A 57,671-nucleotide genomic window follows, 5' to 3' on the forward strand; every position below is an offset into this window, starting at 1 on the left:
GCCAGACGCGGACCCAGAACTCGAACAGACGCTCTCAGCGGGAATTCGCGGGGAACGACAGGCTGCATGATGAGTGCTCACGGAGCGAAGAGTCGGGAGTTTGCTGCCTCGACCTCCGAGTACTGCGCGGCTGCCGTGTTGAGGGCCCCGTGGATCGAGGTCAGCGATTCGAACAGTTGCTTCTGCGCGCCTTCCCACTCATTGATGACCGTCTGGAAATTCTGTGCCGCACTTCCCTTCCAACACTCCTGCAGGGCCAGAAGATTCCTCAGCATCGTATTGGATTCGGCAACGAGGGTGCGTGCGGTTCCTGCTGTGGCGGCGGCTGCGGATGAGACGCGCTCGGCATCGACTTCGAAACTCATGATTTCTCCTAACGGCGGGGCACCGGAGCTCGGAATGAGGCACCGGGTCACATCTCAGCATCGCGGTTCACCCGTGTTCGAAGAAGCCCATGAGAAGAGGGTGTGGACAGCGCTTGGCTGTCCACACCCTCAAAGCACACGAGTGAGATCGTCATCCACAGCGATCTGCACTCAAGTGGTGCTACTTCAGCACGAGCGTCGTCTTCAATGTCTGCTCCTGGCCGCCGCGGATGACGGTGAAGTCGACGGGGGAGTTCGTCGGCTGCGCGCGGACGAGTGCCCGCAGAGCGATCGCGTTGTTCACCTTGGTTCCACCCACAGACACGATGTCGTCGCCGTCCTTGAAGCCTGCCTTGTCGGCCGGCGATCCGGACTGCACCGACTGCACCTTCGCACTGCCGCGCGTGGTGCCGCCGCTGTTGATCTGTCCGTCGGTGAGCGTGATCCCCAGGAAGGGATGCAGTGCCTTGCCACTTGAGATGAGCTGATCGGCGATCATCACGGCCTGTGAGGCGGGGATGGCGAACCCGATGCCGATCGATCCCGACTGCCCGCCTTCTCCGGCCTGGCTCAGCGAGGCCGCAGCGGAGTTCACGCCGATGAAGTTGCCGTCACCGTCCACAAGCGGACCGCCGGAGTTGCCGGGGTTGATCGCGGCATCCGTCTGGATGGCGTTCGTGATCGTCATCTCCTTCTCCTGCGAGCTCGCGTCCTCGCCGATGTTCTCCGTGGAGACGGGCCGGTCGAGGGCCGAGACGATGCCGGTGGTGACCGAGTCCGCAAGGCCGAGGGGGTTGCCCAATGCCATCACCGGATCTCCCACCTTCATCTTCTTCGAATCGCCGACAGGGAGCGGACCAGCGTCCTTCGGGACTTGGTCGAGCTTGATGACTGCGATGTCGGTCGAGGGATCGCGGCCGACGATCTCGGCCTTCATCGTTCCCCCGTTCTTCATCGTCACAGCGATCTCGCCGGAGGGAGTGTCGGCCGGGGCCACCACGTGGTTGTTCGTGATGACGTGTCCCTGGTCGTCGTAGATCGAGCCTGATCCCAGTCCCTGCACCTGCCCATTGGTGCCGACCTGGATTGAGACGACGCTCTGGGAAGTCTGCTTGGCGACCTCGGTCCAGTCCGGAGTTTCGATGGTCTGATCGGCGACCTTGCGCGAATCCTCTCCGCCGAGGGCACTGAGCGCGTAGCTCCCGCCGAAGGCTGCGCCTCCGCCCAGCAGAGCAGCGATCAGCGCGATGGCGATCGTCGCACCCCAACCCGGTCCTCGCTTCTCCCGCCGAGGTGGTGCTTCGCCTCCGTACGGACCTGACCATCCGGGTGTGCCAGGTCCATCGGGTGCACCTGGGGCGCCGGGCCCGCCGGGCCCATCGGGGCTGCCAGGTCCGGGCTGGAATCCTGGGTAATCGGACGTGGGGTACCCGCCCTGGTTCGGCTGATTGCCGTATTGGCCATATGCGGCTGTACCTGTGCCTGCAGCCGCTCCTGCTCCTGCACCGGCACCTGCACCTGCACCTGCGGCGGCACCTGCAGTTGTGCCTGCTGCAGGCTGCCCCGTTCCCTGTGAATACGGAGTGCCATACGGGTTCGTGCCGGCGGGAGAGTTCTGGCCGGCCTGCGCTGCACCGTTGGGTGTGCCGGCTCCGGCATAGGGGTGGCTGTACTGACCGTTGCTGCCGCTTTCGGGGCCGCGGTCATGGCGCTGGCTTCCGTCGTAGTTCTGACCGGGACCATACGTTGGTTGCCCGGCCTGCCCCGCTGCGCCGGGCTGTCCCGAGGACCCGGGCTGTCCCGCTGCGCCGGGCTGCCCTGGTGCGCCGGGATACCGTGACTGTGAGTCCACAGGGGGCTGAGCACGAGTCGGCTGCATCTGAGGAGGATTCTGCCCCTGCCTCGGGTCCTGTCCCTGCCACGGAGCCTGGTTCTGTGCCGGTGCCTGGCTCTGACCCGCACTGCCGCTCTGGCTTGGTCCCCGTTCAGAGCTGTTCGGACGGGCAGAGGGCGCTACGGGTGGACTGACCCGAGCCGGACCATTCGAGCCGTTCGAGCCGTTCGGACCGTTCGAGCCGTTCGGGAAGGTCCGTGGGACCTCTGCCGAACGGCGGGACCCGTCTGTGGAGCCCTGGGGCACTGCAGACGAGTTGCGGGGGTGGTCTGAGGATTCGCGAGAGCCATCGGTGGGGAACGTCCGGTGACCCTGATCCCCGTGCCGTCCCCTGTTGTCGGAGTTGTTGCCCTGATCGTTAGGGTCGTTGCTGCTCATCGCTCGTCCTTTCGTGCGTTCGGAGCGCTGTCTTCAGTTTCTGAGATAGGCAGATCGATGCGGAACGTCGCACCGCCGCCCGGTGTCTGGTGCACTGTGATCGAACCGTGGTGGTTCTCCACGATCGCCTTGACGATGGAGAGTCCGAGGCCCGACCCGCCGGTGTCGCGAGTCCTGGAGACGTCGAGGCGGTAGAACCGCTCGAAGATCCGGGGAACGACTTCGGGATCGATCCCGTCGCCGTGGTCGCGAACCTCGAACCTGACTCGTCCGTTGGGGAATCCGCGCAGCGAATCGTCGACGGTGATGGACCCGGCCGCAGTCATATCGGGCACGATGCCGCTGGGCGCCTGGGCGTCGTTCTGATCGTTGCCGTTCGAGTCGCCTCGGCGGAAGATGCGGACACCGCCGGTGACGAATCCGCGTTCGCGGGATCTGTCCTTCGCCGCTGCCTTATTCGCCACCGTCTTGTTGGCTCCGGTCTTGGACCCGGTGTCCTGACCATTCGACGGGTCCGTGGACTCCGCAGTCACCTCGGCGCGGCCACCGACGACGCCGACGGCGAACTCGATGGCGGTGTGCTCGGGGGTGTGGCGGACAGCGTTGCCGGCGAGGTTGACGATGACCTGGCGGATCTTCGACTCCGAGCCCCTGATCATCGGTACGGGCTGGGCATCTTCCCCATCGAGGCCGATGAAGCTGATGTCCCGGTCGGGGGCCTGAGCTGCCGCGTCGGCGGCGGCATCGCGGGCGATCCGGTGGAGGTCGATGGGACCGATCTCGGCGGGTCGCTGCTCATCGAGGCGGGCGAGGACGACGAGGTCGTCGACGAGCACGCCCATGCGTTTGGCCTCGGATTCCATGCGTTCCATGGCGTTTCCGATGTCATCTGACTTCGTGATCGCACCCTGCCGGTAGAGCTCGGCGTATCCGCGAATGGTCACCAGCGGAGTGCGCAGTTCGTGGGAGGCGTCGGAGACGAACTGGCGGATGCGCTTCTCCGATCGCGTCTGTCCGTCGAAGGAGTCCTCGATCCGCCCCAGCATCGTGTTCAGTGCGCCTGAGAGGCGACCGAGCTCTGTGTTGCGGGGGAAGGTCGGCACTCTCTGACTCAGGTCGCCCGCGGCGATCCGTGAGGCGGTCTTCTCGATGTCGCGCAGCGGGCGGAAGGTGTTGTTGATCGCCCAATACCCGACGCCTGCCACCATGGCCAATGCCAGCAGTCCGATGCCGATCATCGTGTTTCGGGCCCGCTCGTTGATGTTGTCGATCTCGCGGTCGAAGGGCACTGCGATCGAGACGAGCACATCGGTGTTCTGGACCTTCATCGCTCGCGCCCGCCATTGTGAGGTACTCCCGGGGACAGTGAATGGCTCACCGCCCTGCGCGTAGACCTTCGACTCATTGATCTTCGGCAGAACCGGGCTGTTGCCCGGCTCGGGAGCCACAGGATCGCTGATCGGTTTGCCGCTCGTGTCATAGAACTGGACGTAGAAACCTCCGGGCATGAGGCTCTTGAGCTCGTCCCACGAGCTCGAATCAATGGTGGTGGGAGCCCCCGCTGAGGATTCCGTCCCGTCACTGCTGTCCGAGTCCGCTGACTGGTCCTTGCTCGGCGATGAAGACGACTGCAGCTGGGCAGGCTGGAACACATCCTGATAAGCCTGCTTGGCAAGCGTCTCCGAAGCATTGATGAGTCTCTCATCAGTGCGTTCGACGAGGCTGTCGCGGAGGTTCTCGAGCACCCAGGCGCTCGTCCCCGAGAGAACGAGCAGCATGAGCAGCATCATGATGGCCAGCAGCTTGGTGGTCAGCGACCATTCTTCCCAGAAGCCGGGTTTGGTGGGACGGGATTCTTTTACCACGTGAGTAATCTAGCGCCTGAGCTTGACCGGCTACTTGGATTCTGGTGTGCGCAGCATGTAGCCCACGCCGCGCTTAGTCTGAATCATCGGTGTCCACTCCATCTCGACGGGGTGTCCGGCGGCGTCCGTTTCCGGCGTGACGTCGATCTTGCGGCGCAGGTAGGAGATGTAGGATTCGACGATTCCGGTGTCTCCGCCGAAGTCGTATTCCCAGACATGGTCGAGGATCTGGGACTTCGAGAGCACCCGGTTCGTATTGAGCATGAGATAGCGCAGCAGCTTGAACTCGGTGGGGGAGAGGTCGATGAGGATGCCGGAGCGACGCACCTCGTGAGTGTCGTCATCGAGTTCGAGGTCGCCGGCCATGATGACAGCGTTCTCTTCGTCTTCGAGGCTGCGGGTCCGACGCAGCACGGCGCGGATGCGGGCGACGACCTCTTCGAGGCTGAAGGGCTTCGTCACGTAGTCATCGCCGCCGACGGTGAGGCCGGTGATCTTATCCGAGGTGTCATCACGGGCGGTGAGGAACACGACCGGAGCGTTCATGCCGATCTGACGGAGACGACGCGTGACGGTGAAGCCGTCCATGTCCGGCAGCATGACGTCGAGGACGAGGAGGTCGGGGTTGGTCTGCTCGGCCAGACGAAGTGCTTCGGCGCCGTTTGCCGCCGAGACGACGTCGAAGCCCGCGAAGCGCAGGCTGGTCGAGAGGAGTTCGCGGATATTGGGCTCATCGTCGACAACGAGGAGTGTGGCCTCGATGTCGGTATCGTTTGCTGTAGTCATGTATCCAGTCTGAAGCTCATCTCTGAGAGTGGAGTGATAGTTTCCTGAATGCAATTGTGATCTAGATCACTGAAAAACTCTCAGGAAAGTCCTTTTGGCCCCTGAGTGCCGCATGCGCTCTCAGGAACCGCCCGACTAATTGAGGGATATATGTGCTCGTGCACAGTTGAAGCACAGGAAACATGGCCTCGACGTCAGGAGTCGGTTTGGCGGGCGCGGAATGCGGCGACATGCGTGCGGTTCGCGCAGGTGCCGGAATCGCAGAAGCGCTTCGAGCGATTGCGGGTGAAATCGGCAAGGTAGGCATTGCAGTCCTCGGCGGCGCAGAGTCCGAGCCTGTCGAGGTCGCCGCTGCGGATCAGGTCGATGAGGACCAGCGCCACGTCGGCGGCGACCCGATCGGCGAGGCTCGCCGACTGACCCACTGCGTGCAGGTGCCAATCCCAGTCCCCATGTCTGACCAACTGTGGCAGTGCACCGGCCCATTGAAGTGTGACATTGACCTCACTGACGATGCGCTCTGTGGCTTTCGAGGCCTCGGATTCCGTCTCGGCGTCAATGCTGGCATCGAGGGCGATGGCGAAGCGTTCACGAAGCTCCCGGGTCTCTTTGACGTCGGCCTTCGTGGCCGTCAGCGGGCCAGAGAAGTCGTGTCGGGCCGCGAATCCGTGGAGTCCGGCGGTCGTCGTCAGCTCGTCTCCCTCCTCGGCGATGGCGCCGGAAGTGTTCAGCAGATCGACGAGCATGGTGAGGTTCGATCGAATGTCATTGGCGAAAGTCATCGTGGGTCACATTCTTCCACACTATGTAAGGACCAAAGCGCATTTGACTCATTTCGCAGCAGTGGTGAATACTTCATATGGAGCGGGCTCGTGCCCGCACAGCGCGCGTCGCGTCAGCGACCGATCGGCAGATCTCGGTCGCTCTCGGGCCACCCACATCTCCGCAGTTCTCACTCACACACCACATCTGTTCCAAGCCACATCTGTTCCACATCGCATCTGAACCGCACCACAACTCACCCGCATGCACCACCTCGGCGAGGGCACCTGTCCGCGTCGAATCCGCACACGTCCCAGGAGGTCAAGAATGAATCGCACCGTCGTCATGGGGTTCCTGCTGACTCTTGCCTCCGCGTTCTTCTTCGCGGTCTCCGGGCCGATTGCGAAGACGATGTATCTGACCGGATGGACGCCGGGCTCTGTCGTGCTCATCCGACTCGCGGGCTCGGCGGTTCTGCTGCTCATCCCCACCCTCATCGCTCTGCGCGGGCGCTGGGATGAAGTGCGGGCCAACTGGAAGACGGTGCTCACCTACGGACTCGTGTCGATGGCCGGCGTCCAGGGCTTCTACTTCGTCGCCGTCGAACACCTCACCGTGGCCGTGGCGCTGCTGCTCGAGATGACGGCGCCCATGCTCCTCGTGTTCTGGATCTGGGCGCGGACTCGGACCCGACCGGCGACGGTGACCTTCATCGGCGTGGTGGTCTCGATGGTCGGACTCCTGCTCGTCCTCGACCTCCGCAACTCTGACATCAGCGTCTTCGGTGTCATCATGGCACTCGCTGCCGCGGTGTGCCTGGCCAGCTACTTCCTGGTCTCTGCGAAGGACTCCATCAACGTTCCGCCGGTGGCCCTGACCGGCCTGGGCATGGGAATCGGAGCGCTCGTGATGGCCGTCATCGTGCTCGCGGGGGTCATGCCGGCCGGCGCCGTCGCTTCCGATGTCGACTTCGGCGGATACAAGGTCTCCTGGATCCTTCCCATGGCGATGATCGTCGTCTTCACCGTGGGCGCCTACATCACGGGCATCCTGGGTCTTCGCTACATCGGGGCGACCATCGGCTCGTTCCTCAACCTCGTCGAGGTTCCGTTCTCCGTGATCGTGGCATGGTTCGTCCTGTTCGAACTGCCAGCACCCATTCAGCTCTTCGGCGGCGTGTTCATCGTCGGCGGCGTCGGCTTCATCAAATGGGGCGAGTCGCGCCTGGCTCGTCGGGTGGCCTCCCGCGAGGTCGTCGTCACCTCGGAGGAGCTCGCCCCGGTCTGAAGTGCGGTGCGGCTGATAGCTTGAACGCATGGGCCACATCGAAATCAATGACGTCTCGTACACTCTGGCCGATGGCAGACCGCTGCTGAACTCGGTGTCCTTCCGCGTCGGTGACGGCACGAAGGCCGCACTCATCGGTGCCAACGGGGCCGGGAAGACCACCCTCCTGCGACTCCTCACCGGTGAACTCACACCCGACGAAGGCTCCGTGTCTCACACCGGCAGCGTCGGAATGATGCGTCAGTTCATCACCGCAGACACCGTCGCCGAGGCGCTCGAGGAGTTGGCACCGAAACGTATCCGCTCCGCCGCCGCCGTCGTGAGGCGGGCCGAGGAGAAGCTGCTCGGGCCCGACAGCGAATCGACCGCCGTGCAGATGTCCTACGCCTCTGCGCTGGGCGAATGGGGTGAAGCAGGAGGCTACGAAGCGGAGGTGCTGTGGGACACGTGCACCACCTCGGCGCTGGGGATGGGCTTCGAGCAATGCCGGGATCGGTCGATCTCGACGCTGTCGGGAGGCGAGCAGAAGAAACTCGTCCTCGAAGCGCTCCTGCGCGGGCACAACGACATCCTCATCCTCGACGAACCCGACAACTTCCTCGACGTTCCGGGCAAGCGCTGGCTCGAAGAGGCGCTGGCCGAGACCGGCAAGAGCGTCCTCTTCGTCTCTCACGATCGCGAACTCCTGGCCCAGGCGGCATCGGAGATCATCACCCTGGAGCTCTCGGCCGCGGGCAACACGGCCTGGGCCCATCCCGGCGGTTTCGGCAGCTACCACGAGGCGAGGAAGTCCCGATTCGAACGGCTGGAGGAGATGGGCAAGCGGTGGGATGAGGAGCACTCCAAACTCAGGGCTCTCGTGCAGATGTACAAGCAGAAGGCTGCCTACAACTCCGACATGACCTCGCGCTATCGTGCCGCGCAGACTCGGCTGGAACGCTTCGAGACGGCCGGGCCGCCACAGGCGATTCCGCGCGAGCAGAACCTGGGTATGCGGCTCAAGGGCGGACGAACCGGAAAGATCGCGATCGTCGCGGACCAGCTGGAGCTTTCCAATCTCATGCTGCCCTTCGACCTCGAGGTCCGCTACGGCGATCGGGTTGCCGTCCTCGGATCGAACGGTTCGGGCAAGTCCCACTTCCTGCGGCTGTTGGCCGCCGGGGGCAGCGATCCGGAATCTGAGCATCGGCCGGTCTCCGACGTCGACATCCCACCCGTCGAGCATGAAGGGCGAGCGAGATTGGGAGCCAGGGTCCGGCCGGGGTGGTTCGCCCAGACTCATGGACGGCCAGACCTGATGGGCAGAAGCCTGCTCGGCATTCTGCACAGGGGCGATGAGCACCGCAGCGGCCTCCCGCGAGAGCCGGCCTCGCGCGCACTCGCCCGCTATGAGCTGGCAGGAGCTGCGGAGCAGACCTTCGACTCACTCTCCGGCGGCCAGCAGGCGCGGTTCCAGATCCTCCTGCTCGAACTCGCCGGGGCCACATTGCTGCTGCTCGACGAACCCACGGACAACCTCGACCTGGTCTCTGCCGAAGCGCTCCAGGACGCGCTGGCAGCCTTCGACGGCACGGTCATGGCGGTCACGCACGATCGCTAGTTCGCCCGGGACTTCGACAGGTTCTTAGTCTTCGGCTCCGACGGAGACGTCTACGAGTCCACGACCCCGGTCTGGGACGAGGGCCGCGTGGTCCGCTCGCGAGGCTGAGCCATGGCGCGAAAGCTCGCTCAGCGGACCTCGATGTCGTAGCTGTAGCCCTGTTCGGTGAGGAAGCGGCGGCGCTGGGCCGCGAAGTGCTCATCGACGGTGTCTGCGGCGACGACGGTGTAGAACGTCGCCGAGCCCATGTCCTCCTTCGGTCGCAGGATCCGGCCAAGACGCTGGGCCTCCTCCTGCCGGGACCCGAAGGCGCCGGAGACCTGGATCGCCACCGAGGCGGCGGGCAGGTCCACTGAGAAGTTCGCGACCTTCGACACCACAAGCACTGGGATCTGGCCCGTGCGGAACTCGCGGAACAGCTCCTGGCGCTGCGATTCCGGGGTCTGCCCTGTCAGCACGGGTGCGTCGAGGCCTGCCCCGATCTCCTCGAGCTGATCGAGGTACTGCCCGATGACGAGGATCTGCGCATCGGGATGGTCGGCGACGAGCTCGCGCACGATCGGCAGCTTCGCATCCGAGGTGGCCGCGAGTCGGTACCGGTCCTCACCATCGGCACGTGCATAGGCCGTGCGTGTTCCTCCGTCGAGGCGCACGCGGATTTCGTGACAGGAGGCGGTGGCGATGTAGCCGAGTCGTTCGAGTTCCTTCCACGGCACCTCGTACTGCTTGGGCCCGATGAGGGAGAACACCTCGTCCTCTCGCCCATCCTCACGGACCAGAGTCGCCGTGAGTCCGAGCCGCCGCCTGGCCTGCAGGCTCGCGGTCAGACGGAAGATCGGTGCCGGCAGAAGATGGACCTCGTCATAGATGACCAGCCCCCAGTCCTTGGCATCGAGGAGTTCCAGATGCAGGTAGGAGCCCTTACGGCGGGTCGTCAGCACCTGATAGGTGGCGATGGTAATCGGCCGGATCTCCTTCGTCGATCCCGAGTACTCCCCGACCTCGTCCTCGGTCAGCGAGGTGCGTGCAAGGATCTCGTCTTTCCACTGTCGGGCGGCGACGGAGTTCGTCACGAGGATCAGCGTCGTCGTCTGCACCCGCGACATCGTGGCCACCCCGACGATGGTCTTGCCCGCACCGCAGGGCAGGACGACGACACCGGACTCTCCGCTCAGGGAGTGGTCGATCGCCTCCTTCTGATAGTCGCGCAGATGCCACTGCCCGCCATGGGCATCATCGGACAGGGCGATCTCGTGGGCCTCACCGTCGACATAGCCGGCATGGTCGGAGACGGGATGACCCAGCTGCAGCAGCGCATGCTTGAGCTCACCGCGCTCCGAAGGATGGACGAGGACAGATTCGGCATCGAGGGATTTGCCGAACTTGCCCACAAGATCCGGCTGGCTGATGAGCGAGGCGAGCAGATCGGTGTCGCTCGAGGTCAGGGTCAGTCCGTGGATCGGATTGTCGACGAGGGTGAGGACTCCGAAGCGATCCATGATGTCGACGATGTCGACGAGCAGCTCATGGGGCACCGGGTACTTCGCGAATTCGAGGAGGACGTCGACGACGGATTCCGCGTCATGTCCGCTGGCCCGGGCATTCCACAGCCCCAAAGGGGTGATCGTGTAGGTGTGGATGTACTCCGGCGTCCGCGACAGCTGCGCGAACGGCGCGATCGCTACGGCCGCCTCGACGGCCAGGGGGTGCCCCGACTCCAAGAGCACAGTCCGGTCGGACTGCACGATCAACGGACCGTTCATGTAAGTTCCTGCTTCTTTCCACGCCGAGGTGACTTCCGAGGGCACAACGCCTGCACCCTCAGGATTGTTCCTCCACCCCGTCGGACCCAACGCCGGCCACATCGACGCTGACGATGCGCGCGATCGACAGGGACGCCTCGGCGCCGGTGGTCTTCACCTTGCCCCGCACGCGCCCACCGTTGACAGTGCCCGGGAACATGTCGATGACGCGCTCCTTCCCGTGCGAGTCGGCGAGCGTGATCGTGACCTGCTGGCCCGCCTCGGCGGCTTCTCGGAGGCGATCCATGTGTCCCAGCGGCTCGTCCGTGCTCGTGGCCGGGGCCGAGCGAGCCCCGGGGGAGCGCAGAATGCGGATGTAATCGTCGAGGTGGGCATCGTCGACCCGTGCGCGTTTGCGCAGATGTACCTCCGGGTCGGCCTGAGTGATGACCTTGCGCTTGCGCACCGGTCCCGAGGGCGAGTGCAGCATGGCATGGTGCTCGGCGGATTCGAGCAGGTGCATGGTGCGTTCGGGCCCCAGCTGCCCGATCGCCACGGTCGGCGTCAGGCGTTCCAGGCCGGCCGGCATCATGGCCTGGTCGGAGAGGATGACGTCGAGGTCGACGGGGTCATCGACGACGAGGACGGCGCGGGCACCGGCAACCCGGACCCGGCGCAGCTTCGAAGCCGTGTTCTCGACGAGGAAGTTCAACGTCGACGGCAGGGCCTCGGCGCTGATCTCGGCGAGTTGGGCCAAGGCATCCTCGGCGCTGACGCCGGCCTGCATGCTCGCTTCGATCGTGTCCGCGTCGATGCGATACACGGTGCCCTGCCCGCGAGCTTCGACGACGGCGAACCTGCGCAGGATGTGATGGACCCTGGGTTCGATGGGCCCAGTCGCCACAGCGGTGAGGTCGGACTGGATGAGCACGGTCTCGACCTCATCGACGAGCCCGAGCCCCACCGCTTCGACGACATCGGTGGGCACATCGAGACCCTCGAGACTGAAGTTCACCGGTGCGATCGACGGGTCGTGGGCGGCCTGGTCGCTCATCGCTTGGCGCAGGCCCTCGGCGAGGAGGACTCCGAACCGGCTGGGCCCGAAATGCTCGGAATTCTGCAGCGGAGTCGTCGCCAGACCGAAGGCACCGGCGGTGTGCAGGATCGCTTCGGTCATCGCGAAATCGTGCGCGGGGATGAGCGGATGGGTGGCCAGGACCTGCGCGTGGATCCATTCGGCGGAGCGTGAGGATCCCTGCCCGATGTCGCGCAGAATCTCCACGATCGTGAAGCGCAGCAGCGGCATCGTCGGCTGCGATTGGCTGAACCCCTTGAACAGGGACTTCTTCGGAGAGGCGAGAACGGTGAGGCGTTCGTTGGCGCTCGCCCCGGCCGCCAGCTGGGTGACGTCGAGGGGTTCGCGCAGCCAGGACGTCATCAGTGCAGCCCACAGCTGCGCCCTGTCGCCTTCGAGGACATCGGCGGCATCGTCGCTGGCCGTCCACTGAGGATCCAGCGGGTCATCGAGTACGCCGATGAGGTTCAGCGACTTCGCTGCGAGCAGCAGGGTGATCGTCTGCTCGAGCCCCAGGTCGATGGTCTTCCCGATCCGTGTGACGTCCCGCTTGGAGATGCCGCCGCTGGTCAGGCGGGAGATCGGGGAGCTGGCCAATTCATCGACGAGCCCGCGCAGGGAGGAGATGACCTCTGCGACTGCGGCACGTTCGCTGTTGTGGATGAGCGCCGTCGGGATCTTCTCGGCGCTCGTGTCGAGCTCGGACGTCGCAACCTGCCACGGATGTGCCCGCGCGGATTCGGCCGCCGAGGTGGGCAGCAGCGTGATGGCCTCCGATTGGATTCGCCAGGTGGTTTCAGACGAGGGCCAGGCCAGGCCCAGGTCGCGCAGCCGGGGGAGGACCACCTCGGCGAGGGTGTCGTCGATATGACGATTCTCACCCACGGTGATGTCGGCCGAGGTGCGTGCTGCCTTGGCCATGTCGATGAAGACGTCGAGCTGGGTTGAGGTCAGTGCTTCGATGCCTCGGGAGACGCCGATGCGCGAGGAAGCTGCCGCGGCCAGCGAGGGGATCGTCGGAGACTCTGGTTGGAGGAGATCGCGACGGGTCCGGACGAAGGACTCGAAGTCGGTATCGGAACTGTGGGACAGCCACTGGCTGAAGGTCATTGACATCGCTGTTCAGCTTACCGTGAGGGTTACAATAGATGGGTAGAAGACCTTCGTAGATCTCGGAAAGGACGAGCATTGTCAGCCAAGCGTGTCGACACCATCATCGTCGTCGTAGCCGTTGCCGCCGCCCTGATCGGCGCAGTCGCGCTCATGGGCGTACTGGGCCAGGCCTGGATGGGCTACGCCCCGTCGCACCTGCTGACATATCTGCCGATGATCCTCCTCCCGATCGCATTCGCCTTGGTCGCACTGGCCCTGGTCAGAGCAGCACTGAGACGCAGACAGACCGAGGTGGGCCAGAGCTGAAACTCTCCCGCGGGCGCTGTCGCCGGCACACGCACTTCCGCTGAAGCGATCGCCTCGCAGCGAGGTGCGGGGTGGTCGCGAAGTCAGCGCCGAGCGCCAACCCCACCATGACGGCTCCGCGCCGAGGCTGGCCACAGTCACCGTCGGCTTCTAGGGCGAATCGGTCGTTGTTCGGCCAGCACCGGCCAGCACACCGTTTCGACTGACGTTCGGGCGATGAGACGGCAAACGAGCACACCGGACGAGCACACAGCGAGATCGGATCCGGATCGGATCCTGGGCCGCGTCGTCGCAGCCGGGCGAAGCCACCGCAGTCCGGCAGAAATGCGGTCAGGCGAAGCTGCGGTCAGGTCGAACTGTCGGCTGAGCGAAGCGATGGGGGCAGATTCTGAGGCCATGCACCACTGAGCATCACCATGTACGAGCTTGACGAACCACCAGCAACACCAACTACCAGCAACACCGACTACTAGCAATACCAACTACGAGCAGCACCAGGAAAGGACATCATGCCAACCGGACGCGTGAAATGGTTCGACGTCGATAAGGGCTTCGGCTTCGTCATCGCCGAGGACGGCTCACAGGCCTTCCTCCACTCCTCAGTCCTGCCCGAGGACGCTGAGGTCACCAAGGGCACCCGCCTCGACTACGATGTGGTCGATTCCCGACGCGGGGCCCAGGTCCTCAAGGCCAGGCTGCTCTCCGGCCCGGCCAAGGTGGCGAAGGTCCGCCGACGCCCGGCCGAAGACATGGCAGTTATGGTGGAAGATGTCATCAAAGTACTCGATGACCTCAACAACGGACTGCAGCACGGCCGCTACCCCGATTCTTCCCACGGGAACAAGGTAGCCTCACTGCTGCGGGCAATTGCCGACGATTTGGAGTCCTGATGTCATCACTCTTCAGTGATTGGTTGGCCGGCCAGAGTGCCGAGCCGACGAACGACCCTGCGCCCGCCGAGGCGGCGTCGGCTGCTGAAGCACCTGTCAAGGCTGAGGCCGCAGCGCCGGTGAAGCCGGCCAAGGCGCCGCGGGCGAGCTCCGAGAAGGTCGTCCTCGATACACAGCTGGCCGCGGCCATCGACACTGCGCGTTCTGCCATCGCCGAGGTTGCCGGCAGTTCCGTGATCGGTGACCACTTGGGCACGCTGGCCGAGGGTACCCGCCTGGTCACCCACTACTTCGCGTGCACCGATCCGACCTACCGCGGTTGGCGCTGGGTCGCGGTGCTCGCCCGTGCCCCTCGGTCGAAGAAGGTCACGGTCTGCGAGACGGCGCTGCTGCCCGGCCCCGACTCCCTCGTCGCACCGGAATGGATCCCCTGGGATCAGCGTGTGGAACCCGGCGATCTGACTCCTCGCGACACCCTGCCGAAGGTCGAGGACGATCCGAATCTGCAGCAGGGCTTCGAACAGGTCGAAGAGACCTCGGACGGCAATCTGGACGAGATACCGAATTTTGAGTTCGGGCTCGGCCGCCGCCGGGTGCTCTCGCCCGAAGGCATCTCATCGGCCGCTACCAGGTGGGCCGAATCGGAGACCGGCGCTGAATCGGATTTCGCGGCGAAGGCCTCGGCCCACTGCTCCAGCTGCGGATACCTCATGCCGCTGGCCGGATCGCTGAGACAGAAGTTCGGAGTCTGCGCGAACGGCTGGTCCCCGGCCGACGGCAAGGTCGTCGCACTCGACTTCGGCTGCGGAGCCCATTCGGAGACCGACGTCAGCCGGCAGGGCACAGATCCTGCCGAAGCCGTCGTTGACGACTACTCCGCCGGCGAACTCGAGTTCCAGGAGGGCTGACACACCGAGATGGCGCACACGTTCCGGTCACTGGCTGAACCGAACTACCGACATTGGTTCGCCGGTGCACTGATCTCGAACACTGGAACGTGGATGCAGAGGACGGCCCAGGACTGGCTCGTCCTCACCTACCTGACGAACAACAATGCTTCGGCCCTGGGCATCACCATGGCGCTGCAGATGGGCCCACAGCTCATCATGTTCCCCTTCGCAGGAGCGATCGCCGACAGGTTCTCCAAGCGCAAGCTGCTCATGGTCACCCAGACGCTGCTGGGGGCCGTAGGACTGCTCCTGTTCGTGCTCGTCATCACCGACGTCATCGTCCTCTGGCACGTTTACCTGACGGCTCTGGCCCTGGGCATTCTGGCCACCCTCGACAACCCTTCCCGACAGGCTTTCGTCTCTGAGCTCGTCGGTGAGAAGCTGCTTCCCAACGCAGTCAGCCTCAACTCCGCATCGTTCAACGGTGCCCGCATGATCGGCCCCGCCGTCGCCGGCGTGCTGACGGCACTCATCGGCGCCGGGCCGGTGTTCTTCATCAGCGGACTCGGGTTCGCTGCGACCCTGACGGTGCTCATTCGTCTGGATCAGACCCGGCTGCACCCCTCGGGGCGCAGGGGCAAGGGCGGGATTCTGGGTGGTTTCAAATACCTGCGCAGACGTCCCGATGTGACGATCGTGCTGGTCGTGCTCTTCATCGTCGCGACTTTCGGATTCAACTTCAACATCTACACAGCCACCATGGCCAAGATCGAGTTCGGCAAGGACGCCAGCGGCTTCGGTCTGCTCAACTCCGTCATGGCGATCGGATCCGTGACCGGAGCACTCGCCTCGGCGAAGCGGGAGAAGCCGAGGCTGCGTTTCATCTTCGGCGCGGCAGGCGGATTCGGCCTTGCGGTGGGAACAGCATCTCTGATACCCAACTACTTTGTCTTCGCGGCTTCGCTGATGCTCGTCGGCTTCGCGTCGTTGACGATGATGACCTCGGCCAATGCCTATGTTCAGACGACGACTCCCGCGCACTATCGCGGTCGGGTCATGGCGATCTACGCAGCCGTCGTCATGGGCGGGACTCCCATCGGTGCCCCGCTGGCCGGCTGGGTCGCCGATACGTACGGACCGCGGATGGCGATGGGCGTCGGAGCCGCCTCGGGCATCATCGCCTTCAGCGTCGGCCTGGTGTGGATGATCGTGTCGAAGAACCTGCGCCTGAGCTATGACCCCAAATCTCGCATCCGTCTCCACGTGAGCTATCTCGGCCGGCCCTGAGTGCCGAGCTTGAGGCTGGGAGCTAGCTCGGCAGTCGTCCGCCATCCTGAGCGTGACGCGGAGCTTGGTCCCTTAATATTGGGAGCCCCATGAGCAACAGATCGGACAGACAGTGAACGCGGACATTCTCACCTCGGTGCTGGTCGGACTGGCGATCCTCGTCGGCTGCCTCGGCATCATCCTGCCCGTTCTGCCGGGATCCATCCTCATCGCGATTGCCGTGCTGGTGTGGGCGATCGTCATCGGTGGGCCGATGGCCTGGATCATCTTCGCCATCGTCGCAGTCTTCGTCGCCGGCGGCATGAGCGCCTCCTTGGTGCTCACAGGCAGAAAGCTCAAGGCGATGCAGGTCCCCAACAAATCCGTGCTGCTGGCCGGCGTCCTCGGCATCATCGGGTTCTTCGTGATTCCCGTCGTCGGCCTGCCGATCGGCTTCATCGCCGGCCTCTACCTCGCCGAACACATGCGCCTTCAGGACGCCAAGGAAGCCTGGGACTCCAGCTGGGAATCACTCAAGGCGATCGGCATCGGCACCGCTCTCGAGTTCCTGCTCGCCCTGCTGGCAGCCATCACCTTCGGCATCGGAACCCTCATCCACTTCCTCGGCTGAGGCCCGGGGCCGGAGCCGAAGCCACCTGCACCCTCGGAAGCCGGGGGCCACTTATGCCGTCGGGAGACGGGGGCCACCTGTGCAAAAGGCACCGTTAGTGCGGAAAACAACCGTTGCAACAAGGAGTTTTCGACCTGGCGGTGCCTCGTGCCGGTTCTTTGCACCACATCACGCACCGGTAGTCGCACGTCCTCCCGCCGGCCACTTCGCCCACAGAGAGTTCAGCACCCCGCACCCGCAGCTCCTAAACACCCCTTTGCAGTGAGATGTTTTGGAGCTGCGGGTGCGGGGTGCTGAAAGTGTTCGCCGGGAACGGCACCGACCCCGTCGGCACCCGGAGTGACGAAGCTTCAGGCCAGGGCGCCCGGCCCGAACGAAGATTCAGGCCAGGGCGTCGATGACGAAGTCGATGCTTGCCAGCAGGGCTTTGACGTCCTCGGGATCGACGGAGACGAACGTTGCGATGCGCAGCTGGTTGCGGCCCAGCTTGCGATAGGGCTCGACGTCGACGATGCCGTTGTTGCGCAGCACCGAGGCGACGAGGGCCGCATCGACCGAATCGTCGAAGTCGATGGTGGTCACGACCGATGAGCGATCCTCAGGGTTCTCGACGAAGGGATGAGCCACCTCGGCGGCATCGGCCCAGTCGTAGACGAAACCGGAGGTTTCACGGGTGCGGGCGGTGGCCCACTCGAGGCCGCCGTTGCCGTTGATCCACTCGATCTGCTCGGCCAGGAGCACCAGCGTCGTCACGGCCGGGGTGTTGTAGGTCTGATCCTTGCGGGAGTTCTCGATCGCGGTCACGAGATCCAGGGACGCGGGGATCCAGCGGCCCGAATCCTTGATCTCCTGGGCACGGGCGATGGCCTTCGGAGACATGATCGCCACCCACAGGCCGCCGTCGGAGCCCATGTTCTTCTGCGGTGCGAAGTAATAGACATCGGTCGCGGTGATGTCGACAGGAAGACCACCGGCACCTGACGTGGCGTCGATGACGACGAGCGCGTCCTCGTCGATGTCCTCGGGGCGGGTGATCGTAGTGGCGACACCGGTCGAGGTTTCGTTGTGCGGCCAGGCATAGACGTCGGCCGCAGCATCGGAGGACCCGGCCGCCTCGGCGAAGGAAGCGGGGGAGGGGATGGCTGAGGTGCCTGGCTCGGCCTTGAGGATCAGCGAGTCCTGCAGGTGTGGGGCCTCATCGGTGGCCTTGGCGAACTTCTGACCGAACTCGCCGAATGTCGCGTGTGCGGCCCGCTGGCGCACGAGTCCGAAGGCGGCGACGTCCCAGAAGGCGGTGGATCCGCCGTTGCCGAGGACAACCTCGTAGCCTGAGGGCAGGTTGAAGAGTTCGGCCAGGCCGGTGCGGATGCGACCGACCAGCTTCTTCACGGGTGCTTGGCGGTGGCTGGTGCCCAGCACATTGGCGGCGGCGGAGTTCAGCGCCTCGATCTGGGCTTTGCGGATGCGAGCCGGACCGGCTCCGAATCGTCCGTCGGCGGGCAGGAGTTCGTTTGGGATCGTTATATTCGTGGCAGTCACGCTCGACATTCTACGACGCACCCACGTGTGGGCGATGACCGGCATCGTCATGGGGAGACATGTCAGGGCTGGATCGAGTCCTGTCCGACGGTTGCTTCGGCGATGAGTTGTGCGCTCATGCGACGACGTGTGCAGGTCGCCGATGACTCGTGTCACCGGCTCGCCGTAGAGTGAAGGTATGAGTGAGCCAGTCGACCGATTGCCGCAGACCCGGAAGTCCTACGAGTCACCGACCTTCGACCATCCCGAGGTCTCGCCGCTCGCGCTGTTTCGACAGTGGTACGACGAGGCCGCGGAGCACGTCCGCGAGCCGAACGCGATGACGGTCTCAACCCTCGACGAATGGGGACCGTCCTCACGGATCGTTCTGCTCAAGGGCATCGATGAGACCGGGTTCATGTTCTTCACCGACTACGACTCCGCCAAGGGGCGTCAGCTGCGCGCCGATCCACGAGTGGCCGTGAACTTTCCCTGGCACGACATGGAACGACAGGTCAGGATCAGGGGCCTCGCCGAGGAGGTCGCACCCGAGGACTCGGACGCGTACTTCGCCGTGCGCCCCCATGGGTCCCAGATTGCGGCCAGTGTGTCGAAGCAGTCCCAGCCCGTGAGCGGACGGGAGCAGATGCAGACAGAATACGATGCCGCCTTCGCAGAGTACGCGGACAAGGAGGTGCCCCGACCCGATCACTGGGGAGGATTCCGAGTCCGCGTCTTCGAGATCGAGTTCTGGCAGGGGCAGAAGAATCGGTTCCACGATCGGTGGGCATTCCGCCGTGCAGATGGCAGTCACGAGCCGGCGGATCTCTCAGAGGCGGCCGCGTGGAACCCTGTCCGTCTCTACCCCTGAATTCGGCTTCAGCTGAGACGAGGAAGCAGCGAAATAATCGCCTCACTTCAAGCGTTGAGCGGGCAGGCGGGATCATGGTCCAGGCGTCGAGGTCGAAGGATCGCCCCGGTGATTCCTCCATTGCGCATTGAGCGGTCGACGTCAACGTCGGTTGAACATACGTGATTGGACGTACGCGGGATAGGATTGTTGCTGAGAACGCCTGAAATGGTCGAATGGGCCTGAAGACGAAGAGTGGAGTGGCTGGTCTGAAGTGAACGACCTCATTGATACAACTGAGATGTACCTCAAGTCGATCATCGAGCTTGAGGAGCAGTCGATCGTGCCGCTGCGCGCTCGAATCGCTGAACGTTTGGATCACTCCGGTCCCACCGTTTCACAGACCGTGGCGCGGATGGAGCGTGACGGACTGCTGCATGTGAGCAACGACCGTCATCTGGAGCTGACGGCCGAGGGACGTCGGATCGCCACCGAGGTGATGCGCAAGCACCGATTGGCCGAACGGCTCCTCGCCGATGTCGTCGGACTCGATTGGGAACTCGTCCACGACGAGGCATGCCGATGGGAGCATGTGATGAGCGAGCAGGTCGAACGCAAACTCGTCACCCTGCTCCCCGAGATCGCTTCGGGCCCGTACGGCAACCCGATCCCCGGCCTTGACATGATCGGTGGAAAGCAGACGCCAGGCACCGAGGTCGTCGATCTGGCGACGGCTGTCGCTCGCGACGGGGCGAAGGAGCTTCGAATCGCCTGGTTGGCTGAACCCCTGCAGGTCGACATCCACCTGCTGCAGCAGTTCCAGGTCGCAGGTGTTCTGCCGGACAGCGATGTCGAGATCTCACGCAACGGTGAGTACATCACGGTCCAGGTTCCGGGTGCACAGGATGTGCTCGACCTGCCGTTGGATACTGCTTCACACGTATTCGCCTATAAGAAGTAAGTTCCTTCCCGAGGCAGCCCTCGGCAAGAAGTGAACTTTGCCGAGTGGTCGGCCCTGTAGAGAATGAAGCTTCGTCGAGAAGCAAGCCTCGTTGGCAGAACCGGCGCCGAGACAGCTCGGTCACGGCCGATGGTCTCGATCAGGATCGATTTGTTACAAAATGCTGTTGAGCACGGCCCAGGGAGTGTCAGAACACCCCCTGGGCCGTGTCGTATAACGCGCCAATGTTACGAACATTTACGTCAATTTTAGGCCTCTGACCTGCACGTTTATGGAAAACCTCCGTAGTGGCGGACGAGGTTCGTGACAGAAACGTGACAATCGGTCACTGATTGGTTACAGTTGTGGAGGTTGTTCACGAAAGTGACGACTTTGCCTCGAGAGCCGCGCGCCACGCTCGATGCGAAATTTCTAAGGACCGAGAGTGGCGGTTGGGATTCTTTCCAATAGGTGACGAGAGGGAAACGTGGCAATTAAGCAGCATGGCCGCCGCGCCGCTGAAGCCAAGGTCAAGACTCCATTGACCGAACTGACAGAAATCCTGAACGCCAACTCCGCCGTCTTCGGACGCCGCGCAGCCGTTGTCGCTGCCAGCGGTGGTCTGCTCACCGCAGCAGTCCTTCCGGCAGCAGGACAGGGAGCCGACGACAACGTCGCAGTCTCCGCCGAGTCAGAAGCTCAGACACAGGTCGAGTTCAAGAACCAGACCGCGACCGTCAATGCTGACGACGATTCCAAGGACAAGGACAAGAAGCAGGACTCCTCCTTCAGCGCCGACGTCCAGACCGTCACCGCCAAGGCTGCTCCGAAGCCTGAGCCGAAGCCAGAACCCGTTGAGACCGCCGAAGACACTTCAGGCGATTCCGCAAACGCCGGCACCTCAGATTCCGGTGACAAAGGCGAGAGCAAAGGCTCCGATGCCGGTTCGATCGACGGCTCCAAAGCCGAGCAGGTCATCGGCTGGGCCGGCAAAGGCGTCGGCACCCCATATGTTTACGGTGGAACCTCGCAGAGCGGCTGGGACTGCTCCGGTTACACCGCCTGGGTCTACGGCAAGGTCGGCGTCAACCTTCCTCGCAGCTCCGGTGCACAGAAAGCAGCCGGCCAGGTCGTCTCCCAGTCGGAGGCCAAGCCCGGTGACCTCATCTGGCACCCAGGTCACGTCGGCATCTACGCCGGTGACGGACAGATGTACGACGCCGGATCCCCAGGGTCAGGCACCTCGAAGCGTAGCTACAGCTGGATGGGTGACGTCACCTTCATCCGCGTTCTCTGATTCAGTTCACTCAGAAACTCCCCGCCTGACTCGACGGTCCTCGAGTCAGACGGGGAGTTTTTGCGTACCTGATTGTCAGAAATCCGCGCCATGCCAACCATGTGCTTGAGCTGCCGACCACACTGCAAGGTGAACGGCAATGAAAGAATCCGTGACGCGAGTGATATGAATTCGGTCACAGGAGATGGTCGGAGTTAGTCTTAATAAGATTGAGTTGGCGTAAGTGATGGGAAATCAGATGGGCCACAGTCGGATAGTGCGAATAGCCGCTCCAGTTTCTGGCGCGGAGTACATATCTGTGTCTGCCCCTTCTTTCAAGGCGTTGTGCTGCGGCACGGCGCCTTTCGCGTTTCCCGGGCCCGTGTCGATCGGCGGGGTCCACACTCACACGAAGATGAGGGGCGGGATATGAAGACTCTCGTGCTGAATGCCGGATATGAACCACTGTCGATCGTTCCGTTCACCAGGGCAGTGGTCCTGGTGCTCACGGGCAAAGCGACAGTCCTGGCCGCCGAGGATGTTCCGGTGAGATCCGAACATCTGAATCTGGACCAGCCATCGGTCATTCTGCTGACACGTTATGTGAGGCCTCCTCATGACCGCCGGGTCTCCCTTTCCCGGCGAGGTGTGCTGCGCCGCGACAACCACCGCTGTGCCTACTGCGCAAAGCCCGCGACGACGGTTGATCATGTCGTTCCACGCTCACGTGGCGGGGTCAACAGTTGGGAGAACCTCGTGGCTTGCTGCCGTGAGTGCAACAACCGCAAGGGCAACAGGTCGTTGGCCGAAATCGGGTGGAAGCTCAGCTTCCAACCTCAGGAGCCGCGAACCGGTCAGTTCTGGATGCGCGGCATCGACAAGCCGGTCGAACAGTGGCGTCCGTTCCTGGAGCTCTCCAGAGCCGCCTGATGCGAACATCGTTCCTGCTTGTCGCCGCAATGTCCGAACTGTGGCCCAATTCGGATAACGATGTGACATAGGCACAGGTCTCCGATCGATTCTGATTTAGGGTGGAGGCGAGAGAAGTTCGCTTCAAGATGAGGAGCTTGCGATGAATGAGCAAGACCGACCCCAGAACGACGATGCATCACCGGCTGGGGAGCCCGAAGCCGTTGTCGTCGGCATCGACGGTTCACCGCCCAGCCGCAATGCTCTGGCGTGGGCCATCCAGGAAGCGAAGTCCCTGGACAAGCCGATCCGCCTGGTTGGTGCCTACACGATCCCGAGCGTGGCTGCGGCCGCGATCGATGTCTCCTACGTTCCGATCGACGACACTTCGATCCGTGCGGCGGTGACGAACACGCTGAAGGAAGCCGCCGCCGAGGTGAAGTCCGCCGGTGTGCCAGTCGAAGCAGTCATTGAGATCGGTGACGCAGCCGGTGTCCTCATCGACGAATCGAAGTCGGGAAGCCTGGCTGTCGTCGGCTCCCGCGGTCGCGGCGGATTCGCCGGGCGTCTGCTCGGCACCGTCTCCAGCGCCCTGCCGGCCCATTCTGCCTGCCCGACCGTCGTCGTTCCCTCCGCGTGGCAGTCCGATGCGGAGAAGACCGCACATCCCACATCCTCACGGCCCATCCGTCAGGACGGCATCGTCGTCGAAGAGCCCGACCCCAATGTCGAAGCCATCGAGGGACTGCGTTTCGACGGCAAGGTCGTCGTCGGCGTCGATTCCCTCGGCGCCGAGTCTCCGGCACTGTGGAAGGCCGCTCGACTGGCCGTGCGCCGGGGATCGCCGCTGCACATCGTTGCCGTCATCACCACGACGGTCATCGGCCCGGAATGGCTGCCGAGCACCGCGGATCTCGAGCGACTGGTCAATGAGGGCGCTGACAAGCTCGTTGTGGCCAAGCAGCGCCTGCAGGCCGAGTTCCCGAACCTCGACGTCACCTGGACCCTGTTCGACGGTCAGCCCGCCGAGGTGCTCGTTCGAGCTTCTGACACCGCCGAGGTGCTTGTCATCGGTTCTCGCGGTCGTGGAGGCTTCGCCGGACTGCTCCTTGGTTCGACCTCACAGTCAGTGCTGCCGTACTCGCAGTGCCCGACCATGGTCGTCCGCGTCACCCGCGACCACAACAAGCGTCGACACGATGGAGAGATCCCTGAGCCGGGGCTGTGATGCTTGGCCCCACTGCACCTGGCTCTGGAACCGTGCCTGTCATTGCTAGTCGGCGATTGCCTCGATGACGACGTTGTCGGCTGATCGACCGGAGCTGCGCTGCAGACACGTGAGGATGACGAGGCGGCCGGGTTCATCGGCCCACACGCGATCATCACCGGAGATGTCGGTCTTGGGCACGGTGTAGGAGTCGGTGACCGTGTAGTCCCGGTCTTGGAGGGTGATCGACTCACCCTGTTCAACAGTCGGCTCTCCCGCATCGACATCGATGAGCGTGTTCCCGGGCAGCTCGGCTCCTTGCACGGAGTGGATGGCGACATAGGTCGTGCCGCGCTCGGGGTGGTCAGGGGTGCCGTGGTTACGCACAACGTAGCCATTGTGCAGCCCTGGGGGATTGATCGCGCCGTTGACCTCGGACATGGTCTCCAGCCCGGTATCAAGCCCTACCGACGGGATCTGGAATTCTCCGTCGAGGGCTTCGATCTGCATATCCTCGACGTCGGCGTCGCTTGGCGGCTCTTCCAGCTGAACATCGGTCTGACTATCGGCGGTGTTCTGTTCATCGGTGAGGCCCTGAGTGAGCATCCATGCGCCTGCGCAGATGAGCGCAATGATGACAACCGCGACGGGGATGGACCACCAGTCACGAAAAATTCGTGCCGACATGGTTTCCTTTCATATGGCGGTGGCGGCCACCGAAGCAGTGGCCGCCACCGAGTCATGATTGAATCGTCAGCTGTCCGTCTTGTGACGGCGAAGTGTTCCGAGGATGAGCCCTGCGGCCACGGTCAGCAGTCCGATGCCGCCGACGAGGTGCCAATTGGGGCCACCGTCGGACGAGTCAACGTACGCACCGGTCTTCACGACCGGGTTGTCGTCTGGCTTATCCGCCTCGGGAACGGCGATTTCCACGGTCTCCGAGGGCACACCGTATTCATGCGAGAAGGCTTCGTTCGATCCGGAGGCAGGAGCCGAGGCCACGAATGTCACCGACTTCTCCTCGCCGGGCTTCACGAAGTCGGCATCGAGTGCGAGCTCGTCCGTCTCGAAGTCGACGGTACCGTCTTCATCACAGGTGACATCGGGAGTGAAGGTTTCAAGCAGCTCCGCGTCCTCGGGGATGGTCTCGGACTGGGTGATGGTTCCGTCTTCGGCATACACCTCGACCTTGGCATCTTCGATGGTTTCACCCGGTGCGCAGTGGTCAAGGCGAACCTTGTCGGTGACCTTGGCCGGGAGCTCAGTGATCTCTGTGACCGAGACCTGCGAAGACACCTGTGGGGTGTAGAGGCCCTGGTAGGAATCCGATGCCTGAGCCGTTGTCTCCTGCCCCTCAATGACAGCTTGCAGGCTCGCACGATCATAATCATCGGCGTCGAAGTCCTTGGGATTCCACTGGGTCACCGAACCAGTCGGCAATCCCGAGAAGGTCACTGATACAGAGACATCGGGAACTTCGTCGGTGAACTCGAGGGGCACCTCGACTGACGATTCGCCGGACGTGATCTCCGTCGTCTCAGGCTCGGCGCCGTCGACAGTCAGCTCACCGTCGAATCCGGGAACGCTGACGCCCTCGGAGTTGACCAGCGAGACAACCGCAGCCGATGAGTCCTCGTCAATGGTGACCTCGGCCTTATAGGTGCCGTCTCCGGCATACTTCGCGGCTTCGTCGCCCATGAGTGCCGAGAGGTCGTAGGCGTCGGGAAGTACGTCATCGTAGAACGCGTCTGCACCGATGTCCTTGAGGTTCTGAGAGTCCTCGTTCCACCCGATTCCATCGGTGACCTCTTTTAGGCTGCGGTCATCGAGAATGTCGCGGTGGTCGATTTCATCAGAACTGTGCACGTGCGCGCCGATGGCCATGTCATGAGCCATCTGATCGGCTTGATCGTCGCGGGGCTCGTCCCATTTCGCGAGGATATAGGCCAGCTCAGGGGCTTCGACGGATGATCTGCCGCCTTCGTCGTAACCATTGCCCATAGGTTGGGTCAGGCCCCGGTCGATGCACCAGACGCGACTGCCGGAGAGGACACCTGACGAGGGAATGTAGGCACCGTACATGGTGGCGTTGTCGACGCCGCCCTGGTTGTCCGTCTCAGGGTTTGTGGTGACACCGGTGAAATCAGGTTCGCCCTCGTACGCGCTGAGCTGGGGGCCGAGTTCGGGAGCAGCCATTGCCGGAGACGATAGGAGGGTGCTCCCGGCGATCAGTGCAATCGTTGTGCCGACTACGGGGAGACGTCTGCGGAGGTGCCGCATGTTCTGGTCCTTCCTGGGGTGCGCCACGAGGTGTCGGCCTTCGACTCCGCGTGGTTGGGCGCAAGGCAGATTGCCGTTGCTCGCTCCCACCTCGATAGTATAGACGCAGCAAGGATGATTGTCCTGTTGAGTTGCTGCTGATCTCGCCATTCTGGTCTTGGCGCCCATCGTTGCCGAGGGGCAGGGGTGTACTTCGAGGTATGACCGCGCACGCGGTATCGCTGCATCGCCGGATTCCAGGCGCCGATGAGGCCGGCGACTGTTGCGGCGGGCCCAGGCAAGCAAGGCGATGAACTGAGCGCAGGTGCGCAATGTGCAGCGGTCGAAGGGGGATGTGGAACCGAGACGGATCTGATCCGCAGTTGTGATGGCGCCCCCGGGCAGATTCGAACTGCCGGCACCCGCTTTAGGAGAGCGGTGCTCTATCCCCTGAGCTACGGGGGCGATGTGGCCTTCTTCGACCACGACCACCCAGTGTAGCGTAGAAGAAACCTGGATGTTTCACGGTGTGCCAGCACCTATTATGTGAAATTTCTCGTTAGGGTCGAATTGTGCCAGATTCCGTTGTTGACGATCAGTTCCCGGAACTCGACGATGTCTACGCCGAGTGGAAACAGCAGGCTGCCCATCTGGGCGGTCGCGACACCATGCTCCATTTCCGGGATTCGCGTGATGGCAGCATCGATCTCTCCGGTGCGCACCCGTCTGGCCTAGCCCAGCTTCTGGCCGGTCGGGCCACTCGACTCTCCAGCCTGGTCCGCGACCATGAGGTCCTCGCTGACGCACGCCGTCGAGCGAAGTCGATCCGGTCGAAGGCCGAGCAGCTCGATAACGAACGCGGAATTCAGACGGCACACCTGGCGATCGGCTTTGCCTCGTGGACCGAAAAGGATTCCAAGTACAAGTTCAATGCCCCCGTGGTGATGCGCCATGTCACTCTCGTTCCCCGCGGCTCCCGCGTCGAGGACTTCGAGATCGTGCTAGGCAACGGAATCATGATCAACCCTGCCCTGGTTCAGCACCTGGCCGAGGCCTACGACCTGGACGTTCCCGTCGACGAATGGGTCGATGCCACCGGAGGGCCGCACGGCTTCGACCCAGGGCCAGCCCTCGATCGCCTCCGCGACCTCGCGCAGTCAGTGCCCGGGCTGCGCATCAACCACCGTTTCGTGGTGTCGACATTCGCGAACATTGCGAGTCCGTTCACCGCGGACTACCTGCCCACACAACACCCGATCCTCCGCGCCCTCGCCGGCGACGAAGACGTGCGAGGGGCACTCGGCGGCCCGTCCTACGTTCCGACTCCTCGGCAGGAAGTGCAGCAGGAGGCGGGTCGGGACGTGCAGCAGGAGCCGAGTCGGGAAGCCACACCGAGCGCCGACGAACAGCCTGCCCCGGACGCAGCCGCTGGCGACGAAGATGAGTTCTCTCAGCCGACGGTGCCGATCACAGACGGGTCTCTGCCCGGGGGTGCGAAGGCCCCAGTCAAAGGTCCAAGGGATTCCACGTCGGCCGGCAGTGGGACCACGGCAGCCAAGGACACCTCAGCCAAGGGCACCGAAGCAGGTGGCACTGAGAGTGATGAGCGCGCACAGTCAGACCAGGGCCTCGGCGAGACCGCCGCGAGAGACTCAACGTCGGCGGATCCTAAGTCGACCATCTCAAAGTCGACCGCCTCCAAGTCGACCGCCTCAGAGTCGGCGGACTCAAAGGCCAAAGACTCACCGACAGCGACCGCAGATCCCCAGACCGCGGAACCCCAGACCGCGGAACCCCAGACCGCTGACCTCCAGACCACAGGGCCCCAGACCGCCGAATCTCAGACCGCCGAACCTCAGAGCACAGAATCTGAGACGAACGCCGACAGCTTCGCAGATTCGGAGGCTGTCGAATCCGATGATGAAGATGTCGTTCCGGCCGCACTCAAGGAACCCGTCACCCCTCTCCCTGATCGCAAACCACAGGAAGAGTTCCTCGTCATCGATGTCGATGGCGACCAGCAGGCCGTCGTCGACGCCGCAGTCTCCGGGCAGTCGGTCGTCGTCGACACCCCACCGGGCACCGGGGCCACCCAGGTCGCAGTCGCGGTGGCCACAACACTTGCCCACACAGGAAAGAGCGTTCTTTTCTTGGCGCAGACCGCCGACGCACTCGACGACTTCTCCTCCCGCCTCGGCGAGGTCGGACTCTCAGAATTCGCCGTGGACACCCGCCAGGGCTCCGGCGCGATCAGAAGCCAGCTCGTCGGCCTCATCGGATCGGCCGAGAAGGCCGAGCGCCCCGATCTGAGCGGACTGCTCAATGAACTCAACGAACAGCGCGAGACACTGAACGAACATGTCTCCTCACTGCATCGTCGGCGTGAGCCCTGGGACGTATCCGTCTACGAGACCATGCAGCACCTGGCGGAGCTGACATCCGGCGACGATTCCCCCCAGACTCCAGTCCGGTTCGGTGAAGATCTCCTCGGGGCCAGCGATGACCGTCGCAACGCTCTGCGCGGAAAGCTCAGCGAGCTGGCATCGTTGGGTGCCTTCACCCTCGACGTCGAGGACACCGTCTGGTTCGGCGCGGACCTGAAATCGGTCGAAGAAGCCGAAGCCGCACGAACCGTCGCAGAGCGACTGGGCCGGACCATCCCTGATCTGGTCAAGGCCGTCGAGCCGGTCCTGTCCAAAGCCAAACTGAATCCCCGCCGCAACCTCAATGACTGGTCACGCGCGATCAAGGTGCTGCTGCGGGTGCGCGCGACCCTCGACAGCTTCGCCCCTGACATCTACGATCATCGACTCGACGATCTCATCGCCGCGACCGGAACCGCAGAATACCGTTCCGAGGTCGGCGTAGAGATGGGCATGCTGCAACGGAAGCGCCAGAAGAAGTCCGCGAACGAATTCCTCCGTCCCGGCGCCGAGGTGACAGACCTGCATTCGGCGCTGATCGACGTCCGGTCCCAGCGCATCGTGCTCCAGGACCTCGCAGGGCATGACGGTCGTCCACAGATTCCTCGCGGCGTCCTCGATGCCGATGAGATCCTCCAAGGTGTTGAGGCCGACGTTGCCAAGATCGCACCAATTCTGGAGACCACTCCGGATGGCGGCGATCTGGGTTCGATGCTCATCGAAGAACTGCAGGCGCGGACCGAAGCCATGGGCCGTGACTCTGAGAACCTCAGCGAACTTCCGGAACGGTCCCGCATCCAACGCGAACTGACCGACGAGGGCCTGTCTGATCTGCTCACTGACCTGCGTCGCCGCAAGGTCGACACCACGCTTGTCGGTCCGGAGTTCGACCTGGCCTACTGGGCCTCGGTTCTGCAGAGGATGGCCAGCGAAGATCCCCAGGTTGGTCGTCACGACGGTGCCGCACTGCATCAGGTGGCCGAAAGCTTCCGCGAAAACGACCGTGCCTTCGTCGCAGCAGGTGCGAGCCGACTGCGGTACAACCATGCTCAGTCGTGGAAGCGGGGCATCGACAACGACCCGATCTCCGCTGGAGTCATCAAGCAGGAGCTGCTCTCCCCGCACACCTCCGTGCAGACCATGTCGACGAGGGCTCCCGAGCTCCTGACGACTCTTGCCCCGGTCTGGATGGCCAGCCCGTACACGGTGCCCGAACTCTTCTCAGCACTGCCGCTCTTCGACGCTGTCGTCATCGCCGATGCGGGACGTCTCTCAGTCCCCGACGTGGTCCCCGCCATCACCCGGGCCCGGCAGGTCATCTCACTGGGCGACTCCAGACTGCTTGGTCCCCGTCCCTTCACGATCGCGGTTGATCGCTGGGGAATGGACGATGGGGACCATCCGAGCTCAGTGCAGGAGCGCCTCGGCGAATTCCTGCCCCGAATGGAACTGTCGAATTCCTACCGACAGTCACCGGTCGGACTCATCGATCTGGCGAACCGGCACTTCTACGATTCGACGATCACGACGATGCCGACCGCGCACACCGGGGAGGGCACCGGGCTCGAGTTCTCCTACGTCGCAGACGGAAGGGGGCCGACGGACATCGGCACCGGTCGTGTCGAGAGTCCTGACGCCGAGGTCAAACGGGTCGTCGAGCTCGTGCTCAGGCACGCTCGGAACCGTTCGCGTGAGTCCCTGGCCGTCGTCGCGCTCACCGCTCATCACGCTCAGCGCGTTGCCACCGCGATCTCTCGGGCGATGAAGGACCTGCCATATGTTGCTGCGTTCTTCAACGATTCGAGCAAGGAACCCTTTGTGGTCACCGATGCCGAACGTGTCCAGGGCATGTCCCGCGATGCGGTGATCTTCACCCTCGGCTTCGGTCGGACAGTTCACGGTCGTGTCATCCACGACTTCGGGGCGCTGTCCGGTCCCGACGGCGAGCGGATCCTCGCGGCCACGATGACCCGGGCGCGCAAACGTCTCACCGTGGTCTCCAGCATCGAGTCCGATGACTTCGACACGCACAGGCTCAGCGGGGGAGCGGCGCTGCTGCCACGACTGCTCGACGAACTGGCATGCGGCGGCATCAAGCAGCCGGGCCCACACGGCGAGATCTACGACCCGCTCTTCAACGACATCGCCGATCGGCTGCTGCAGCTTGGCGTGGTCGCTCACGAACATTACAACGGCATCGATCTGGCCGTGGCGAACTCGACCGAGGACGAGCATGGAATGATCATCGCCGTCGCCGGAGACGGACCCGAATACGCATCGGTCCGCAGCCTGCGTCAGCGCGACCGCGTCGTGCCCGAGCAGCTGGCCCGTCGCGGATGGAAGTTCGTGCGCATGTGGTCCACTGACGCCTTCGTCGATCCGCAGTCCGAGACCGAGAAGATCTTCGAAGCCTGGAAGTCCACGGTCGAGAAGATGAGTCCGCAGGCTGTCCTCAATGCGGCTCGTGCGGCCTCGGTCGTCGTGGGCCGCACCGGCAGCCGGCCCAAACTGGTGCCGGGCCTGCCCATGCACAAGTACTCGGACTCGGGCCTCGATGCAATGATCGACTGGGTCCAGTCCGATGCCGTCGTCCGTGGTGACGGTGAGATCAAGGATCTGCTCAGAACGGCATTGGCACAGAAGGGCAACTCCGGTCGTGGAGACTCTCAGCTGCAGGCGGCCGTGGACCGCTACCGGCAACGGCATGCACAGGCCAAACGAGTAACCGGCGCCGAGGTGGTGGTTCCTGAATCAGCACAGCACAGTCCGATGGAGGACGAGGTCGTTCCCACCTTCGACACGGGCAAGATCAGGGCCGATGAACTGCGTCAGGCGGGACTGATCGAGACCGCGAGCAATGACCAGGTGCCGAGCTCTGACCAGGTGCCCAGCTCTGACCAGGCGCCCAGCTCTGACGGGCAGAGTGCGCCGGACGGCACGCAGGAGAATCCCGCGGAGTTCTCCGAGCCCGCCGGTGGTGTGCAGGAGGCTGGTTCAAGTGAGCTGGGTGCTGAGAAGGAGCGTCCGAGCGCAGCCGATATCGAGCCGCGCACGGATGACTTGCGCTGAGATGACTGACGAGGGCCCCGGGTCACAACCTCCCGAGGGTGAGCATGCACAAGACTCAGAATCTGCTGATCGCTCCGCTGAACATGCTCCCGATGAGGAACACGAAACGGAGCATCAGAAGAGGGCGCGACTCGAGGCAGCAGTGCGGAAGTATCGTGCCACGCTGCGCAATGAGGCAGAGACCGACAACGGAGGCTTCAGCGCCGACTATTACCGGTCACAGAAACCCCCACACTGGTGATGGGCGGCGGTGAGATGCCTCCTTGAGAGGTGCCGAATCTGAGAAGCAGCGAACAGTTGAGATCCACCACGACGAAGGCCCGCTTCCCCAATGGGGAAACGGGCCTTCGTGGCGCTCGCGTCAATCAGTGGCGAGGGGGCTCTGTCGATTCGGTATCGTCGAACGGACCGGCCGTGCTGGCAGGACCTTCGGCAGGACCACCGACGGTTGTGGCCGCCTGGGTCCGGAGGATTTCGCGAATGTCGCCGAGCAGATCCTCGGTGGTCGGAGGAACTTCTTCCTCAGGAGCTCCGCGCTTGCGCAGCTCGTTGAGCTTGTTCATCGGGACGATGATGATGAAGTAGACGACGGCGGCGACGATCAGGAAGTTGATCGCTGCAGTGATCACAGCGCCCAGGTCAATGGTCGTCTCCGGAACGCCTTCTTTGATGCGGAAGGCCAGCGCAGGACCTTCCGCGCCACCGACGGCAGCGATCAGCGGGTTGATGACCTTATCGGAGAAAGCCGTCACGATTCCAGTGAAGGCGCCGCCGATGATCACCGCGGTTGCGAGTTCGACGACATTCCCTTGGAGAATGAAGTCTCTGAAGCCTTTAAGCATTAGAGGCACCCTTTCGGCGTATATGCAAACAATAATGGGGAGTGAAATACTTCTACTACGATTACATGATACACACAGGTAACTCGACTACACCCCGAGGACATGCGTGCCATCTGGCGCGACAAATCCCAGTTAGCCCGGCTCGGGACAATCCAGTTAGCCCGGCTGGGGGCACTCCAGTTAGCCCGACTGGGGATATCCCGGTCAGCTGGGTTTGGAGCGACCCGGTGAAGTCAGCCGGAGGTCGTGGGAGTCAGCGGTGGGTCAGCGCGGAAGGATCGCGAAGCTGATCGGCATCCCGGCAAATTCTGCGATGCGTTCGGCATCATCCGAGGACAGTATCACTGAGACAAGCTGCCCTGATTCAGCGGAAATGCCGTCACCCTTGTCGACCAATCGGGCAATTGTCACTTCCTTCACGACGACATCAGAGCCCCCGTCGGGCAGTGAGCTGAATAGGCGGATGCGCTGGCCGGGCTGCAGGAGAGCTGCCGAAGAATCATCGGCCAAGCGCACAGGCATGAGGAGGTCAGTGCTGCCCTCCGGCAGTGCCTGCTGGTCGAGGACCGCCGACTGCGTCAACGGCGAACCCTTGGACAAGCCCGCCGAGGTGCGCTTGTGATCGGCGTCCGAGACAGAGGTGAAAGCCTTGTCCGGGACGAGTTGCGAGGGAAACTCGACAACTCTCAGATCCTGAGATCGCAGCTCAGATCCCGGCGGCAGATTTCTGGTGGCAACGACGATGGACGTTCCACCCTGATCCGGCGTGAGGATCCAGACCACGAGAGCACACGCACAGGCGAAGCAGACAGCGGCGACTATCCGCTGTGGTTTGATCCGTGAGGACTTCGACCAGGTCGATGCTCTGGCTCTGAGGCGCCGCAAGATTCCCATACCCGGAGCCTGGTCGTGCGCAGAGACTCAGATCAAGGGAACAGACAATGCCTGTGGACAGCCGTTGTGTGTCCACAGGCGAATCGCACATGAGTCATCGGTCAATCCACAGCGATAACGCGCACGAGTCGACAGGGCGCGCCTGCGATGAGGAAAGCCGACGGAGTCAGCTGGCGGAAGTGCTGCTCGCCGCCGGAGCACTCTTGGCCGGTGAGCTGGATGTCGACGAGGACGAGTCCGAGGAGCTCGACGATTCCTTCGACGAGCCCGATGAGTGGGACGAACTCGACGAATCGGAGTTCGAGGAAGAGGGGACTGTGCTCGAATTGCTCGCGCGGGAGTCAGTGGCGTAGAAGCCCGAACCCTTGAAGCTGATCCCCACGGTGCCGAAGACCTTCTTCAGGCGTCCCTGGCACTCGGGGCAGACTGTGAGCGAGTCATCGCTGAAATCTTGATGAATATCAAAAGCGTGACCACAGCTCTTGCAGGCGTAGGAGTAAACGGGCATTCGAGACCTTTCTTCGACGAGAAGATTATAGTCCACCCGACTCGCCCGCGAGTAACGCATGGGGTGAGAGGCTCGAGCAGTCGCCGTCTCGTCCACAGGAGCGCACGCGCGAGTGAGCTGCTGTGGCCCCGATCTGAGAACGGCCCGACGCTCGACAGCGGGCGTGGTCGCATCGGAAATCGGTGCTTGCATCTGCCCGTGTCCCGCATCTGCCCGTGTCTCGGTTTCGTCGCAGGAGCGAATCAGTCGAAGGAGTGAACACCGTGATCGGTCACGGCCCGAGTGATCTGCAGGTCCCAGGGCTCCACTGTGAGCTCGGGGAGACCGATTTCGGTCGAGAAGCAGACTCCGTAGACCACGCTTGCGTGTCCCCTGCCTGACAGGGGCACTTCGCCGCGCGGGCCGAACGTGCGGTCATAGAAACCGCCGCCGTTGCCCAAGCGGGCACCCCCGGGCCCGAACCCGAGCGCAGGCACGAACACAAGGTCAGGGGCCACCTCGGCGGACATGAGATCTGCGGCGGTCAACACAGGTGAAGGTTCACGAATTCGCCACCTACCACGAGCGTGGAGCGTGGCCATGGACTCGGTGACGGTACCGAACATGAGGGCATGACCGACGGTGGTGACGACAGGAAGGTAGACGGTTCCACCGCGGGCGAGGAACCGGTCGATGACCGGGTCCAGGTCGGGCTCGCCGGCCAAGGCGGCATAGGCGAGCACCGAATGGCCTGTCAGGTCCAGGTTCGGCCACAGGCTTTCGATGATCTGCCAGGCAGACTCGGCGACCGCAAACTCGCCCTCAACGACCGACGATTTCGCCTCTGTCATCGACGATTCAACGCCGCCCGCAACGTGAGCCGCACGTTCGGAACGTATGTGTGCACGCAATTGCGCCTTTGAAGTTTCTGCATCCACGCTCATAAGCCTAATCGCAGCCACATCCTTTGGTTAAGATGAGCGACATGAGTGATGAAACGCAACGCACAGTGCGCAAGGCCGTGATCCCCGTGGCCGGTCTGGGTACCCGCTTCCTCCCCGCCACAAAGGCGACTCCCAAGGAGATGCTGCCCGTCGTCGACAAACCGGCCATCCAATACGTCGTCGAAGAGGCAGCCGATGCCGGCCTGCAGGACCTCCTCATGATCACTGGTCGCAACAAGCGACCTCTGGAGGACCACTTCGACCGCGTCGACGGACTCGAAGCCGCACTGGCGAAGAAGGGCGACACAAAGAAGCTCGCCGCTGTTCGTCACGCGTCCGAACTCGCCGACATCCACTACGTCCGCCAGGGTGACCCGAAGGGCCTGGGCCACGCCGTGCTCAAGGGCCGCCAGCATGTGGGCCAGGAACCGTTCGCGGTTCTGCTCGGCGATGACCTCATCGACGAACGCAGCCCGATTCTGCCGAAGATGATCGACGTTGCCGAGAAGACAGGCGGCAGCGTCGTCGCGCTCATGGAAGTTCCTCCAGAGGCGATCCACCTCTACGGCTGCGCCGCAGTCGAACCCACCTCCGATGACGAAGTCGTCAAGGTCACCGGCCTGGTCGAGAAGCCAGAGCGGAGTGAAGCCCCGTCGAATTTTGCGATCATCGGCCGCTACGTCCTCGCACCGGAGATCTTCGACGTCCTCGAGACCACTGAACCGGGCCGCGGCAACGAAATCCAGCTCACCGACGCTCTCCAAGTCCTCGCTGGACAGGAGGGCGGCAACGGGGTCTACGGAGTCGTCTTCAAGGGCGCTCGCTATGACACCGGTGACAAGCTCGACTACCTCAAGGCCGTCGTGCAGATCGCCAGCGCCCGCGAGGACCTGGGTGCTGACCTCAACAGTTGGCTCAAGGAATACGTGGCAACACTTCCCTGACCGTCGTCAACGTCACTGCACCCGACCATCACTTCACCCCAGTATCGCTGCACCCTAGTATCACCGCACCGATGCACCAGCGGACATCACTGATTGAGCACCCGAGAGCGGAGGCAGCCGTTTGTGGCCAGTCATCCTGACTGATCAGCAGTCCGACATCGTGCTGCGCCCGCTGAATCGGCGCGACGAAAGTCAGTGGCGAGAGGTCCGTCGGCACAACCGGAATTGGCTGCGTCCCTGGGATGCGACGCTGCCGATTCCCGGCCAGCAGCTTCCGGGGTTTCGAGGCATGGTCCGCATGTACGACAAGCAGGCCAAGCGGGGACAGTCGGTGCCGCTGGCGATCGAGGTCGGCGGTGAATTCCGCGGCCAGCTCACCGTGTCGAGCATCAGCTGGGGATCCATCCTCAGTGGACAGATCGGCTACTGGATCGACTCGAGGGTCGCCGGCCGCGGCATCACTCCCATCGCCGTTGCCATGGCTGCCGACCACTGCCTCTTCGCTCTGGGGCTGCACCGGATTGAGATCAACATCCGACCCGAGAATACGGCCAGCCTGCGCGTGGTCGAGAAGCTCGGCTTCCGGAATGAGGGGCTGCGGGAGAAGTACATGCACATCGACGGCCGATGGTGTGACCACCGGACGTTCGCCCTGGTCGCCGAGGAGGTTCCGCAGGGAATTCTCGCCGCCTACCGTCACAGCCTGAGAAAGCTGTGAACTTAGCACCTGTTTGACCGACACACCACATCCCTTCACGTCGTTGCCGAACCGGGCGCTCTAGGGTTGCAGTGTGGACACCAGCATCATCGTCGTTATCGCCATCATCGTGGTCTTCGTCGTTGTCGTGCCCACAATGATCCGCAAATCAGCGACGGAGCTCTCCCGCGTCGAGATCGACACCGTCCCGGATCAGGCACAGGTCATCGACGCCGACCCTCAGATCCCTGGCCACGATCACACCGAACGCGCAAGTGTCTTCCACTCCTCGGCCACCGTCGAACCAACCGTCCCACGACCCGACGTCGCCCCGATGGCGGGCACACCGAAGCTCAGCCTCTCCGCACAGGCACCGGAGTTCGCCGTCATCGACGGACACGCAGACTCGAGTTCGACCACAGACACAGAATCCACCACCACCGAGGCGGACGAGCAGCACCAGCGCAGCTTCCTTCCTGTGGCCGTCGGTGAAACCCGCTCCACCTACCTCGACAGCCACCGCGGCCACGAGGCATCCGCCTCGGCGACAACCGACAACGTTCGAATGCTGCACCCGGCAGTGCACGCCGTGTTCAATCAGTCGCAGCAGGGTTCGAACGGCCACAGTTCGAACGGCCACAGTGCGAACGGCCCCAGCGCGAACGGACAGCCTTCATCGGTGAGCAGAGGCTCCGGAAGCGCCAGCCACCTCGGCGAGCGTTCCGGGACGGTTCCGATCCGGCCGGGACGGACCCAGCCGCGATCGCCGCAGAGCCGATCCGATGAAGCTGTCACCACAGACACAGCAGCCACCACAGACACAGCAGAGACAAGCAGACGAGGTACACAGATTCCCAATCCGACTTTCGGAGCCGATGAGGACCATTCGATGACTGAGAAAGCAACGACACTGCGCGAGTCGATGAAATCGCTGGGCACCATGACGCGGGGATTCGCACTGCTCTTCCTCGCCTCCACCCTGGGGATTCTGGTGACGGGCGTGCTTGCGATGTTCTCGGTCGTCCATGTCGCACTCGCCGGAGTGTTCCTCGGGCTCGCGATCGTCTCCCTGGCCATCGTGCGCACACTCAACCTGCGCAAACGGGAGATCAAGGCTCGCCTCAGGGAACTCGAAAGCCGGAACCCGAAGACCAAGCGCACCGCGCCGAAGAAGAGCACCGCCACTGCCACGAGCACCACGCGGTCGACGAGCGCGGCCGCGAAACCAGCCGCCACCTCGGCGCCTGCTTCCCCGACCGCTGCCGCATCGAAGGCCCCAACCTCTGCCGCTTCCAAGTCCCCGATTGCTGCCGCATCGAAGGCTCCGGACAGCAAGCCGGGTGATGCCCGGTCGGCAGGATCGACGAAGGCCGCTCAGGCGCGTGCCGTCATGGCGCGCAACGTGAGCGCAAAGCAGAGCAAAGAAGAGGCCGACACCGGCGAGATTCCGCTCGTGCGTATTCGCAACGAAGCCGCAGAAGGCCACACCACCCGTCAGGTTCTGCTCACAGGACCGATCCCTATCGTCGAAGAAGCGGCGCCCGATGCCGCAGAAGCAGTGCCCGACGCCGCAGAGGCGCAGGGTGAAGGACCAGCTTCCGCAGGTTCCGACTCCGTGTCGAAATCGACTGCGCCCGAGTCGGCATCCGTGATCAAGGCAGACGACTCCGCATCGACCGCGGCTGCGACCCGCGAAGCGGAATCGGCCGCGGTAGCTGAGCCCGCGCCGCGCAATGAGACTGCTGCCGAGAGCAACTCCACCAAGGAATCCGATGTCGTGGCGACCGCGTCGAGTGTCGACACCATCGAGGTCAGCGATCCGTTCATGCAGCGACTGCAGGCACGTGCTGCCTGGTCACCGACGCCGCTGCCTGTCCCCAGCTACGTCGATGCCCCACAGGTTGAGCACCCGGTCCCCGAAGCGAAGGCAGCGGATGCGTCGTCCTACTCGTCGTATGAGTCCAAGGCCCGCAGCCGTGAGGACATCGCGGCTCAGTTCGCCGCCGAACTCGGCTACCGTCCCGAGCTCAGCGACTCGGCTCGTGATGACAGTCCGCTGGAGCACGGTCGCAAGGCGATCAGGACGAACAAGGCCCCCGAGATGGGCGCCGTCGACGACGTGCTCGCCCGACGTCGCGCCTGACCTCGCACGTATCTGCGCCTGACTTCGCCGGCAACTGCGCCTGCGCAGATAGGCGTACTTCGCTGATTCAGTCGGTCTCGAAGAGGAACCAGCAGATGGAGTTGCGTCGCTTCTGATCCGCAAGGACGAGCTGACGGATCTGACTGGGCAGTTGGTCCCTCTGCCAGTCGCGTTCAGCCTGTCCCGCGCCTGGGTCCTTGGGATTCGCACTGCTTACGGCTTTGATGGCATAGGCGGCAGCGCCAAGATCGTGTTCGGCGACGTGCCCGACGCAGGCAGCCTGCCCTGCGGAATAGGCTGCGAACCGGGCTGCGCCGCGCAAGGGACGGGCAGCTCCCATGGCGTGCCCTCCTGAGGCGCGCGCCCGCATCATCTTCACGGTGCCGGCAGCCCAAGCGCGGGCCGCAGCCACAGCATCACGGACTCGTGTGTCCTCTGGTGCTTCGTGCTCGAAGAGGTGCAGGACATGTTCGGCGCAGTCGGCTGCCCACAGCGCCAGAAGTCGATGATCAGCATCGGTCAATGTGCCGCCTCGTCGAATCGTCACCATCGTCGGGTCGCGGACCTCGGGCAGAATCATGGCTGCTTCGTCGTACGGGTGGCTGCCCTGAACGAGGTGGTCCCCGTCACCGGGGCCACCTCAGGCTGAGCGTCCACCGAAGTCCGCTGCAATCGATGTCGCCACCTGCTGCAGGCGGGGTACGAGGTCGTCTTCGACGGAGAGCCCGCGCAGATGAGACGTATGCAGGGACACGTTGAGCGCAGCGAGCGTGTTGTCGCCTCGGCGAATCGGAACAGCCAGACCGCGGAGACCGTCATCGAGCTCCTGCGACACCAAGCACCAGCCCTGTCTGCGAATCCGGCTGAGTTCGTCACCGAGCTCGGCGGACGATGACACGGTGTGATCGGTGAACGGTGAGATCTCAACGCGTTCGAGGAACTCCTCCTGGAACGATTCTGGCAGTTCGGCGATGAGCATCCGGCCCATGGATGTGGCCCAGGCAGGAAGCCTGTTGCCCAGGTTGACGGTGACTGCATGGAGTCGCGGGGCTGCAGCCCGGGCGATGTAGACGACGTCATCGGCGTCGAGGATGCTCAACGTCGCGGACTCGTCGAGGTCGAGGGCCAGCTCATTGAGATGCGGCTGGGCGATCTTCGGCAGATCCAAGCCGGCGAGGAAGCCGGCTCCGACGTCGAGGACTCGAGGAGTGAGTGCGAAGTGCGAGCCCTCCGTCGACAGATAGCCGAGGTCGACGAGAGTGAGGAGGAAGCGCCGGGCTGCGGCCCGCGTCAGATGGGTGGCGGCGGCCACCTCGGTAACGGTGCGATAGGGGGTATCGGCGTTGAAGGCGAGGAGTACGGCCAAGGTCTTCTCGGCGGACTTGACGTAGTGGGGGCTCTGCGAGGGCTCTTCGGTGGGACTCAACTCTGACTTCACCTCTCCAGGGTATCGGTCGCAGCGACGCGTCGTCCGCAGATGACGGGAGCAACGACCCGGGCTGTGGTCACACGGACTCATGAGTGTGCGCATAGTGCACATCTGTACGTAAAGCGTACATCGTGATAATGTGATCTGCGTTAACGTGAACCGACAGTACTGCCATCGACCTCCGGCTCCACCATTCGAAGGAGAATGCCATGTCCACAGCACAGAATCAGACTGCTGCGAACACCGAGGAGCTCAAGCGCGCCAGACGCGCAGCTGCCGGCTCCTTCATCGGCGCAGTGGTCGAGTGGTACGACTTCCTCCTCTACGGCATCGTTGCAGCACTGGTCTTCGGTGAACTCTTCTTCCCCGGCTACAGTGCCCATGCGGGAACCTTGGCAGCATTCGCGACCTTCGGCGTCGGCTTCATCTTCCGTCCTCTCGGCGGCATCATCTTCGGCCACTTCGGTGACAAGCTCGGCCGCAAATCCATGCTCATCTGGACGATGACGATCATGGGCATCGCCACGGCTCTCATCGGATTTCTCCCCACCTACGACACCGTCGGCTGGTTGGCACCGGCGCTGCTTGTTCTGCTGCGCTGCGTCCAGGGCGTCGCGGTCGGCGGAGAGTGGGGCGGCGCGGCACTCATGGCCGTCGAAAGCGCTCCTTCGAAGCTGCGCGCCTTCTTCTCCAGCGGCGTCCAGATCGGATACTCCGTCGGGCTCTTGATGGCCACTGGTCTTGTCGCGCTCTTGAGTGCCAGCTTCTCGCAGGAAGCCTTCCTCGCCTGGGGCTGGCGCATTCCCTTCTACTTCAGTGCCGTGCTCGTCCTCATCGGCCTCTGGATCCGCTCCGGCGTCCAGGAGTCCGAAGAATATATCGAGCGTGTGAAGAACGCCAAAGAGGACAAGGTCGCGAAGCTGCCGATCTTCGAGGCCTTCAAACGCTACCCGGCCCAGATCTTCCAGATCATCGGCCTGCGCTTCATCGAGTTGCTGACCATGTACATCGTGACCACATTCGCCCTGTCGTATTCGACGGATGAACTCGGACTCGACAGGTCTGTGATGCTCAACATCACCCTGCTGGTCGGCGGACTCGGTATCATCACGATCCCCGCATTCGCCTACCTCTCCGATAAGTACGGCCGACTCCGTGTCTACCTCACTGGCGGCATCGTCGGCCTCGTCTGCGCGATCCCATTCTTCTTCGCCCTCGAGAGCGGCAACATCGTTGCGATCGTCATCTTCGCCGTGCTGCTGATCAACTTTGCCCACGACGCCGTCGTCAGCGTCCAGCAGCCCCTGTTCGCCGAAATGTTCAGCCCGGAATTCCGCTACAGCGGAGCCGGCGTCGGCTACCAGCTGGCCAGCGCGATCGCCGGTGGCTTCACCCCGTTCATCGCGACCTTCCTCGTCGGCGTCGGCAACGGCTCGTGGTATCTCGTCGCCGCGTACCTGGCAGGCGGATGCCTCATCTCGATCGCCATCGCGATGTACCTCGTCCACCAGTGGCGCGTCGAACGCAACGACGAGCGCGCCTCGACGACTGACGCGAAGGCAATCCAGCTCTGATGCGCACAGCGGAGATCACAGCACCGGACCGCGTCGAGGTCCTCGACCGCCCGCTGCCCAAGAGGCCTGTGGGCAGCAGTGATCTCCGAGTCCGGATGCTCGCCGTCGGAATCTGCGGAACCGACCAGAGCCTGGCCACCGGCCTGCGCACACCACCCGAGCTTCCGTGGCGGCTGGGCCACGAAGGCATCGGTGAAGTCGCCGAGGTTGGTTCTGATACTCACGGATTCGCCGTCGGGGATCGGGTTGCTCTCGAGCCGAACATCACCTGTGGCCGGTGCGAATACTGCAGCCTCGGTATGACCTCCGCCTGCACCTCGCGGCTGAGCGCAGGAGTCCTCACCCAGCCGGGCTTCCTCGCCGAGGTGGTCGACCATCCCAGCGAGTTCTGTCATCGACTGCCCCAGGAGATGGCGCTCGAACGAGCAGTGTGCGTCGAGCCTCTCGCCGTCGCTGCCTCGGCGATCCGGCGAACGGGACTCGACGGGACGGAAAACGTCCTCGTGCTCGGTGCCGGTGCCCAGGGGCTGCTCTCGATCGTCACCCTCGTCGCGCAGGGGTATCGCCCATATGTCAGTGAGCCCGACGGCGGACGTCGCGCGCTGGCGGTCGATCTCGGAGCCCGGGTATTCACACCGCGACAGTGCCCCGCTCCAGACGTCGTCATTGACGCCGCCGGAGTGCCTGAGGCACTCGGAGCCGTCGTAGACCACCTTGCACCGTTCGCAGCGATCACACTGGTCGGAGAAGACCACCACCACCTCGGCGCCTCCAGCTTCAGCATCGTGCAGAAGCAGCTGCGCATCAAAGGGTCTTTCATCTACGAACATCCTCGGGACATGGCAGAGGCCGTGGAGCTGCTCGACGAGATGCCCACAGAGAAGATCATGGGTCCGGCGCTGGCTCTCGACGATGTGCCTGCGGTGTTCGCCGGGAAGGGGTCGCACCGGGGCGAGAACTCCCAGCCGGGTGCCTCCCCACTGCTCGAGGTCACCTCGAGACCCGAGGTCAAGCAGTGGGTGGACATGCGCTTGCGCACACACAATGCGCATGCCATGCACTGATGCACGACATGCGCATTGTCTGTGCGCGGGTATTGCGCGGGATCAGGCGCGAGGCAGGGCCACGTACTTGACCTCGAGGAACTCCTCGATGCCCACGCTTCCGCCCTCACGGCCGAGGCCCGACTTCTTCACGCCGCCGAAGGGCGCGGCCGGGTTGGAGACCAAGCCGGTGTTGAGACCGACCATACCGACCTGCATCTTGTCGGCCAGGTTCAGGGCGCGCTCGACATTCTCACTGAACAGGTAGCCGGCCAGACCGAACTCGGTCTCGTTGGCCAAAGCGATGCCCTCCTCATCGGTGTCGAAGGTGACGATGGGTGCGACGGGTCCGAAGATCTCGGTGGTGCGGATCTCGGCGTCCAGCGGCACATCGGTCATGACGGTCGGGTTGTAGAAGAAGCCCTTGCCGTCGATCTTCGACCCGCCGGTGAGGACCTTCGCGCCCTTGGACACAGCATCATCGACAAGGCCGGCGACCTTGTCCAGGGAATCCTGATCGACCAGCGGGCCCACCTCGGTGCCTTCATCGAGGCCGTTGCCGACCTTCATCGAACCGATGCGCTCGGTCAGCTTCGTCGAGAACTCCTCAGCGACGGAGGAGTGGACGAACAGGCGGTTCGCCGAGGTGCAGGCCTCGCCGCCGTTGCGCATCTTCGCCTGGACCGCGCCGGTGACGGCCTTGTCGATGTCGGCGTCCTCGCAAACGACGAACGGAGCATTGCCGCCGAGCTCCATCGAAGTCTTCATGACATTGTCGGCGGCCTGCTTGAGCAGGCCCACGCCTACCTCGGTGGAGCCGGTGAAGGTGACCTTGCGGGCGATTCCGGACTCCATCCACGGGGTGACCACGCGACGAGCGGATTCGGAGGTGACGACGTTGAGGACACCGGCGGGCAGGCCGGCCTCGATGAGCACGTCGACGAGCATGAGGGAGGTCAGCGGGGTCAGCTTCGCCGGCTTGAACACCATGGTGCAGCCAGCGGCGATGGCCGGGCCGATCTTGCGGGTGCCCATGGCCAGCGGGAAGTTCCACGGGGTGATGAGGATGCAGGGCCCGACGGGCTCGCGGGAGACCATGACACGGGTCTTGCCATCGGTGGACTGAGTGTATTGGCCACCGACGCGCACGGCTTCCTCGGAGAACCAGCGGAAGAACTCTGCGCCATAGGTGACCTCGCCCTTGGACTCGGAGAAGGGCTTGCCCATCTCGGCGGTCATGACTGCCGCGATGTCGTCGGCACGTTCGATGAGGAGCTCGAAGGCACGGCGGAGGATCTCAGCGCGTTCGCGCGGCGGGGTGGCGGCCCATGATTCCTGGGTGTCGCCGGCAACCTTGATGGCCTCTTCGGCATCGGCTGCCGAGCCGTCTGCGACCGTGGTGATGACATCACCGGTCGCTGGGTTCGCAACATCGATGGTCTTTCCGCCCTCGGCATCACGCCACTGGCCATTGATGAACAGTCCGGTGTTGAGCTTGTCGATGATCGGGGTGATGTCCACGACAGATCCTCCTTTGGTTGTCGATGAAGCATGGCCGCCGGTCGCCGGAAGCCACGGTAGGGAGCAGTCGTGATCAGTGTAGTGGTGATATTCGATGCGGGCCATACGGAATTCGTTGTCAGGGGCTCTCAGGATTGCGAGCTTCGAGGCATGGCCGACAGTGAAGCATGAACGAGAGCGCTTGTCGCCGCCAGGAGTCTATTGTGCATCGTGATCCCGCGAACCACCTCGACGCAGATCCGATCTCTGCTCAGACTGTCGGTGATCGGTGCGGTGTTCCTGCCCGCGATCTCGGTCAATGCCTGAATGTGCCGGAGGATCGTGTCACGCCCGACGGGATAGCCGGAGGCGCTCAACTCTTCGAGCGCGCCTGCCATCGATGCCACTGCTGTTGGTGAGATGTCCGGCCAGCCCAGTTCCTGCAGAACATCACGGATATCGTTCTCGATAGTTTTCGGTTCCGGTTCCGGTTCCGGCTGGTGTTCCGGCTCCGCTGCTGCTGCCGCTGCAGGTTCAGGTTCAGGCTCGGAAGGCGAGGATGAGCCGGTTGCGGACTTCAGGACATTGCTCGCCTCCAGTGCAAGTCTCTGGCAGATGCCCATCAGTTCGATGTTCTCCAATGCCTCGTCATCGATGGCCCGAGTCAGTGCGGCGATGGACTCGATGGGGGAGCCGAGCTCCCGGCGCAGGCAGGTGATGAGCCCGAGACGGTCGACGTGCGCCTGGGAGTACTCAGCCGTAGTCGCATTGCGCTTGCGGCCGGGAAGAAGGATTCCCACGTGGATGTAGTACTTGATGCTGGCGGTCGAGACTCCGGATTCTCTGGCCAAGGCACTGAGTTTCATGTGGATCCTCCATCGGCAGAGGCGGCAGCGTGGGCGGCACCTGGCTTGGATAGCAATTCAGGTTCTGCTATCTACGTTGCCGCACTTGGTTAGTGAAACTATCTTAGGTCTATGACGACGATGTTCATAGCAATCCACGCTCTTGCCGCCTCTGGTGTTGTGCTCTTGGCTCCGGTTCAGATCATCCGGCGGACCAAGGATCGTCGGCACAGGTGGATCGGACGATCATGGGTCATCCTCATGTACCTCGTGTGCGTGAGCGGAATGTTCATCTACACTCTCAGCGGAAGCTTCACGATCTTCCACGCCCTTGCGATCTTCACCTTCGGCACCACGACCTTCGGGGTCGTTGCAATCCGGCGTGGAAACATCCGCAGACACATCGGGATGATGGTCGGATCATGGCTCGGCGCGCTGACGGCGGGCACCTTCGCCGCGATCATTCCGGGCAGGGAGATACCTCAGCTGGCGGTGGTCGATCCCGGTCTGCTGTGGGGCGCTGTTGCAGCCATCGTCATCGCCGCCACGGTCTGGGTCGGCTACGTTCTCAAGTTCGTGCCGACTCAGGCACGCAGCTCGTCGAACTCGGAGTTCTTGCGGAAGAACTCCATGACATAGGAACAGGTCGTACGGAACTTCAGATCCGCCTCGGCGCTGGTCTCGAGGGCGAAGCGCACCAGATGTGCGGCGATGCCGCGGCCACCGTAAGCGGGGGACACCTCGGTGTGGGTGAACGTGCGCACTGCGGATTCGGACGTGTCATCAGGGCTGACCTCGCGGTCGATGTAGTCGACGTGTCCGATGACCGTGTCATCGTGACTCACCGTAAAGCGAGATGCCGCGATGTCCTGGGCAAAGGTGTACGTCTCGTCCGAGATCTCGAGGTCCATGAACGCTCCTTAAGGCGAGGGTGTCGGTCATCCCCATGCCAGCACGTGGATGATTCAGTCCTGATACATGAAACCATAGTTGTGTTCCCCATCGAACGACTAACCTGTTGAGCAACCCGTTCTTTCGGCCGTACACGGCGACGGTCAGACATCCTCAAGGAGCCGACCTATGTCCTCTTACGCACCCGCCACGATGGTCGATGCTCACAAGCTGATCCTGCACGAAACAGGCTTCGAGGTCAGCGAACTCAGCCTCGACGACATCGACGACTACGTTGAACTCGTCGCCTCCGCCTACCGTGGTGAGCCCTCGAAGCAGGGGTGGACGACCGAGGCGGATCTGCTCAGCGGTCAGCGACTCGACGCCGATATGGCCCGCGAGATGCTCGCCGAGCCCGATGCGTCGATGATCCTCGTCCGGTCCGCCGAAGGGCAGGCTGTCGGCAGCGTCTACCTGCGCGAACCCGTCGACGGAATCGCCTACCTCGGCGTGCTCGCGGTCTCCCCGCTGGGGCAGGGGCAGGGTGTGGGGTCGGCACTGATGAACCTCGCCGAGGCATGGGTGATCGAACGCTGGAGCGCTCACTCGCTGCGCATGAGCGTCATCAACAAGCGCGCCGAGCTCATCGCCTACTACGAGCGCCGCGGCTACGAGCGAACCGGAGAGGTCGAACCCTTCCCCTACGGTGACGACCGGTTCGGTGTGCCGCTCGTCGACGACCTCGAATTCGTCGTTCTGGTCAAGCCGCTGAGCTGACTGACCAGACTGCTGCCCTCGGGGAACGCGCGTCGGCGGACTGAACGCAGTGACAGATGCAGATGGTGCCCAGCGAATTTCGCTGGGCACCATCTGCATCTCGGGAGGCGGGCAGCTGTGGGGCTGGCTCGACGTGACGAGAGACCGTACCCCTGCTAGTCTCGTTTCGTATAGAAAAATAGTCGTTTCGCTCAGCGAAATCATCGAAGAATCAAATGCGCATCACTGTGCGCAAGAGGCTGGACGGGCCCTTCGGTGAAAGGCGCGGTGGTCCGCGAGAAGATCGCAAGCCGCTTGCTGAAGTGCACCGACAACGATGAAGGGGCACATATGGAATCTGCTGCTGAGCAGGAGTCTGTTGTCGAACAGGCTTATGAGGATGCACGCTCGAAGAGCAACATCAGGATCGCAGTGGCCGCCGGTGGCGTCGGCACGATGCTGGAGCAGTTCGACTTCGCGATCTACGGCCTCGCAGCTGCACTGGTCTTTCCCAAGGTATTCTTCCCCGAAGCTGACCCACTGGCCGGATCGCTGATGTCATTTGCCGGATTCGCTGTCGGCTTCTTCGCTCGCCCCTTCGGTGGAGTGTTGTTCTCTCACTTTGGCGAAAAGTTCGGACGCAAATGGGTTCTCGTAACCACACTGATCATTATGGGTTTGGCAACTTTCGCCATTGGTCTGGTGCCCAATTATGGGACGATCGGCATAATGGCTCCGATTCTTCTCTTCGCCATGCGCCTGTTCCAGGGGCTCGGCGCAGGGGCCGAACAGTCGGGCTCGTCGACTCTGCTGACAGAGACCGTGCGCCCGGGAACCCGAGGCCGGCTCTCTTCCACAGTCATGGCGGGTGCAGCCGGAGGAACCGTCCTGGGCACGCTCGTCTTCGCAATGCTGCAGTGGTTCATGACCGAAGAGGACTTCCTAGCATGGGGCTGGAGGATCGTCTTCATCTTCTCGATCGTCATCACGATCGGCGCATGGTTCGTCAGGCGTCATCTCGTGGAGTCGCCGGTATTCGTCGAGCTGCAGGAATCCACCGCAGACCTGAAGAAGGAAGCCGCGCCACTGAAGCTGGCAGTGAAGTTCGGGTGGAAGCGCATACTGCAGACCGCGGTGATGAACTGGGGGCCGAACACCAACTCCTATACGGTGCAGACCTTCTTCGTCACGTTCGTGACGACAGGGGTACTACTGTCCGGCACAGATGAGTTGTTCCCACGTTCGACGATCACCGATATTCAGCTGATAGGTGCTGTCATCGGCATGATCTCCGCGTTCGCATGGGGCTTCCTCTCCGACAAATTCGGCCGCAAGCCGATCTACCTGCTCATCGCCGGAGTCGGCGCGCTGTTGCCGTTCGTCTGCTTCAACCTGCTCGAAACAGGAGTTGTGTGGTTGGTCGCTCTCGCTGTCGGACTCGGATATATTTTCGCAGCCTATGGAAATGTCGGAGTCCAGACAAGCTATTTCCCTGAACTTTTCGGAACCAGGTACCGGTACGCGGGGGTGACGTTGGCTCGCGAAGCCTCCGCGCTCGTCGGCGGCGGCATTGCTCCGCTGGTGTGTTCGTGGCTGCTGCTGCAGTTCGGAACGTGGATCCCGCTCGCCATCTACATGGCCTTCACGATGCTGTGCACATTCCTCGCTACTATCTGGGTACCCGAAACAGTTGATCGCGATCTGTCTCTGAGCAATGATGCGAAAACTGGTGAGGCACGGACGGCTCTGCAGGAGTGAAAACTTTGCGGACGAATGAAGCGGGAGCAGAAAGATGAGTCAACGACTCGCTGGCGTCGACAGGGCATTGTCAGTGATGGAGTCCCTTGCTCGGTCCGGCCATCAGGGATTGGCGTTGGGGGAGTTGGCCAGCGAGCTTGAGCTGGACAAGGCAGCAGTCCACCGAATCCTGGCAACCTTGAAGGCTCGCGGATTCGCGTCCCAGGACTATGAGACCGGCATCTATTGTGTGGGTCCCGCTCTGCTGAGAATGACCGACGACTATTTCAGTCATGACACCCTTCGTAATATCTTGCATAAGGTGGCCTTGCTGGTCAGTGCTGAGGCGAACGAACTCTGTCACATCGGAGTTCCCGACGGCAACCACGTTCGCTATGTCGACAAGATCGAACCGGAACTGGCCATTCGTGTGTATTCGCATGTGGGCATCCGCAACCCTATGTGGACGACAGCTCTGGGCCGGGCTCTGCTGGCAGTCGACACGGCTTCGACGCCAGATCTGGCGTCGCGGCTGCAGCTTCCCGATGATGAAGCGACACACCTGGCCCAGGTTGTCGGAGAAGCACGGAGCCGCGGCTATGCGACCGAGACCGAAGAGAACGAGAAGGGCATCAGCTGTGTGGCAGTGGCCGTGGAACGAGGCGGAGTCGGACAGGCCGCTGTGAGCCTCACAGTTCCGTCCGAGCGCATGGGCTCGGAGCGCATGGACCACCTCGGGTTGAGACTTCGCACCATTTTAGAAGAGCAGCTGCCTCCGGGCCTGAAACCGCAGTCCATCATGAATACCACTAGCGAAGGAAATAACTGACTATGAGTCTGGCAACATTCGACACTCTGCTGGGCGGGCGAAAGATCATCGCCGTGCTGCGAGGAAGGGACTCTTCCCAGTACGAGGGTGTTATTGAGACTCTCATAGATTCTGGGGTAAACGGTATCGAGCTGACGATGACGACTCCGGGCACTCTCGATGCACTCCCGGCTCTGCAGAAGCGTTTCGCTGACGATGCCTGTATCGGAGTTGGCACGGTTGTGAAAGAAGAAGCTGCGCGTAAGGCCATAGATATGGGGGCAGAATACCTCGTGGCCCCCAACCTGAAATCCGACGTCGTCTCTGTTGCAGTCGACGCAGCGGTCCCAATGCTGCCTGGAGTCCTGACCCCCTCAGAGGTCCAGCAGGCATTGGACCTCGGCGTGCAGACCGTCAAAATCTTCCCCGCACAGACCGTCGGAGCTGGTTACCTCAAGCATCTGCGGGGACCGTTTCCTGAACTTCAGGCAATTCCGTCCGGGGGAGTGGACCTTGACACAGCACGTGCGTGGCTGAGCGCCGGCGCCCCAGCCGTCAGCGTCGGAGGCCCACTTCTCGGTGACGTGTTCTCAACCGGCGACCTTGCCGGTCTGGGCCGCACCGCGAGTGCGTTCGTCCGTAAGCTGGAGACCGACTCGTGAGTCGATTCGTCACTCTGGGAGAGACAATGGGGCTAATCCGCTCTGAACGCATCGGTCACCTGGGAAACAACGCACCGATGGTTGCCGGCATGGGAGGGGCCGAGTCGAATGCGGCTATCGCTCTGGCCAGGTTGGGAAACGAGGTTTCCTGGGTGGGCAAAGTCGGTGATGATGACTTCGGTCGGCTCATCACTCGGGAACTCCGGGCAGAAAATGTGCAGACCTTCGGCCTCCTCGGTCGTGGTGCGACAGGTCTGATGGTCAAGACCACCCCACTCAACGGACTGCAGGATGTCGTCTATTCCAGATCGTTGAGTGCTGGCTCGGAGCTCAGCAACTCCGACATTTCCGACGATGTCATTGCCGCGGCAGATGTCTTGCACCTCACCGGGATCACCTTGGCACTGTCCGACTCAGCTCGACAGGCCGCTTTTCATGCAGTGGAGGTTGCTCGCGCTGCCGGTGTGAAGGTCAGCTTCGACGTGAACTATCGGGCCAAGATGTGGTCCGTTGATGATGCTCATCGTGCCTGCAGTGAGCTGGCGGCACAGGCCGATATCGTCTTCGCAGGATTTGATGAAGTTCGACTGTTGTTGGGCGACGATGTGACCATCGGCCCTGATGAAGTCGCCTTGGCACTGTCGCGCATCGTTGACTTGGGCGCACAGACCCCGGTGGTCAAAGAAGGAACCCTTGGTTCCTGGAGTCTGTCCGGCGGCACAGTGGTGCACGTGCCGGCCGTCGTCGTTCCGAGTGTGGACACGGTGGGTGCCGGAGACGGGTTTGCTGCAGGATGTCTCGACGCATTGTCTCGCGGTGCCGGAATAGACGAGGCGCTTGAGCTGGGCGCACGAGTCGGCGCATTCGCCTGTCTGACACCCGGCGATTGGGAAGGCTACCCGACACCCGAACAGTTGAAACTGCTTGACGGGGGCGGCGACACCGTCACTCGCTGACAGACCCCGACGACGTGAGATGCAGATGGTGCCCAGCGAATTTCGCTGGGCACCATCTGCATCTCGAGAACTGTGCGGAGAACAGTCACTATGGTCCGGGCGCCTCAACGGCCCGGATCACAGTCTCAGAAGAACATTGCCGGGACGACGAGACCGCCGACCAGGACGATGGGACCGATGATGACCATCGACATGCCGAACTTCACGAGGATGCGCGTGAGTCGCGCCTTGTGATCCTGTGGAGCCGTGGCCACGACCGTGGCACCCAGCGTCGAGAACGGTGAGACGTCGACGACGGCCGAGCACACGCCCAACGCTGCGATGAGCGCCCAGCCGGGGACTCCGCCGGCGGCGATGAGGGGCAGTGCCAGCGGCACGAGAGCGGCGAGGATGCCGGTCGTCGACGCGAACGCTGAGACCAGCCCGCCCACGATGCACAGGACGAAGGCGGCGATGAGCGGTGAACCGATCGCCTCGGCGCCCTCACCGAGCAGGTCCACAGCACCCATGTTCTGCAGCACACCGACGAAGGTGATGATGCCGCCGACGAGGAGAACGGTCGACCAGTCGATCTTGGGCAGCGCGGCCTTGCCGGTCTTGGGATCGGCGAGTGAGAGGATCGCACCGAAGAAGAAGCACAGCAGGCCGATGTCGGGTTCCTTGCCGAACGCGGCCAGGACGACGACCGAGCCGATGAGTCCGACCATGAGGACGACGGTGAGGATCTGCACGAAGGAGAAGGGACCCGAATCCGAACTCGCCGAGGTGCTGGATGAGTCGAAGAGGGCTTCGTCCTCCTCGTCCTCACCGAAGGCCACCTTCGTCGCCGAGGCGGATCCGCGGGAGATCGTCGAACCGGAGTGCGCTGAGCCGGCTGCGGCCATGGCGGACTTACGCCCGAAGAGCGTGCGACCGAACATGAAGTAGGCGACGGCGAGCATCACGAGGTAGACGACGACGGCGATGCCGAAGAGCAGGAACGGCGACAGATCGATTCCCGCATCATGGGCGGTGCTGTAGGTGACGATGCCGTAGAGGCTGGTCGGAGCGAATCCGCCGGCGCCGATGGCGAAGCAGATCGCCAGGCCCATCAGCGCATAGTCGACCCCGTACTTGCGGGCCACCTGCATACCCACCGGCATCATCACGAGACCGGCCAGGGGTGCACCCATGGAAGCAATGCCGGCTGTGATGACGAAGAAGACGATCGGGAGGAGGACGGCAGAGGACCCGACCTTCTCCAGCGCCCAGTCGATGATCTTGTCGACGGTCCCGTTCTCCTGCGCAATGGCGAAGAAGTAGGTGACCCCGGCCAGCAGGATCATGATGGAGAGCGGGAACTCGGCGATGATGTCCTCGACGGCCATGTCTGTCAGGAACAGGCCGGTTCCGGCGGCACCGACGAGCATGAGCACGCCGATCTGCACACCGCGGATCGCGCCGATTGCGAACAGGGCGATGAAGATCAACAACGCAATGATTTGAAGGAGCATGATTTCCCCATTTAGGCTGAAATTTCGCTGAACGAAACTGAATGACTCGCTGAGCGACACTACCAGTTCGGCAAGGACAGTAGCGGTAACTGCAGCCCGAATGGTCGGTAATTCCCAAATATCGGTACCTGATGGTGCCGAGCTGAGGTCAGCCCATGACGTTTCCGCTTGTTCCAGCTGGAGACCGCAGGCGCGAGAAGGTTCCCAGGTTCAGCGTCCCACCTGTGTACCCGAGCGCAACCTGGACGGGATCGCGGTCGTGGTCGTGACCGTGCTCGACGGCGTCGACGAGTTCTGCCATGAGCTCGCCGACCAGCGGAGCATTCTTGAATTGGTTGCCGCTGGTGCCGACCGCCTGATAGAAGCCATCCGCCTCGGAACGGTCGTAGATGGGAGTCCAGTCGGTGGAGGCATCGTAGACACCGACGACCCCGCGGGCCCGGTTCGGGATTGTGATGTCGTTGAAGCGTTTGGCCGCCCGCAGCGCCTGCGTCTCGAACTGCTCGGCACGAACGCTCATCGATACGATGTCAGGGTCCTCGACCCATTCCAGCTCATCGCACCCGGGTTCAGTGCCTCCGATGAGCAGCTGACCGCCTACCTCGGCGCGCATATAGGTGCCGATGCCGGCATCGAGGAGCGCAGGAATAGGAGTGCCGTCGCTGCGGGCGACGGTCGATTCCGCCGGCAGAGTATGGACTTCTTGGCGCAGGGGAGTCAGCGAGACTCCGTGGTCGGATCCGACACCGGCGAGCTCGTTGAACCGCGAAGACCAGGGTCCGGCCGCATTGACCACGACGTCGGCGTCGAGAACCCGATCCTCGGAGAGGTTGAGCGTCCACGCCGCTCTTGGCTGTCCGGTGGCGCCTTCTTCGGGGCGGACGTCGGAGGCACTGTGATTCCCCTCGGAGGCTCGGTAGTCCTCGTCGGAGACACTGTGGCGCACGCCGATGACTTCGGCGTTGTAGAGGAACTGGGCACCGTGTCGCTTCGCGGCGCGAGCGAAGTTCTCCGTGGCCAGTACGGGATCGGAGATGTACCCGCCGTCTGGTGTGTACAGTGCCGTTGCGGGCTCGTCGCTGTCGTTGAGGAACGCCGGATCATCGGGGCGCATTGGTGGATAGTGGTTCGAGGTATCGACGCCGGGCAGCTCCCGGGCGAGGTCGGCCGCGTCCCAGTCGGCGTAGGGGATCGAGAGATCCGCGAAGTCTGTGCGGATGGTGCCCGGGAGCAGTCCGGGTATGTCGATGACGGCCATGCCGGTGCGGATGAAGTCCGCGACCGGCTCTGATTCCGGTGCCTGAACATGGCCGCGCAGGTTCTCCCAGAGGTGCTTCGACTCCCAGGCCATGGCAATGGAGTCCCGCAGAGAATAGGTGAAGCGAACGATCGCGCTGGTGGCCCCGGTCGAGCCCTGCGCCGGGCCGGATTTCTTGTCGACGACGGTGACCACGTATCCGCGTTTGGCCAAGGAGAACGCGATCGACGCTCCCATCACGCCGCCGCCGACGACTATCGCGTTCGCACTCATTGCAGCACCCTTCGACTGAATCATGGTTCGACTTCGCAATCATCGTAACGAGAGCGGGTTGTCTGCAGAGGGAGCTTCCAGCATGTGTGCACCGAGGCCGGCGTTTAAGCTCAGGTCAGCAGCAGGGCACCGCCGAGCCCGATCACGGCGACGATGAGAGTCGTCGTCGCGGCCAGGCCGATCGGACCGGCGCCGAGGTTGCGCAGGGAACGCCATTGGACCCCGCGGCCGAGGGCGAACATCGCCATGGCCAGACACACGGTCTGGATCCAGCCCAGACCGGAGACCGCGAAGTCCGGCAGGAGGCCGAAGGTGCGCAGCCCCGCCATAAGGAGGAAGCCGAGGACGAACAGCGGCACGATGGGCGGACGCTTCGTCGCAGGTGGAGGGGACTGTGCAGCCGACTGCACCTGAGCCGACGAGGACCCGGCGGCCGGCGAAGACTGAGCGGCCGCCTCGGCGGGGGGCTGCGATGATGCCTCATTCCGCGACATCGCGGCCGAGGAAGCCATCGCCGCCCGCTCACGGCTCTCATTGCGGCGCATCACCATGCTGAGCACAGCGACGGTCGGGGCGAGCATGATGACACGGGAGAGCTTGACGAGGACGGCAACCTGCAGGGCCGCGGGCCCGATGATGCCGCCGATCGCGACGACCTGCGCGACCTCGTGCGTGGACGCACCGCCCCACATGCCGGCGGTGTCCTGGGCCAGCCCGAAGGCAACGCTCAGAGAAGGGATCACGGCGATCATCAGCGTGCCGAAGAGGACCACGAGACCGATCGCCGCGGCCACGTCCTCCTTCTTCGCCTTCAGTGTCGACTCGACCCCGGCGACTGCGGCGGCTCCGCAGATGCCGAACCCACAGCCGATGAGCAGCGCGAGATTCGAATCGACGCGGAACGGACGCGCCAGCAGCAGACCGGAGACGATGCCGACTGCGACGACGACCGCAGCGAGGACGAGGACCAGCCAGCCGAGGTCGAGGATATCGCCGAGCACGACCTGCGCGCCGAGGGCCACAATGCCCAGACGCAGGAGGGGTTTGGCCGCGAAGTCGAGACCGGGACGGAAGATCTGCGGCAGTTCGGGGAGCACATTTCCGACGATGATTCCCAGAATGATGGCGATGAGCAGCGGGGAGAGGATGGGAGCCACCGTCGAGACGGGCCACGCGATGGCTGTGGCTGCTGCGGCGACTCCCAAGCCTGGGAGGAGGCGGACGATGCGGTTCATGAGTTCAGTCTGTCAAGCGGTCTGGGTTTTCGGTAGACGGCATTGTTCGACCGACCCATATGGCGCTGATATGGCAGAATTGGGGCATGCGAGACCTCAGCAGAATGCAGGACTGGCCCGAGCTTCCGGCTCTGGGGCTGCTGGTGACGCTGAGCGCGAGCGCCCAGTCCATCGGTCAGGCCGCCGAGGCGATGGGCCTTGCCCAGCCGAATGCCTCACGCAGTCTGCGCAACCTCGAACGGGACCTGAAGGTGCCGTTGCTGAAGCGCTCGCCGCAGGGCACCCAGCTCACCGCCGAAGGCCACGCCGTTGCCCAGTGGGCCTCGAAGGTCATCGACGCCTATGCCGATCTCAACGCCGGCACTCGAGCCATCCAGGACGCGCGGGCCGGCACCGTGCGCGTGTCCGCTTCACTGACTGTGGCCGAATACCTGCTGCCCCGGTACTTGACGACGTTCACCTCGACGCACCCCGACATCGATGTGGGCCTGGCGGTCGAGAATTCCTCCGCAGTCATCGCCGCCGTGCGTGAGCAGCGCTGCGACCTCGGCCTCATCGAGTCCGTATCCCTGCCCCAAGATTTCCCCGCCGAGGTGGTCGGCCATGACCGGCTCATGATCGCCGCCGCACCCGGCTTCGCTGATGCCTGGAGTGCCCCGATCACCGCCGAGGCGCTGGCCGAGGTTCCGCTGCTGGTCAGAGAGGTCGGTTCTGGAACGAGAGAGGTCCTCGACGCCGCGTTGGCGCCCTTCGGTGGGGCACATGTGGCGGGGGAGTACGGGTCGAACTCGGCACTGAAGATCGCAGCGGCCACCGGCATCGCACCGGTCGTGCTCTCTGAGCTGGCCCTGCGCGATGACTTCCGGGCCCAACGCTTAGTGCCGCTGCCGGTGCAGGCCGGAGTCGCCCTCGAACGCGAGCTGCACGCGGTGTGGTCACCCAGGCGACGACTCTCAGCCGGAGCCAGAGCACTGCTCGAGCACATGGTGCGCGTGCACGACTGAGACGTCACTGCCACGACTGAGACATCGGTGCGCAGCGGTCGGCTCTCGGCATATATTGGGACGATGACCTCACGAGAATCGACTCACGCACCAGAAACCGTCCTCGTCGAAGCCGGTCGTCCGCAGCGCTCGAACGGTTCGTCGGTGAACCCACCGATCGAACTGTCCTCGACCTTCGTCGGCAGCGGAGAGATCGACCATTCCGAGCATGTCTACGGACGATTCTCGACACCGGCCTGGACCCCGTTCGAAGAGGCACTGGCCGTACTCGAACATGCCGAACTTCCCGGACTGGTCTTCGGCTCGGGGCTGGCGGCGATCGCCGCTGCACTCAGCCTGGTCCCACGCGGTGGCACTCTGATCATGCCCCAGCACTGCTACCAGGGGTCACTGGAGTCCGCGGGCGAGGTCGCCGAGCGCAGCGGATTCGATTTCGTCACCGTCGACATCGCCGACACCGGCGCCGTCGTCAGTGCACTCGACGACGTTGCTGCCGCCTCGGCGGTGCTGTGGATCGAATCGCCGACCAACCCGATGCTCGAAGTTGCTGACACACCCGCACTCATCTCCGCTGCGCGCGATCGCGGCATCCTGACCGTTGTCGACAACACCTTCGCGACTCCGCTCCTGCAGACGCCGCTTGATCTGGGCGCGGACGTCGTCGTCCACTCCGTCACCAAATACCTCGCCGGACACTCGGATGTCGTCCTCGGCGCGGCGCTGACAAGCAACGAAGATCTTCACAAGCGGCTTCATAGTGAACGCTCACTGCGCGGAGCCATCGCCGGACCCTTCGAGGTCTGGTTGGCGCTGCGGGGCCTGCGGACGCTGTCTGTGCGCATGGAACGAGCCCAGGCCAATGCCGCACTGATCGCCGAACGGCTGAGTTCGCATCCCAACGTCGTCGAGACCCGGTACCCGGGTCTGCCCGGCGACCCCGGGCACGAGCGTGCGGCATCGCAGATGTCGGGATTCGGTGCGGTGGTCGCCTTCTGCACGAAGACCGCGCAGCAGGCCACCGCCGTCGCCGAGGCGGTCCGGGTGTGGACGCCGGCCACCTCCCTGGGCGGTGTGGAGTCCCTCATCGAACGCCGTCGGCGCAATGCCTCGGAACCGGAGTCGGTCCCCGACGGGCTGCTGCGTCTGAGCGTGGGCATCGAACACGCCGACGACTTGTGGAACGACCTCGACGCGGCCATCCGGGCCGCCCACGGCGCCTGATGGCAGAGCCGTTCGTGCTTGACCGTCCGGGGCTTCAGGACCTGGACGAGGTGTTCGAGATCTACAGCGACCCCCGCGTGTGGGCGCATTTTCCCAGCGGCCGGATGATCAAGCGGGAGGAAGCCGAGGCGTACCTGCTGACCCGCATCGCTGATTGGGAGATCGACGGGCTCGGATCATGGATCGTCCGTGAGTCGGAGGACGGACCGGTGTTGGGGATGTGCGGCTGCGGCGTCAGGCGCATGCCCTTAGCCGATGAGTGGAACCCGGATCGGATCGAAGCCTATTGGAACCTGGGCTACCGCTTCCGCCCCGAGGTCCAAGGCCGCGGCTATGCCAGTGAGATCTCTCGCATGGCCGTAGCTCGGGCCCAGGAGCTCAAACCCGAACTGCCAGTCATCGCCTACCTGCTCGAGCACAATGCGGCCTCACGGAAAGTGGCTGTGAAGGTCGGTCTGAGCCTGCAGCATCGAGCTCCCGACGCCGGCAATCCCGATCCGCAGGCGATGCGCCTGGTCTACGCCGACCGGCCCCTGACCAGGACCCAGCTGGCGGCTGCGCTGATCTGAGGGGCCGTGGCTCGAGGGGGCCAGGTCGCCTCTGGATCGGCACCTGAGACGTGTGACCCAGATCAACTTATCGTGCGTTAAAGTTGGGGTGAAAGATCAGTCATCCAGCGCCAACTAAGAGGAGTCGCTTTGACCTCGAGTGTTCTCACCGACCTGCGAGATGGG

The 57,671-nt window shown here is 63.4% G+C and carries 49 protein-coding genes, 1 tRNA gene and 2 pseudogenes (1 of these 52 running past the window's edge); 29 read left to right on the forward strand and 23 right to left on the reverse strand.

Annotation, left to right across the window (positions count from 1 at the left end; all coding sequences use genetic code 11):
- Window positions 1–77 precede the first annotated feature (77 nt).
- The 5 genes from HU144_RS06920 to HU144_RS06940 form a co-directional block, all read right to left on the reverse strand.
- Window positions 78–365 carry a WXG100 family type VII secretion target gene (locus HU144_RS06920; protein WP_198396533.1) on the reverse strand — a complete coding sequence of 96 codons (288 nt, stop codon included), beginning with the start codon at window positions 363–365 and terminating at the stop codon, window positions 78–80.
- A gap of 181 nt (window positions 366–546) precedes the next feature.
- Window positions 547–2,637 (reverse strand): S1C family serine protease, encoded by a 2,091-nt coding sequence (locus HU144_RS06925; protein ID WP_235350701.1) that lies wholly within the window; start codon window positions 2,635–2,637, stop codon window positions 547–549.
- Window positions 2,634–4,502, reverse strand: coding sequence for a sensor histidine kinase (locus tag HU144_RS06930; RefSeq protein WP_235350702.1), 1,869 nt, complete (start codon window positions 4,500–4,502; stop codon window positions 2,634–2,636). Before HU144_RS06930 ends, HU144_RS06925 begins: the two co-directional genes overlap by 4 nt.
- Window positions 4,503–4,532: 30 nt before the next feature.
- The gene (locus tag HU144_RS06935; protein WP_009881891.1) at window positions 4,533–5,288 is read right to left on the reverse strand and encodes a response regulator transcription factor; all 756 of its coding nucleotides are present in this window, start codon (window positions 5,286–5,288) and stop codon (window positions 4,533–4,535) included.
- A gap of 194 nt (window positions 5,289–5,482) precedes the next feature.
- Window positions 5,483–6,070: a CGNR zinc finger domain-containing protein gene (locus tag HU144_RS06940; protein WP_235350703.1), complete on the reverse strand. Its 588-nt coding sequence runs from the start codon at window positions 6,068–6,070 to the stop codon at window positions 5,483–5,485.
- Between the two features lie 307 nt (window positions 6,071–6,377).
- On the opposite strand from HU144_RS06940, the gene HU144_RS06945 reads away from it, so the two are divergent.
- Both HU144_RS06945 and HU144_RS06950 read left to right on the forward strand, forming a co-directional pair.
- A complete protein-coding gene (locus HU144_RS06945) occupies window positions 6,378–7,337 on the forward strand; it encodes an EamA family transporter (RefSeq protein ID WP_235350704.1) in 960 nt (319 codons plus the stop codon).
- 28 nt (window positions 7,338–7,365) lie between these two features.
- A pseudogene (locus tag HU144_RS06950) lies at window positions 7,366–9,045 on the forward strand (ABC-F family ATP-binding cassette domain-containing protein).
- 20 nt (window positions 9,046–9,065) lie between these two features.
- Here HU144_RS06950 and HU144_RS06955 read toward each other — a convergent pair.
- Both HU144_RS06955 and HU144_RS06960 read right to left on the reverse strand, forming a co-directional pair.
- On the reverse strand, window positions 9,066–10,700 hold the full coding sequence (locus tag HU144_RS06955) for a DNA repair helicase XPB (protein WP_198396538.1): 1,635 nt from the start codon (window positions 10,698–10,700) through the stop codon (window positions 9,066–9,068).
- A gap of 58 nt (window positions 10,701–10,758) precedes the next feature.
- Entirely contained in the window at window positions 10,759–12,870 is a 2,112-nt protein-coding gene (locus HU144_RS06960) for a helicase-associated domain-containing protein (protein ID WP_235350705.1), read from the reverse strand.
- 72 nt (window positions 12,871–12,942) lie between these two features.
- Here HU144_RS06960 and HU144_RS06965 point away from each other — a divergent pair, with 72 nt between their 5' ends.
- The 5 genes from HU144_RS06965 to HU144_RS06985 all read left to right on the forward strand — a co-directional run bounded on the left by HU144_RS06965 (window position 12,943) and on the right by HU144_RS06985 (window position 16,850).
- A complete protein-coding gene (locus HU144_RS06965) occupies window positions 12,943–13,173 on the forward strand; it encodes a hypothetical protein (RefSeq protein WP_235350706.1) in 231 nt (76 codons plus the stop codon).
- Between the two features lie 509 nt (window positions 13,174–13,682).
- On the forward strand, window positions 13,683–14,063 hold the full coding sequence (locus HU144_RS06970; protein WP_143920554.1) for a cold-shock protein: 381 nt from the start codon (window positions 13,683–13,685) through the stop codon (window positions 14,061–14,063).
- On the forward strand, window positions 14,063–14,971 hold the full coding sequence (locus tag HU144_RS06975; RefSeq protein ID WP_235350707.1) for a DUF3027 domain-containing protein: 909 nt from the start codon (window positions 14,063–14,065) through the stop codon (window positions 14,969–14,971). The genes HU144_RS06970 and HU144_RS06975 overlap by 1 nt, the downstream gene beginning before the upstream one ends.
- Window positions 14,972–14,980: 9 nt before the next feature.
- Window positions 14,981–16,240 (forward strand): MFS transporter, encoded by a 1,260-nt coding sequence (locus tag HU144_RS06980; RefSeq protein ID WP_235350708.1) that lies wholly within the window; start codon window positions 14,981–14,983, stop codon window positions 16,238–16,240.
- 112 nt (window positions 16,241–16,352) lie between these two features.
- The gene (locus HU144_RS06985; RefSeq protein WP_235350709.1) at window positions 16,353–16,850 is read left to right on the forward strand and encodes a DUF456 domain-containing protein; all 498 of its coding nucleotides are present in this window, start codon (window positions 16,353–16,355) and stop codon (window positions 16,848–16,850) included.
- A 381-nt stretch (window positions 16,851–17,231) separates the two neighbouring features.
- Here HU144_RS06985 and serC read toward each other — a convergent pair whose 3' ends face one another.
- Window positions 17,232–18,389, reverse strand: coding sequence for a phosphoserine transaminase (serC, locus tag HU144_RS06990; protein WP_235350710.1), 1,158 nt, complete (start codon window positions 18,387–18,389; stop codon window positions 17,232–17,234).
- Between the two features lie 178 nt (window positions 18,390–18,567).
- On the opposite strand from serC, the gene pdxH reads away from it, so the two are divergent.
- From pdxH to HU144_RS07015, 5 genes are all read left to right on the forward strand, one after another.
- Window positions 18,568–19,239 (forward strand): pyridoxamine 5'-phosphate oxidase, encoded by a 672-nt coding sequence (pdxH, locus tag HU144_RS06995; RefSeq protein ID WP_235350711.1) that lies wholly within the window; start codon window positions 18,568–18,570, stop codon window positions 19,237–19,239.
- Between the two features lie 253 nt (window positions 19,240–19,492).
- A complete protein-coding gene (locus HU144_RS07000) occupies window positions 19,493–20,179 on the forward strand; it encodes a metal-dependent transcriptional regulator (RefSeq protein ID WP_235350712.1) in 687 nt (228 codons plus the stop codon).
- A 466-nt stretch (window positions 20,180–20,645) separates the two neighbouring features.
- Complete coding sequence (locus HU144_RS07005) at window positions 20,646–21,455, forward strand: C40 family peptidase (RefSeq protein ID WP_235350713.1); 810 nt, start codon at window positions 20,646–20,648, stop codon at window positions 21,453–21,455.
- A gap of 408 nt (window positions 21,456–21,863) precedes the next feature.
- On the forward strand, window positions 21,864–22,364 hold the full coding sequence (locus HU144_RS07010) for an HNH endonuclease (RefSeq protein WP_235350714.1): 501 nt from the start codon (window positions 21,864–21,866) through the stop codon (window positions 22,362–22,364).
- 142 nt (window positions 22,365–22,506) lie between these two features.
- Window positions 22,507–23,571, forward strand: coding sequence for a universal stress protein (locus tag HU144_RS07015; RefSeq protein WP_235350715.1), 1,065 nt, complete (start codon window positions 22,507–22,509; stop codon window positions 23,569–23,571).
- Window positions 23,572–23,616: 45 nt separating this feature from the next.
- On the opposite strand, the gene HU144_RS07020 is transcribed toward HU144_RS07015, so the two are convergent.
- The 3 genes from HU144_RS07020 to HU144_RS07030 all read right to left on the reverse strand — a co-directional run bounded on the left by HU144_RS07020 (window position 23,617) and on the right by HU144_RS07030 (window position 26,274).
- Entirely contained in the window at window positions 23,617–24,237 is a 621-nt protein-coding gene (locus HU144_RS07020) for a class F sortase (protein ID WP_235350716.1), read from the reverse strand.
- Between the two features lie 66 nt (window positions 24,238–24,303).
- The gene (locus HU144_RS07025; protein ID WP_235350717.1) at window positions 24,304–25,746 is read right to left on the reverse strand and encodes a hypothetical protein; all 1,443 of its coding nucleotides are present in this window, start codon (window positions 25,744–25,746) and stop codon (window positions 24,304–24,306) included.
- Window positions 25,747–26,198: 452 nt separating this feature from the next.
- Window positions 26,199–26,274: transfer RNA gene (locus HU144_RS07030), tRNA-Arg, on the reverse strand.
- Between the two features lie 107 nt (window positions 26,275–26,381).
- Between HU144_RS07030 and HU144_RS07035 the strand changes: the two genes are divergently transcribed.
- Window positions 26,382–31,301 (forward strand): DUF4011 domain-containing protein, encoded by a 4,920-nt coding sequence (locus tag HU144_RS07035; protein WP_235350718.1) that lies wholly within the window; start codon window positions 26,382–26,384, stop codon window positions 31,299–31,301.
- Between the two features lie 365 nt (window positions 31,302–31,666).
- Here the strand turns inward: HU144_RS07035 and mscL are convergent, their stop codons facing one another.
- Together mscL and HU144_RS07045 are read right to left on the reverse strand one after the other, a co-directional pair.
- The gene (mscL, locus tag HU144_RS07040) at window positions 31,667–32,143 is read right to left on the reverse strand and encodes a large conductance mechanosensitive channel protein MscL (RefSeq protein ID WP_235350719.1); all 477 of its coding nucleotides are present in this window, start codon (window positions 32,141–32,143) and stop codon (window positions 31,667–31,669) included.
- A gap of 264 nt (window positions 32,144–32,407) precedes the next feature.
- Complete coding sequence (locus HU144_RS07045) at window positions 32,408–33,037, reverse strand: SAF domain-containing protein (protein ID WP_235350720.1); 630 nt, start codon at window positions 33,035–33,037, stop codon at window positions 32,408–32,410.
- An 89-nt stretch (window positions 33,038–33,126) separates the two neighbouring features.
- On the opposite strand from HU144_RS07045, the gene HU144_RS19395 reads away from it, so the two are divergent.
- Window positions 33,127–33,390, forward strand: a complete 264-nt coding sequence (locus HU144_RS19395; RefSeq protein ID WP_328284323.1) for a hypothetical protein — start codon at window positions 33,127–33,129, stop codon at window positions 33,388–33,390.
- A gap of 14 nt (window positions 33,391–33,404) precedes the next feature.
- On the opposite strand, the pseudogene HU144_RS19400 reads toward HU144_RS19395, so the two are convergent.
- Together HU144_RS19400 and HU144_RS07055 are read right to left on the reverse strand one after the other, a co-directional pair.
- A pseudogene (locus HU144_RS19400) lies at window positions 33,405–33,737 on the reverse strand (FmdB family zinc ribbon protein); the annotation flags it as partial.
- A gap of 50 nt (window positions 33,738–33,787) precedes the next feature.
- The gene (locus tag HU144_RS07055; protein WP_235350722.1) at window positions 33,788–34,375 is read right to left on the reverse strand and encodes a 5-formyltetrahydrofolate cyclo-ligase; all 588 of its coding nucleotides are present in this window, start codon (window positions 34,373–34,375) and stop codon (window positions 33,788–33,790) included.
- Between the two features lie 134 nt (window positions 34,376–34,509).
- Here HU144_RS07055 and galU point away from each other — a divergent pair, with 134 nt between their 5' ends.
- The 3 genes from galU (at window position 34,510) to HU144_RS07070 (ending at window position 38,252) form a co-directional block, all read left to right on the forward strand.
- The gene (galU, locus tag HU144_RS07060; RefSeq protein ID WP_235350723.1) at window positions 34,510–35,412 is read left to right on the forward strand and encodes a UTP--glucose-1-phosphate uridylyltransferase GalU; all 903 of its coding nucleotides are present in this window, start codon (window positions 34,510–34,512) and stop codon (window positions 35,410–35,412) included.
- A gap of 121 nt (window positions 35,413–35,533) precedes the next feature.
- Window positions 35,534–36,130, forward strand: coding sequence for a GNAT family N-acetyltransferase (locus HU144_RS07065; RefSeq protein WP_235350724.1), 597 nt, complete (start codon window positions 35,534–35,536; stop codon window positions 36,128–36,130).
- 73 nt (window positions 36,131–36,203) lie between these two features.
- Window positions 36,204–38,252: a hypothetical protein gene (locus tag HU144_RS07070; protein WP_235350725.1), complete on the forward strand. Its 2,049-nt coding sequence runs from the start codon at window positions 36,204–36,206 to the stop codon at window positions 38,250–38,252.
- Window positions 38,253–38,319: 67 nt separating this feature from the next.
- On the opposite strand, the gene HU144_RS07075 is transcribed toward HU144_RS07070, so the two are convergent.
- Both HU144_RS07075 and HU144_RS07080 read right to left on the reverse strand, forming a co-directional pair.
- Window positions 38,320–38,832, reverse strand: a complete 513-nt coding sequence (locus HU144_RS07075) for a putative immunity protein (protein WP_235350726.1) — start codon at window positions 38,830–38,832, stop codon at window positions 38,320–38,322.
- Between the two features lie 60 nt (window positions 38,833–38,892).
- Window positions 38,893–39,690 carry an IclR family transcriptional regulator domain-containing protein gene (locus HU144_RS07080; RefSeq protein WP_235350727.1) on the reverse strand — a complete coding sequence of 266 codons (798 nt, stop codon included), beginning with the start codon at window positions 39,688–39,690 and terminating at the stop codon, window positions 38,893–38,895.
- A gap of 200 nt (window positions 39,691–39,890) precedes the next feature.
- On the opposite strand from HU144_RS07080, the gene shiA reads away from it, so the two are divergent.
- Together shiA and HU144_RS07090 are read left to right on the forward strand one after the other, a co-directional pair.
- Window positions 39,891–41,255: a shikimate transporter gene (gene shiA / locus HU144_RS07085; protein WP_235350728.1), complete on the forward strand. Its 1,365-nt coding sequence runs from the start codon at window positions 39,891–39,893 to the stop codon at window positions 41,253–41,255.
- A complete protein-coding gene (locus HU144_RS07090) occupies window positions 41,255–42,319 on the forward strand; it encodes a zinc-dependent alcohol dehydrogenase (protein WP_235350729.1) in 1,065 nt (354 codons plus the stop codon). Before shiA ends, HU144_RS07090 begins: the two co-directional genes overlap by 1 nt.
- 42 nt (window positions 42,320–42,361) lie before the next feature.
- Here HU144_RS07090 and HU144_RS07095 read toward each other — a convergent pair whose 3' ends face one another.
- Window positions 42,362–43,819 (reverse strand): NAD-dependent succinate-semialdehyde dehydrogenase, encoded by a 1,458-nt coding sequence (locus HU144_RS07095; RefSeq protein WP_235350730.1) that lies wholly within the window; start codon window positions 43,817–43,819, stop codon window positions 42,362–42,364.
- A 128-nt stretch (window positions 43,820–43,947) separates the two neighbouring features.
- On the reverse strand, window positions 43,948–44,664 hold the full coding sequence (locus HU144_RS07100) for a MerR family transcriptional regulator (protein WP_235350731.1): 717 nt from the start codon (window positions 44,662–44,664) through the stop codon (window positions 43,948–43,950).
- 111 nt (window positions 44,665–44,775) lie between these two features.
- Between HU144_RS07100 and HU144_RS07105 the strand changes: the two genes are divergently transcribed.
- Window positions 44,776–45,282 carry a DUF2306 domain-containing protein gene (locus tag HU144_RS07105; RefSeq protein WP_235350732.1) on the forward strand — a complete coding sequence of 169 codons (507 nt, stop codon included), beginning with the start codon at window positions 44,776–44,778 and terminating at the stop codon, window positions 45,280–45,282.
- Here HU144_RS07105 and HU144_RS07110 read toward each other — a convergent pair.
- Window positions 45,228–45,554 carry a GNAT family N-acetyltransferase gene (locus tag HU144_RS07110; RefSeq protein ID WP_235350733.1) on the reverse strand — a complete coding sequence of 109 codons (327 nt, stop codon included), beginning with the start codon at window positions 45,552–45,554 and terminating at the stop codon, window positions 45,228–45,230. The two genes, HU144_RS07105 and HU144_RS07110, sit on opposite strands and share 55 nt — an antisense overlap.
- A 169-nt stretch (window positions 45,555–45,723) precedes the next feature.
- Between HU144_RS07110 and HU144_RS07115 the strand changes: the two genes are divergently transcribed.
- The 5 genes from HU144_RS07115 (at window position 45,724) to HU144_RS07135 (ending at window position 50,453) form a co-directional block, all read left to right on the forward strand.
- A complete protein-coding gene (locus tag HU144_RS07115) occupies window positions 45,724–46,311 on the forward strand; it encodes a GNAT family N-acetyltransferase (protein WP_235350734.1) in 588 nt (195 codons plus the stop codon).
- 330 nt (window positions 46,312–46,641) lie between these two features.
- Complete coding sequence (locus HU144_RS07120) at window positions 46,642–48,048, forward strand: MFS transporter (protein ID WP_235350735.1); 1,407 nt, start codon at window positions 46,642–46,644, stop codon at window positions 48,046–48,048.
- Window positions 48,049–48,082: 34 nt separating this feature from the next.
- A complete protein-coding gene (locus tag HU144_RS07125; RefSeq protein WP_235350736.1) occupies window positions 48,083–48,856 on the forward strand; it encodes an IclR family transcriptional regulator in 774 nt (257 codons plus the stop codon).
- A 2-nt stretch (window positions 48,857–48,858) separates the two neighbouring features.
- Entirely contained in the window at window positions 48,859–49,497 is a 639-nt protein-coding gene (locus tag HU144_RS07130; protein WP_235350737.1) for a bifunctional 4-hydroxy-2-oxoglutarate aldolase/2-dehydro-3-deoxy-phosphogluconate aldolase, read from the forward strand.
- A gap of 26 nt (window positions 49,498–49,523) precedes the next feature.
- Window positions 49,524–50,453: a sugar kinase gene (locus HU144_RS07135; RefSeq protein WP_235350738.1), complete on the forward strand. Its 930-nt coding sequence runs from the start codon at window positions 49,524–49,526 to the stop codon at window positions 50,451–50,453.
- 125 nt (window positions 50,454–50,578) lie between these two features.
- On the opposite strand, the gene HU144_RS07140 is transcribed toward HU144_RS07135, so the two are convergent.
- The 3 genes from HU144_RS07140 to HU144_RS07150 all read right to left on the reverse strand — a co-directional run bounded on the left by HU144_RS07140 (window position 50,579) and on the right by HU144_RS07150 (window position 54,712).
- Window positions 50,579–51,946: an SLC13 family permease gene (locus HU144_RS07140; RefSeq protein ID WP_235350739.1), complete on the reverse strand. Its 1,368-nt coding sequence runs from the start codon at window positions 51,944–51,946 to the stop codon at window positions 50,579–50,581.
- A gap of 148 nt (window positions 51,947–52,094) precedes the next feature.
- Window positions 52,095–53,477 carry an NAD(P)/FAD-dependent oxidoreductase gene (locus tag HU144_RS07145; RefSeq protein ID WP_235350740.1) on the reverse strand — a complete coding sequence of 461 codons (1,383 nt, stop codon included), beginning with the start codon at window positions 53,475–53,477 and terminating at the stop codon, window positions 52,095–52,097.
- 110 nt (window positions 53,478–53,587) lie between these two features.
- On the reverse strand, window positions 53,588–54,712 hold the full coding sequence (locus HU144_RS07150; protein ID WP_235350741.1) for a YeiH family protein: 1,125 nt from the start codon (window positions 54,710–54,712) through the stop codon (window positions 53,588–53,590).
- Between the two features lie 86 nt (window positions 54,713–54,798).
- On the opposite strand from HU144_RS07150, the gene HU144_RS07155 reads away from it, so the two are divergent.
- From HU144_RS07155 to HU144_RS07170, 4 genes are all read left to right on the forward strand, one after another.
- Window positions 54,799–55,716, forward strand: a complete 918-nt coding sequence (locus tag HU144_RS07155; RefSeq protein WP_235350742.1) for a LysR substrate-binding domain-containing protein — start codon at window positions 54,799–54,801, stop codon at window positions 55,714–55,716.
- Window positions 55,717–55,779: 63 nt separating this feature from the next.
- Complete coding sequence (locus tag HU144_RS07160) at window positions 55,780–56,937, forward strand: trans-sulfuration enzyme family protein (protein ID WP_235350743.1); 1,158 nt, start codon at window positions 55,780–55,782, stop codon at window positions 56,935–56,937.
- Window positions 56,937–57,506 carry a GNAT family N-acetyltransferase gene (locus HU144_RS07165; RefSeq protein WP_235350744.1) on the forward strand — a complete coding sequence of 190 codons (570 nt, stop codon included), beginning with the start codon at window positions 56,937–56,939 and terminating at the stop codon, window positions 57,504–57,506. Before HU144_RS07160 ends, HU144_RS07165 begins: the two co-directional genes overlap by 1 nt.
- Window positions 57,507–57,635: 129 nt before the next feature.
- Window positions 57,636–57,671 carry the 5' portion of an enoyl-CoA hydratase gene (locus tag HU144_RS07170; protein WP_235350745.1) on the forward strand. Its footprint extends 723 nt past the window's final position, so the window shows 36 of its 759 coding nt (coding positions 1–36); it begins with the start codon at window positions 57,636–57,638; the stop codon falls past the right edge of the window.

It is taken from the genome of Brevibacterium sp. UCMA 11752 (genome assembly GCF_021532235.1).
Classification (GTDB): Bacteria; Actinomycetota; Actinomycetes; order Actinomycetales; family Brevibacteriaceae; genus Brevibacterium; species Brevibacterium antiquum.

Excerpts from the sequence above, each read along its gene's own strand:
- HU144_RS06925 (WP_235350701.1), bottom strand. The coding sequence starts at position 2,637 with ATGAGCAGCAACGACCCTAACGATCAGGGCAACAACTCCGACAACAGG.
- HU144_RS06940 (WP_235350703.1), bottom strand. The coding sequence starts at position 6,070 with ATGACTTTCGCCAATGACATTCGATCGAACCTCACCATGCTCGTCGAT.
- HU144_RS07010 (WP_235350714.1), top strand. The coding sequence starts at position 21,864 with ATGAAGACTCTCGTGCTGAATGCCGGATATGAACCACTGTCGATCGTT.
- HU144_RS07015 (WP_235350715.1), top strand. The coding sequence starts at position 22,507 with ATGAATGAGCAAGACCGACCCCAGAACGACGATGCATCACCGGCTGGG.
- HU144_RS06955 (WP_198396538.1), bottom strand. The coding sequence starts at position 10,700 with ATGAACGGTCCGTTGATCGTGCAGTCCGACCGGACTGTGCTCTTGGAG.
- HU144_RS07055 (WP_235350722.1), bottom strand. The coding sequence starts at position 34,375 with ATGACAGAGGCGAAATCGTCGGTCGTTGAGGGCGAGTTTGCGGTCGCC.
- HU144_RS07145 (WP_235350740.1), bottom strand. The coding sequence starts at position 53,477 with ATGAGTGCGAACGCGATAGTCGTCGGCGGCGGCGTGATGGGAGCGTCG.
- HU144_RS07045 (WP_235350720.1), bottom strand. The coding sequence starts at position 33,037 with ATGGGAATCTTGCGGCGCCTCAGAGCCAGAGCATCGACCTGGTCGAAG.
- HU144_RS07090 (WP_235350729.1), top strand. The coding sequence starts at position 41,255 with ATGCGCACAGCGGAGATCACAGCACCGGACCGCGTCGAGGTCCTCGAC.
- HU144_RS07100 (WP_235350731.1), bottom strand. The coding sequence starts at position 44,664 with ATGAAACTCAGTGCCTTGGCCAGAGAATCCGGAGTCTCGACCGCCAGC.
- HU144_RS06970 (WP_143920554.1), top strand. The coding sequence starts at position 13,683 with ATGCCAACCGGACGCGTGAAATGGTTCGACGTCGATAAGGGCTTCGGC.
- HU144_RS07135 (WP_235350738.1), top strand. The coding sequence starts at position 49,524 with ATGGGGCTAATCCGCTCTGAACGCATCGGTCACCTGGGAAACAACGCA.
- HU144_RS19395 (WP_328284323.1), top strand. The coding sequence starts at position 33,127 with ATGAGTCATCGGTCAATCCACAGCGATAACGCGCACGAGTCGACAGGG.
- HU144_RS07125 (WP_235350736.1), top strand. The coding sequence starts at position 48,083 with ATGAGTCAACGACTCGCTGGCGTCGACAGGGCATTGTCAGTGATGGAG.
- HU144_RS07155 (WP_235350742.1), top strand. The coding sequence starts at position 54,799 with ATGCGAGACCTCAGCAGAATGCAGGACTGGCCCGAGCTTCCGGCTCTG.
- HU144_RS06980 (WP_235350708.1), top strand. The coding sequence starts at position 14,981 with ATGGCGCACACGTTCCGGTCACTGGCTGAACCGAACTACCGACATTGG.
- HU144_RS07105 (WP_235350732.1), top strand. The coding sequence starts at position 44,776 with ATGACGACGATGTTCATAGCAATCCACGCTCTTGCCGCCTCTGGTGTT.
- HU144_RS06920 (WP_198396533.1), bottom strand. The coding sequence starts at position 365 with ATGAGTTTCGAAGTCGATGCCGAGCGCGTCTCATCCGCAGCCGCCGCC.
- HU144_RS07110 (WP_235350733.1), bottom strand. The coding sequence starts at position 45,554 with ATGGACCTCGAGATCTCGGACGAGACGTACACCTTTGCCCAGGACATC.
- pdxH (WP_235350711.1), top strand. The coding sequence starts at position 18,568 with ATGAGTGAGCCAGTCGACCGATTGCCGCAGACCCGGAAGTCCTACGAG.
- mscL (WP_235350719.1), bottom strand. The coding sequence starts at position 32,143 with ATGCTTAAAGGCTTCAGAGACTTCATTCTCCAAGGGAATGTCGTCGAA.
- HU144_RS07115 (WP_235350734.1), top strand. The coding sequence starts at position 45,724 with ATGTCCTCTTACGCACCCGCCACGATGGTCGATGCTCACAAGCTGATC.
- HU144_RS07130 (WP_235350737.1), top strand. The coding sequence starts at position 48,859 with ATGAGTCTGGCAACATTCGACACTCTGCTGGGCGGGCGAAAGATCATC.
- HU144_RS07120 (WP_235350735.1), top strand. The coding sequence starts at position 46,642 with ATGGAATCTGCTGCTGAGCAGGAGTCTGTTGTCGAACAGGCTTATGAG.
- galU (WP_235350723.1), top strand. The coding sequence starts at position 34,510 with ATGAGTGATGAAACGCAACGCACAGTGCGCAAGGCCGTGATCCCCGTG.
- HU144_RS07140 (WP_235350739.1), bottom strand. The coding sequence starts at position 51,946 with ATGCTCCTTCAAATCATTGCGTTGTTGATCTTCATCGCCCTGTTCGCA.
- HU144_RS07150 (WP_235350741.1), bottom strand. The coding sequence starts at position 54,712 with ATGAACCGCATCGTCCGCCTCCTCCCAGGCTTGGGAGTCGCCGCAGCA.
- HU144_RS06975 (WP_235350707.1), top strand. The coding sequence starts at position 14,063 with ATGTCATCACTCTTCAGTGATTGGTTGGCCGGCCAGAGTGCCGAGCCG.
- HU144_RS07075 (WP_235350726.1), bottom strand. The coding sequence starts at position 38,832 with ATGATTCTGCCCGAGGTCCGCGACCCGACGATGGTGACGATTCGACGA.
- HU144_RS07165 (WP_235350744.1), top strand. The coding sequence starts at position 56,937 with ATGGCAGAGCCGTTCGTGCTTGACCGTCCGGGGCTTCAGGACCTGGAC.
- HU144_RS06960 (WP_235350705.1), bottom strand. The coding sequence starts at position 12,870 with ATGTCAATGACCTTCAGCCAGTGGCTGTCCCACAGTTCCGATACCGAC.
- HU144_RS07160 (WP_235350743.1), top strand. The coding sequence starts at position 55,780 with ATGACCTCACGAGAATCGACTCACGCACCAGAAACCGTCCTCGTCGAA.
- HU144_RS07025 (WP_235350717.1), bottom strand. The coding sequence starts at position 25,746 with ATGGCTGCTCCCGAACTCGGCCCCCAGCTCAGCGCGTACGAGGGCGAA.
- HU144_RS07020 (WP_235350716.1), bottom strand. The coding sequence starts at position 24,237 with ATGTCGGCACGAATTTTTCGTGACTGGTGGTCCATCCCCGTCGCGGTT.
- HU144_RS06935 (WP_009881891.1), bottom strand. The coding sequence starts at position 5,288 with ATGACTACAGCAAACGATACCGACATCGAGGCCACACTCCTCGTTGTC.
- HU144_RS06945 (WP_235350704.1), top strand. The coding sequence starts at position 6,378 with ATGAATCGCACCGTCGTCATGGGGTTCCTGCTGACTCTTGCCTCCGCG.
- shiA (WP_235350728.1), top strand. The coding sequence starts at position 39,891 with ATGTCCACAGCACAGAATCAGACTGCTGCGAACACCGAGGAGCTCAAG.